Origin of the sequence: Oceanobacillus sojae, from assembly GCF_007991515.1 — a bacterium.
In the GTDB taxonomy this organism is placed as follows: Bacteria; Bacillota; Bacilli; order Bacillales; family Amphibacillaceae; genus Oceanobacillus; species Oceanobacillus sojae.
Genome location: NZ_BJYM01000028.1, coordinates 1 through 44,076, shown reverse-complemented (window position 1 = coordinate 44,076; position 44,076 = coordinate 1). Strand labels below are relative to the sequence as shown.

The window sequence follows — 44,076 nt, the reverse complement described above, 5'->3', positions numbered from 1 at the left end:
GTAGCAAGCATGATAATAGAGACCATGAACATTCTGGAACAGCAAGGTTTATATGTTTATTCTTAGGTTCGAAAGTTGAGTTAATTATTATAGGCTGAAAAAGTTGAGATAATAAATTACATTGTTTGTTTTAATGAAAATGAGTAAATTATAGCTTTTAATAATCAATGCACCCAACCAAAAGATAATAATTTGAATTTTTTTAAATAAGACCGCCAAAAAAACAAAAAAATATTTTTTTCATACAGTTAATTACCGTATTTTGTGGTAAAATAGTATACTAGTAGCATTTTGTCTTAGGACGGTGCAAGATAGTAACGCTAGGAGGATTTAGATTCATGTTTTCCAGAGATATTGGGATTGATCTTGGTACCGCAAATGTATTGATACACGTTAAAGGAAAAGGAATAGTTTTAAATGAACCATCTGTCGTTGCCATGGATCGTAATACGAACCGTGTGCTTGAAGTAGGAGAGGAAGCCCGCCGTATGGTTGGACGTACACCGGGTAACATAGAAGCGCTGCGCCCGTTAAAGGACGGGGTTATCGCTGATTTTGATGTCACAGAAGCAATGTTAAGATATTTTATAAATAAGATTAACGTCAAAGGTGTTTTATCGAAGCCGAGAATGCTTATTTGCTGCCCGACAAACATAACAAAGGTAGAGCAGAAAGCAATTAAAGAGGCGGCAGAAAAGTCTGGCGGAAAACGCATATACTTAGAGGAAGAGCCGAAAGTAGCTGCAATAGGTGCCGGCATGGATATTTATCAGCCAAGCGGAAATATGGTGGTAGACATCGGAGGAGGTACAACCGATGTAGCTGTACTGTCTATGGGCGGTATTGTAACCTCTCAATCCGTTAAAATGGCTGGAGATAAATTTGATTGGGATATTCTTCAATATATTAAGAAGCAATACAAACTGCTTATCGGTGAGCGTACAGCAGAAGATATTAAAATTAATGTAGCTACTGTATTCCCTGGTTCACGCAAGGAATCAATGGATATCAGAGGCCGTGATATGGTATCCGGATTACCAAGAACAATAACGATTGAATCGGAGGAAATCCAGCAGGCATTAATGGAATCTGTAGCCCTTATTGTTCAAGCTGCAAAAGCAGTTCTTGAGCAGACGCCACCAGAATTATCAGCAGACATAATTGACAGAGGTGTTATTTTAACCGGTGGTGGAGCACTGCTTCACGGCGTGGATCAATTATTGGCTGAAGAATTAAAGGTTCCTATCTTTATTGCAGAGGATCCGATGGATTGTGTAGCAAAAGGAACAGGAATTATGCTTGAAAACATTGATAAGCTTGAAAAAAGAAGTGTTAACTGACAAACTTCAGTAAAAGACAGCCATTGGCAGCAATATTAAATCTATATATTGCTGCCGGCACGTCTTTTTAGCACTTTCTATTACGGAGGAGGCGGCTTTGTGTTAAGAGGTCTATACACAGCAGCAAGTGGTATGCTAACGCAGCAGAGGCAACAGGAAGCATTGTCTAATAATATTGCTAATGCAAATACTCCAGGATATAAGTCCGACCAGACGGCTATTCGCGCTTTTCCAGAATTATTAATTGAACAGATGGGTGGTACGAATCGTATTCCGACAACACAGGGAGGTTTCAACATTCCTTCTTCCCGTCAATTGGGCGGGCTGAATACAGGTGTATATGTCCAGGAAACAATTCCGCATTATGCTCAAGGAGATATAGTCGAATCTGGTTTGCCAACAGATGTTGCCATTAATCAAAGAGAGGTTCCTGATGAGAATGGAGCCATCTTTTTCACAGTTCAGAATAATGATGGAGATGTGCGCTACACTCGGAACGGGAATTTTACGATTGATGCAGATGGGTACCTCGTAACAAATCAGGGGTACTATGTTTTAGATGAAAACGGCAATAATATCCAAACAGATGGAACCATTGATATCATCAGCCCGGAAGGAGTTATTCCAACAGCTGGCGGAGATATTACAATTGGTACCCAGTATGTAGCTGATGCAAACACATTGATTAAAGAAGGAAATGATCTTTTTCAGGGCGATGCAGAAGCTGTGCCGGGAGATGCCGATTATACGTTACAGCAGGGTGCTTTGGAGCAATCTAATGTAAATACCGCACAATCAATGACGGATATGATGAACGCATACCGCTTATTTGAATCGAATCAGCGCGTTTTACGGGTATATGATGAAAGTCTGGGAAAAGCAGTCACAGAAATTGGCCGCTTAAGTTAGGGAGGAATCTGACATGTCACGCATTATGAATCAGGCAGCAGTAACAATGAATCAAATTCAGAACAAGCTCGATATTATTGGGAATAATATTTCTAATAATGGGACAACTGGATATAAGAGCAGACAAGTAGAATTTTCTTCCTTGTTAAACCAGCAGATTAATAATTTAAATTCGCCAGAAAATGCCGAGGGAAGGCTGACGCCGGATGGAATCCGCGTTGGAACCGGAGCAGGACTGGGTGCAATTCATTTAAACCAGCAGCAGGGAAGCCTGATTGAGACGAGCCGGGCATTAGATGCTGCTTTAACTGGAGAGAATACGTTCTTCCAAGTGAATCGGGTAGAAAATGGACAGGAAGAAACAGTCTATACAAGAGACGGCTCATTTTATCTTTCTCCAGCTGAGGGAGATACACTTGCCTTGACAACTTCCGATGGACATCCTATTATCGGACAAGAAGGCCCTATTGAAATTCAGGATGGATTTGATTCCGTTGAATTTAATGATCAGGGGCAGTTAATAGTGACCCGCGGTGATAATCAGGCTGCAGAAGCTGAGTTAGCCATTATGGAAGCTGTGCGTCCAAGTGCTTTGGAAGCGCAGGGAGATAATTTCTTCTCCGTATCAGCAGAGGCTGATGCAGATGAAATTATTCAGGCATATGCAAGAGAGGGTGCTGTTATTCATCCACAATCTCTGGAGCAGTCTAATGTTGACTTATCACGTGCAATGACAGATATGGTTGCAGCACAGCGACTTTATCAATTTAATTCACGTTCGATTACGATGGGTGATCAAATGTCCGGATTAGTGAATACAATCCGTTCCTGAGTCTCATCCATTAGTTGTGCTCTGACAGCTGGAATAAACAGGGCTATACATAGTCAGTGTTTAAAAAGATTGAAAAAAGGACCCGAAACTTCGATGTGTCACTTTTATGAAACTTTTTAAACATCTTCTTATAAGGAGTTACAGAAATGACGAATAATCCATCTTCACAAAAGACCTCACACAAAGCAGAGGAAGAATCAGCAGCGGCGGGTGAGGAACAAGCAGTAAAACAAGAATTTTCCAGGAAAATGGAAAAGGAAGAAAAGCAGCAAAGTAAACGCAGACAGAAACTCAGCAGACCGAGATTGCGTATTTTCCCAATCTGGTTGCGTATTATCGTTGTATTGATATTCGCCGCAGCTGCTTTTATCGTTGGTTTAATGATCGGCTTTGCCGTCTTGGGTGACGGGTCTCCGTTAGATGTGCTGCGCATGGAAACCTGGCAGCATATTGTCGATATTGTAAATAAAGTAGATTAAAACATATTCGATGATGGACGAATATGTTTTCGTGCTTTTTAGAGACTTATGTAAAAATCAAATAATCATATGTAGAAGTTTTCCGGGCAGTTATCCATGGGTAAAAGATTATTTCTGTTCCCTGCAGATAATGCATAAAGCTATTCTCACAGCTGATTCGAGGAAGGCAGGCTTTCCATTTCATTCAATTTCTAAATCAGCTATAATGACAATACATACATATAAAAAGGAGTTGTTGAAGAATGATGGACATTCAACAAATTAAAGAAGTATTGCCACATCGTTATCCGTTTTTATTAGTAGATCAAGTAAAGGATATAGAAGAAGGGAAAAAAGTCACAGCTATTAAAAATGTTACAGCAAACGAGCCATTTTTCCCCGGCCATTTTCCTGACTATCCAGTAATGCCGGGCGTGCTTATATTAGAAGCTCTTGCACAAACAGGGGCGATTGCCGTTTTAGGGATGGAACAAAATAAAGGTAAAATTGGCTTTTTAGCAGGAGTAGATAAATGCCGTTTTAAACGTCAAGTGAAGCCGGGAGATCAGTTGGAGCTGACAGTTGAGATTATCCGCATGAAGGGACCAATTGGCAAAGGAAAAGGTATTGCAACCGTCAATGGAGAAACTGCATGTGAAGCAGAAATTACATTTGCGATTAAATAAAGAGAAATGTAATAAATTTTCTAAATGAATATTATAAAAAATGTATGATTCCTCTTTTCTGGGAGAACCTAATTTCGAGCAATAGGTTATTTTAGAAGGGAGGAATTTTTTATGAAAAAGGTATTATTAAAAGTTGGTACTTCTGTTTTTGCTCTTACATTGATGACTGCATGCGGTACATCTAATGATGAAGAACCGGCGGATGATAACCCAACCATCGATCATGAAGAAAGAGAAGATGAATTTAATAACGACAACAATGACAACAATGATCAGATGGAAAGAGATGACAATAATAACTTAAACGAAGATGATGAACTTCCCCGCAACAATGAGTAAGCAGCTCTAAAAATAGAGAAGAAGGGAATGAACCTCCTACATCCATTACCTTCTTCTTTCTTTTTGAGCAGTTATGCTCTATATTAAGTTATGCTCTATATTAATACAGCTTAGTAAACATATTCTTCACTTTCATTCACATCATCAGAGGTGAGTCCGGATAATACGTGCACACGTAAAATGTAGCCGACAAGCTTTTTATCCTCATTTACAACAGCTAAGGGAAAGCTTGATTCTAATGCTTTTGGAATTAAATCATTGATATATTCCTCTTCATTAACAATGGTAATATCTTTTCTGATTATATCGCCTAATGATTTCTTTTCTTTAATCCCCTGAATAGCATCGTCAATGGTAACAATCCCTTGAAGACGTCTGGACCGGTCAACGACAAATACACTGGAAATCCCGTTCTCACGCATTTCTTTTATCGCCACATTTAAACCATCTTTACTGGAAACAAGCGCATTTGGCTTCGTCATAATATGACTGGCCTGGAATACCTTTGAACGGTCGATATCCTTAATGAACTCGGAAATATACTCATTAGCTGGATTTGCAATGATTTCTTCCGGAGTCCCGACCTGCTCTACATGACCATCCTTCATCACGGCGACACGATCACCAATTCGGAAGGCTTCATTCACATCATGTGTAATAAAAATAATGGTTTTTTGCAGCCGCTCTTGAATATCCAGCAGTTCAAGCTGCATTTCCCGGCGGATTAATGGATCAAGAGCACTGAAAGGCTCGTCCATTAAGAGAATGTCGGGGTCATTAGTGAGTGCACGGGCTAAGCCTACGCGCTGCTGCATCCCGCCGGATAATTCATCCGGATATTTATCCTCATAGCCTTTTAACCCTACTGTTTCAATATTCTGCTGCGCAATTTCCCGTCGTTTTTCCTTTGGTATATTGCGGATTTCTAAACCATACTCTACATTTGCTAAAATAGTCCGGTGGCTGAATAGACCGAAATGCTGGAACACCATTGCGATTTTTTCCTGCCGGACCTTTTTCAATTCGTCTTTGCTGCACTTGGTAATATCCTGTCCGTCTAATAATATTGAACCGTCTGTCGGCTTATTCAATAGGTTGAAGCAGCGGATCAATGTTGATTTTCCGCTCCCGGACAGTCCCATAATCACGAAAACTTCGCCTTTATTAATATCAAAGGTAGCATCATAAACACCTACTGTATGATTGGTCTTCTTTAAAATTTCTTCCTTGGATAACCCTTTTTTTATCAAAGGAATAGCGGATTTTGGCTTTGAACCAAATATTTTAGATACGTTTTTTACTTGAATTTGTACAGTCATTATTTATTACCCCCACGACGTTGTACTTTTTCAGCAATTCCATTTGTAATTCGGTCAATAATAATTGCTAAGAATACGATACTGATACCAGCTTCGAAACCAAGAGCAATATCAATACGGTTAATTGATACGAGAACCTGCTCCCCAAGACCGGAAGCTCCAACCATCGATGCAATAACAACCATTGCGAGTGCCATCATGGTTGTCTGATTGACACCGGCCATAATAGTCGGTAATGCTTGCGGCAGCTGAACCTTTGATAAGGTTTGCCATCTGGAAGAACCGAAAGACTGTGCCGATTCAACCACTTCTTTATCTACACCGCGGATAGCCAGGTCTGTTAAACGGATAACCGGCGGCAAGGAATAAATCAAAGTAGCGAAGATAGCGGAAACGTTACCCAGTCCGAAAAAGAAAATAGCTGGAATTAAATACACAAAACTCGGCATTGTCTGCATAGCATCAAGAATTGGACGCAATATCATCGAAACCCATTTATTAAATGCCATCGCAACTCCAAGCGGAATCCCGATAATTAAACAAATAATAACAGCAGTTAAAATAATGGAAATCGTAATCATCATTTCTTCCCAAAGTCCAAAACTCCCGATAAGAAATATGAATATACCGTATAAAACACCGGAGAAAATCGATTTAAAATACCACCCAAGTAAAAAGATGATAATAATAAACAGCCACCATGGAATAATCATAAGGAAATCGGTCAATCCGCTAATGGATCTGGAGGTTACAAAAAATATAAAATCAAATAAAGCTTCTAAATTATCGGCAAGAAAGCTGACAAGATCATCAACATATTTACCGGCTTCGAAAGTAATATCTGGAAAACTAATCATAAGCATTATAACTGCTGAAAAAAGCAGTATATACCTCTCCTTCTTTAATGTGTTTAAAGCGGTAAACAAAGAGCAGCCAGCCTGGTGGCAAGCTACTCCATGTTTTCATATTTTCATATTCTATTATTCAAGCGAGTCAAGTACATCCTGAGCGACGTCATCCGGAACCCATTCTGTCCAAATATCTTCATGCTCCTGCATCCACCATAGAGCAGCCTCTTCTGTAGACGCTCCGTTATCTTCCATGTACTCCAAAGCTTCTTCAGTCAATGCACTGCTGGTTTCGTATTGCTCCAGAAATTCTGTAACCTCTGGCGCTTGTTCAGGAAAATCAGAATGCACAGATATAACGACATCATTTGGCGGGAATTCTGTTCCTCTGGACTCTTCCCAAATTGCTTCATCATATGGAGCTTCTTCCAGTAAAATTAAATCATATTTAGCTGTAATTGCAGTAGGTGACCAGTAGTAGCCAACCCAGCCTTCTCCAGCTTCATAGGCACGGGCTAAATCTGTAATAATGGCAGAGTCAGATCCCGGGCTGAAATTGTTAAATGTTTCATCCAGTCCATAAAAATCAAACTTATCATTAATTGCCTGCTCTACTTCCCAGCCGCTTGGAGCATTAATCAAACGCCCTTTGCCTGGATCTTCCGGGTCTTCAAATACTTCCGGGTACTTTTTTAAATCCTCTACCGTTTTTAAATCGGGAGCAAGCGGTTCAATTCCTCTTTCTGGATCTCCTTCAATAACATAGGCGGGAACGTAAATCCCCTGATTATTATCATCAAAGTTAACAGATAATGTTTCAATATCACCATTCTCCGTCAGCTCTTCATAAAGCTCCCGGATATTATCTGTCCATACCTCCATATTTACATTAATGTCTCCATCCTTTAACCCCTGCATCGTTGCAGCTGTCGATCCAGAAGTTATATCTGTATCATAACCGTACCCCTCTTCAATAATTTTTCCGGCAATATAGTTATGTACATTCACACTGTCCCAGCCGGCATCAGTAAAAACAATTGTATCAATTTCTCCATCTGATGAGTCACCACATGCAGCTAACACCAGGAATGACGCAGTCATCAAAGCAAATAGTAATTTTTTCATTTTTTCCGTCTCCTTTTTATTTTGGCAATTTTCAGGTATATATTTTGATAAAAATTCAAAATAAACTAGTATTTAAAACTTAAAGAACCTTTTGTAGAGGGCAAATAAACTTATATATTTGTGCCGAAAGCAGAGTGAGGATAGTGCATTAGTATGGAAGATGACGGTGATTCGATTCTTTATTATACCTTATACTCGTAAGAATAAACAAAGCGCTTAAAAGTGTATAAATGTGCATATTTCTATATATAGCGAAGTTAAAGCAGGTTTAGATGTGTTTATCTTTATAATTGTCGAGAATACTCTAAAATACATATAAGTTGTCATGAAAACCGGAAGAGTGAAATCTAATTTTTGTCGAAATAGAGAGAAAATAAAATTTGTTTATACATTCCCCCATATAAAAGGGATTAAACCTGCACCAGGCGTTAAATTAGCTAATAAATGAAAGCTGGATACCCGGCTAAGTGTTTAATTTCATCAGCCAGACTAAGTTTGCGAGGGCATATTTCAACGGATATACTAAAATGAGGAATTATTTGAAACAAAGCATACGAAACTTTCGTACTACATAAAGAAGTGAAATTTAATAAAAAACTGGAGGAGCTTATCTCCAGATAAAATATGGAAGGGGCATATACATAACGATGAAAAGAAGGATAGGAGTAATAGGATTGGTTTTTTTGCTGCTTATATTAGCAGCATGCACAGAAGATGAGAATGAATCAGCAGAAGAAAATGGAGACGATGGAATTACTTCTGTACAGACAGATGAAGTCAAGGAAGGGAATTTAACCAGGGAAAGAACGTTTAACGCCCGGATTGAAGCCTCTCAAGTAACCCCGATTATGATTGAACAGCCGTTAGAGGTGGATACATTAGAAGTAAAGGCAGGAGATAAAGTAGAAGAAAACGATAAAGTTGCCGAATTGTCTTTCGACGGCAATACACAGTCTGTTGATGCACCTGAAGCTGGAGAAATCATTCAAATTCAGGCAGGAGAAGGAGAGAATATTGATCCGGAAGAACCGTTTATGCTGATTGCCGATACAGATGAATGGCAGGCCGCTGGCGGCGTATCGGAAAGTATGCTGAGACTGCTGAATACCGGTGATGAAGTAGCTTTAACAGTGAATGGAGAAGAAAAGACAGCCACTGTTACAAATATGGACCGGGTTCCTGATGATACAGGATTATATTCTGTTACGGCAACCTTTGAAGCTGGAGATTCATCCTTTATCTCCGGATCGGTTGCTAAGATAACAGTTGATGAAACAGTGGAATCAGATGCCTTATTAGTACCGACAGAAGCTGTTGTAGAGACTGAAGGAGAAACCTTTGTGTTTGTTGTAACAGATGATGAAACGGTAGAGCAGCGAGCTGTTTCTATAGTTACGATGCAATCACAGCAAACAGCCGTAGAGGGCGATATAGAAGCAGGGGAAGAAATCGTAATAACAGGTCAAACAGGATTAGAAGACGGCAATGCTGTCGAAGTAGTGAAAGGGGAATAGATTTTGAAGCAGCTTATAAGAACTTCTGTAAAACGGCCAATTGGTGTCATTATGATTGTATTAGCTGTTCTTGCTTTAGGATTCATGTCACTGCGTAATCTTGCAGTTGATCTTTTCCCTGAAATAGATTTGCCGGTAGCTGTTGTAGCCACTAATTATCAGGATGCAGCGCCTGAAGACGTGCAGAATTTAATCAGCAGACCACTTGAGTCAGCGGTGAGTGCAGTCGAAGGAATAGATACCGTTCAATCACAATCGCAATCCGGTGCATCCATGGTTATGATGATGTTTCAAAATGGAACAGATTTAGATCAGGCCTTACTTGATGTAAGGGAGCAAGTCGATCAAGTAAAAGGATTCTTACCTGAAGGAGCAGGAGAGCCGAATATTCTTCGCTTTAGCCCAGATTCGCTTCCGGTAATGTACTTAGGATTGACTGGTGATGATTTAGCAGAACTAACAGAAATAGCAGATCAGCAAATCGTCCCTTTCTTTGAAAGACAGGAGGGCGTAGCCTCCGTTTCCATTGAAGGAGGACTGGAAAGAGAGATTCAGGTTGAGTTAGATGAAGCAAGTCTGGAGCAATACGGCATATTCCCCCAAGCGGTGATGGATACCCTAAGAAGTGAAAACAGCTCTTCTTCCATTGGCACCGTCGAACAGGGGAATCAGGATTTACAAATTCGTGTCGTCGGTGAATTTGAAACAACCGAAGACATTGAAAATACACAAATTCAATCAGAGGCAGGCGGTATTGTCCGTGTTTCCGATATTGCAACGGTACAGGACGATTTTAAGGATGTTTCCTCTGAAACCATGGTAAACGGGGAGCATGCACTTGTTCTGTCTGTAATGAAGCAGACGGATGCAAATACAGTAGAAGTGGCAACAAATATTAAGGATGCAATGCCGGGAGTCATTGAAGATTTGCCGGAAGGTCTTGATTTGAAAACAATCATTGATACATCTGAATTTATCGAGATGTCCATTGATTCTGTAATGAATAATATTTTAATCGGAGGAGCAATTGCTTTTGTAATTCTGCTCTTATTCTTAAAGAGTATCCGGGCAACGATTGTTATTGGATTATCAATCCCAATTGCTATTATCGCAACCTTTGCGCTTATGTACTTTACAGGCCAGACATTGAATGTTCTTTCTTTAGGAGGGCTGGCACTCGGAATCGGTATGATGCTTGATTGTTCAATAATTATATTGGAGAATATCTTCTCGTACCGAAAGAGAGGCTACAGTCTGTTTGAAGCAGCAACCAAGGGATCTATTGAGCTGGCACCGGCAGTTATTGCCTCGACAACAACGACATTAGTAGTGTTCCTGCCAATCGTTTTTGTAGAAGGTATATCATCTGATTTATTTACACCATTGGCACTTACGGTATCCTTCTCTCTGGTGGCTTCCTTAGTTGTTTCAGTTACCCTGGTTCCAATGCTGTCTTCCAAGCTGTTAGCTAATGTCATGGAAGGCTCAGGAAAAAGATATTGGTTTGATCAATTCTTAAACTGGTTAAAGGATCGCTATGGCAATGGCCTGGAAAAGGTCTTGAAATTTAGAAAAACAACCGTGCTGGTAACGATTTTAGCGATTGCAGGAAGTCTTTTTCTAATCCCGCGAATCGGTATGGAATTTATGCCGTCAGCAGACCAGGGGCAGGCGCAGATTTCAGTGGAAACTCCGCCGGGAAGCAGTTTAGAGTATACAATGAATATTACAGAACAAGTGGATGAGATTTTAGCAGACTATGAGGAATATATGGAGGTCAATTATGTAACCATTGGATCTTCCGACTTTACAGGGAGCATAAATCAGTCAAACTATACGCTGCAATTAGTACCGGCATCTGAACGTGACCGCTCAACTGGGCAGATTATGGTGGAGATTGATGAACGGATACAGCATATTGCAGGTGCTGACATTGCGGCCTCTGCCATGGATGGCGGTATGCAGATGGGAGACCCGATTACTATACAATTAAACGGGCCTGAAAATGAGACGCTTATTGATTTATCGGAGCAGGTGCTCACAAAGGTAGAAGAGATAGAAGGCGTTACTAATCTATCCTCCACAGCAGAAGATGGTATCCCGCAAATGGAGATTCGTGTAGACGAGGATCTTGCATCTGGCTATGGTTTATCAGGAGCGCAAATCACCAGCCAGCTGGAAATGAAGTTTTCAGGACAGGTAATTGGGCAGTATCGTGAAGGTGGACGGGAAATTGATATTAGTCTTTCCTATCCGGAAGATACGCGTACCAGCATTGAGGATCTGTTGGATACAAGCATTCAATCACCATCAGGAGCAACAGTGCCATTGGATGAACTGGTCGAGATAGAACAGGCAGAAGGCCCACAGACACTATTGAGAGAAAATCAGCAGGCACAGATGAATATCAGCTCCGGTGTGGTTGACCGTGATTTAGGAAGCGTCGTATCGGATATAGAATCGAAGCTTAATCAAATGGACTTTCCTGAAGGCTACAGCTATAGTATTGGCGGCCAGGCAGAAGATATGGAAGATGCCTTTATGGATCTTGGATTAGCACTCATCTTTTCGATTTTCTTAGTGTATATCGTTCTCGCTGTACAATTTGAAAATCTCCTGCAGCCATTTATTATTATGTTTGCACTGCCAACAACTATTATCGGTGTTATCGGCGGATTATTTATAACCAATATCTCCCTTAGTGTGGCCGGATTTATCGGCATCATAATGCTCGCCGGTATTGTTGTAAATAACTCCATCGTTCTTGTAGACTATATCAATATTCTGCGCAGACGGGGCATGGATCAGCTGGAAGCGATCATTGAAGCGGGACGATCCAGACTGCGTCCAATTCTAATGACATCCCTCACCACAATTCTGGCAATGATTCCATTAGGACTTGGCATTGGTGAAGGAGCAGAATTGCAGCAGCCATTAGCAGTAACGATTATCTTTGGGCTGACTGTTTCCAGTATTTTCACCTTATTCTTTGTACCTGTCATCTATCTGATATTTGATAATATGACGAAGAAAGTAAAGGGAAGAAGAAAACGTAAGAAAGCGGCAAAAAGCTAATTAAAAGAGTGAAAAAAGAAGGTCAGCTCTCGCTATAAAGGTAAAAAGTTTATTGGCGGGAGCTTCCTTTTTTAATAAAGTTTAGCGTAGTAGAAAAATTTTTAATGATAAAGTAAAAATATATCGATTTTCTGTAAAAAATGTCCGTTTTAGTAGAAAATCGGGTATGATAAAAGAAAAGGAAAGCAAGGAGAAGGTGGATAAAATGGTATTATCTCAAATTATGCAATTACTGACAGGAATATTTGAAGGGCTGCTTGGAATTCCGCTTTTTGGCGGCCTATATATTATGGGATCCGGCTATACGCCATTATTTGTAATGCTGGTTCTTCATATTATCACGCTGGTGCTTGCCAGCCGTGATAGAAGATGGATAGCGGGAAGTGTTTTAGGAATTATTACAAGTATTATTGGATTTATCCCGATTGTTGGTATGGTGATGCATTGGATAACAAGTATCGTGCTTATTGTTTCCGTATTTCAATCAAGAAGATATTAAAAATAAGCCTCTTGCAATCTCAGCAAGAGGCTTATTTTTCGTTATCATTGGATAGTTTTATTCAGGCCACCAGCGGAAGCCATCTTTTTCAAGTAACTCGTCTGCAGCTTTTGGCCCCATAGATCCAGATTCATAATTCGGGAACTCCGCCTTTTGTTTTGCCCAGCTGGCTAAAAGACGATCGACAAACTCCCAAGACAATGCTACCTCATCCCAGTGTGTAAAGTTGGTTGCATCGCCAAGCATACTGTCGTAGATAAGCTTTTCGTAGGCCTCTGGGGTGTTAATGCCGGATTGAGCATCTTGATGATAAGCAAGCTGAATAGGCTCTGTTAAATTGCCATTACCAGTTTTCTTCGCATTCAGGTGAAGTGTAATTCCTTCATTTGGCTGAATATTAATGACAAGTAAATTAGGATTGCGTAAATCATCTTTTTTATGATAAAGGTTCATAGGAATATCTTTAAATTCGACAACAATTTTTGTTGATTTTTCTTTCATACGCTTCCCGGTACGAATATAAAAAGGAACACCGGCCCAGCGGTAGTTATCAATCGCCAGCTTGCCGGCAACAAAGGTTTCTGTTTCAGAATCTTTTAGCTCTTCTGCTTCATCCTGATAGCCGATGACCTCTTCACCGTTTACATTCCCCGCACCGTATTGGCCGCGGACAAAATACTTGCTGACTTTTTCTTCTTTTATAGGACGCAATGCACGCAATACCTTTATTTTTTCAGAACGGATTTCTTCCGTACTTAGATTAATCGGCGGCTCCATAGCAAGCAGGGCAACCATTTGCATCATATGGTTTTGAATCATATCTCTAGTTGCACCAGATTTATCGTAATAGTGCGCACGCTCTTCTACACCAAGAGTCTCACTGCTGGTAACTTGAATATTATTGATAAACTGATTATTCCACAGGTGCTCAAAGATCCCGTTCGCAAAACGGATAACTTCAATGTTTTGAACCATTTCTTTTCCAAGGTAATGATCAATACGGTAGATTTGATTTTCTTCAAAAGCGGCCTGGAGTTCTTTATTTAATTTTTTAGCGGATGGTAAGTCATGTCCAAATGGTTTTTCGATAACTAATCGTGTCCAACCTGAAGTCTCTTTTAAACCATGGTTTTTCAGCTGATTTGCAATGGTACCGAAAAAGTCTGGGGCCATTGCTAAGTAGAACAGGCGGTTTCCACCCGTTTGATATTTTTTCTCGAGAGATTCCACCATATCCTTTAAGTCATTATAGGAATCCGTAGATGTCACATCAAACGATCTATAGTAAAAATGAGAAGTGAATTCGGATACGTCTTCGCCTTCAGAAATTAAGCCCTGAATCGATTCCTCTACTTTTTCGCGGATAATATTATTATCCCATCCGCGGCGGGCGAGACCGATAACTGCAAAATCCTCATCTAATTTCCCGCTTTTATAAAGACGATAGATGGATGGGTACAACTTGCGATTTGCCAAATCTCCAGTTGCTCCAAAAATCACAATAGTTGCTTTTGGTTGTATAGTTTCACTCATGATTATATTCCTCAATTCTTTAGTTTATAAAGATGTTAACAGTACTTGTTCAAAAAGCTGCAAAATGACGCATCTGCTGATATTTCTGCTGTCAGTTCGCTATTTTATGGAGCTTTTGAACATTCTTTAAAAACATTAAAAATACCCTAAAGATTAGAAGGGGATTAATCATTAACTTTACAGAATGAACAGTATCTTTGTCAATATATATACCTGTGAAAACCAGAAAATTAATTAATTTTTCAGAATTTAAATGGAATAACCTGTTATTGTTGGAAAATAAAGCGTTAACAGTAGAAGCGGAATATCTGTGTTTTTTAATAGCAGGACAGGTTTTAAGTAAGAATAGCTATGAAAACTGCGGATTTATTTTAATATGATTGGTAAAATAAAGACAATTCAAACAAAGGAAGTGTTAAGTTGTTCACAGCGCCAGTTATTTTAGAAGAAAGAGCAGACTACATGAAGCATGATCGGCTGATTAAAAAGCTGATACAAGAATTTTTCGAGGAGTTCATCGAAGAATTTTTCCCCAACCTTCACCCCTACATTGATTTCTCCAAAGTGACATTTCTAGAACAGGAAGTATACCTGGACTACATTAATGGCCGCAAGAAAGAAAAAGACATTCTCGCTGAGGTAAAGTTGAACCATCAGGACAAAATCCTCCATATTCATACGGAAGCACAATCTACCCAAGAAGCGGATTTCCCCGAAAGAATGTTTCTCTACTTCAGCTATCTTTATGCCAAACACCGCAAACCGATTCAACCCATTGCCGTTTTGAGTTATAATAGGGAAAAGAAGAACCGACTCAATTCCAAATTAATACACCTACACAAAACGTACTCCAATTTAACTTTTTACAATTACATTTAACCAAGAAAAACTGGAAAGAATATATTCAAAGACAACCCGGCCGTAGCAGCATTACTCAGTCAGATGGGCTATGAAGAGCATGAACGTGTCCAGGTGAAATTAGAATTTCTGCGCATGATTACCCGGATGAAAATAGATCCAGCTAAAACAACATTTTTATATGGATTTTTTGAGACTTATTTGAAACTAAATAAAGAGGAGGAAGCGCAAATGATGGAGGAAATCGAAAACTTGCCGGAAGAGGAAAAAGAGAAAGAAATCTTGTTGCAGCTGCCAAATTCTTATTTTGAGAGAGGTGTAAAGAAAGGAAGACAAGAAGGTATAGAAGAAGGCATGAAAGAAGGAAAACTGGAAGGTATAGAAGAGGGAAAAAAAGAAGTGATTTTAAAATTGATAGAAAAAGGCATGTCTATCAGTGAAATAGCAGACATCACAGAATATAGCCAGGAAGAAATTAAAAAATTTGCAGATAAATAAGTAATTCACATACAGTAGTAAAAGTGAGCCATTTTTCATGTGAAAATCGGCTCGCTTTTTAATATCAAAATAAAGCTTTAATTAAAGAACTCCTGCGCAGATTACTGCTTCGCCTTCTGCAGCTTCGTCATAATTTGATTAATAACCTGTGAAAACATTAAACCTATCGCAATACCTCCAGCCAGCAACATCACCTGGGCAGAGAGCTGGATAGCTGTATTATAATCATTCTCCACAAAGTTCCGCATGGCATTATAGGCAACACCGCCGGGAACAAGCGGGATAATGCCGGATACGGTGAATATAATAATTGGACGCTTTAGAATACGTGAACATACCTGACTGAGAATAGAGACAAGAATAGCTGCGAACGCTGTTGCAGCAACGATATCTACCTGATAATTCGTCAGCGTATAAAAGAAAATCCAGCCGATCATCCCGACAAGACCGCATGGAATTAATGATTTTTTAGGTGCATTAAATAATACCCCGAAGCCTGCAGATGCAATAAAACTGGCGGCAAGCTGTACGATTATCTCTAACATTTCGTTCCATCCTCCATTCAATAGGCTGCCTGAAAATTTTTAAAAAACTTCTTAAACCGGGAAAAATCCATAAACAATCGCAATTCCTGCCCCAATAGCCACAGCAGTGAGCAAGGACTCAATTCCCTTAGAAACACCAGAAACAAGATGACCGGCCATTAAATCACGGATGGCGTTGGTAATTGGGAGACCGGGGACAAGGGGCATTACAGCACCGATAATAATCATTTCCAGACTGCCGCCAAATCCAAATGAAAAACAGGATAAGGCTATTAAACCGACGAACGATGCTCCGAAAAACTCTGCCAGGAAACGAATTTCAATCATTTTATCAAAAAGAATCATTGTCAGATAGCCGATTCCTCCGGCAAGACAAGCTGGCAGAAAATCCAGCCAGATTCCGCCAAACATTAAGGAAAAGCATCCGCTCACCAATGCTGCCGCCAGCACCTGAAAGCTTAACGAAAAAGTCGGCACATTTTTTTCTAAGGCTTTCAGCTTATCATAAGCAGTGGAAAGCGGCATTTGATGGGCAACAATTTCCCGGGAAAGCTGATTTACCTCATCTATTTTATGCAGGTCTGTAGCCCGCTTGGTAATCCGTAGGAAATAACTGCTTGATGTATAATCGAGAGAGAAGTGTAAGCCGGTCAATGTAGCATAGCTTTGAGGATTTTCTACACCGTAACACCGTGCAATCCGGTCCATTGTATCCTCAACCCGGTAAGTCTCAGCTCCAGAAGCCAGCATTATCTTCCCGGCCAGTAAACAAATTTTTTCTACTGTAACAGACGGCTTACTCAAAACATAACCCCCATTTCCGAATCAGAACGATAACATTCTATATTATAAGTAATCAAAGCTGCGAAATAAAGCTATAAACCAAATTTTCTAAGATAAGCTGAGGATTTTCAGGTACAGCAAAAGAGCAGACAGAAAAAATCCTGATGTAAAGCACATCAGGATTAAAGTACTGTTAAAAGTATAAAAACAATTGCAATAAAAGGTATCGAGTTTGCTAAAGCAATCGTAAGAAATATCAACATTTGAAGACGCTGCTTCACGTCTTGCTCGACATTACCTGCAGGCGACCGCTGGGAGAAAATATAAAACATATTAAAAACAATTAAAACGGCAATAATTGCAATTGGAACATATGCGTCGGCCATTTCCAGCGGTTCCCCCGGCGAAAAAGTAAAGCCAAGCACAACCATGACGATAGGCAAAAATTCTACGAGAGCAACCTTCGTGAAAAAACTCGACATATACTGCGGAATCTTTTCAGGCTCGGTCAGCATATTATCCACTGTGGAACGGAATACACCGATTATTCCCACTACAGCAATAGCAGCTGCTAATACAAAAATATACAAATACATGCTGGAGCACCTCCTTCTAGAGAAACTGTTTAGTAATGAATGTACCATAACTTTATTCTTAATAAAAGCTGCACTTTACCTATTTCTGTATGAGCAGAATCCCGCTATGAAAGTTTCCTGAAGAATAATCGGATAAATCATTGCGCAATCTAGGAAGAGTCTTATATAATTTAAAGAAGTCGACCGGAAATAATGTAAAAAAAAGAAAGGTAGTGGAAATGGAATAGGGAGCTTACCCTGTTCTCTTTTACTGCTGTCAGCTAAGTGGATGCTGAAGACAAGCGAATTGTAATACCTAGGAGAATACTATGTTTAACTATTTGGATTTAACAATAGCCTTTTTTATTTCTGCAATTACGGCATTACTGGTTACGTACCCGGTAAAGAAGCTAGCAGTAAAAATGGGAGTAATGGATAAACCGAATCATCGGAAAATACATCAAAAAGCTACGCCAAGATTAGGCGGATTAGCCATTTTTATCGGTGCTCTGTTTGGTATGATTTACTTGCAGCCAAGCCATATCTATGTGGATGAAATTCTGATTGGTTCTATTATCATTCTGATTACAGGGGCGCTTGATGATAAGTACACGATACGTCCCATCATTAAATTATCAGGGCAGGTTATTGCTGCAAGTCTGCTTATTTATGCAGGCCTGGTAATTGAACGTATCACAATTCCACTTCTAGGAGTCGTTGAGCTGGGCTTTTTAGGTCCTGTACTTACCTTCTTCTGGATTATCGGAATTACCAATGCGATTAATTTAATTGATGGACTAGACGGCCTGGCGACAGGGGTAACAACCATTGCCCTGATCAGCATCTTCGCAATGGCGCTTGTCGATTATCAGGTCCTGGTTGCTTATTTGTGTATTACCTTTATTGGGGCTAATATTGGCTTTTTATATCATAATTTTTACCCCGCCAAGATATATATGGGGGACACCGGTTCGAATTTGCTGGGGTACATTGTGGCAATCATTTCAATCTTAGGTTTGTTTAAAAACATTACCTTCTTCAGTTTTATTATTCCAGTTGTGATCCTGGCAGTGCCTATTTTTGACACACTGGTTGCAATGATTCGGCGCATGTATAACAAAGAAAGCATTATGACAGCAGATCGCCGTCATATTCACTACCAGTTAATTGATGCCGGCTACAGCCATCAAAAAACAGTTGTCATCATTTATCTGTTCAGTGCATTATTCGGGATAATCGGAATTCTCTTCTCAGAAGCTGATTTAACAATTTCTCTTTTCTTTACAGCTGTTATGATATTTCTTCTACATATTTTTGCCGAGCTGGCCGGACTTGTTATGGGAGGCAAAAGGCCGGTAGTAACCATGCTCCGCCGGGGCAAGACATTTATATTTAAACCGTTTAAAAAAAGAAAGAAATCAAGAAAAAGCAGTGATTGAGGTCACTGCTTTTTTTGATTTAAAGGAAGATCACTGTTTCGATTACCTAGCTTGTTTTATGCATTTTAAACGTATTTAAAGCTGTTGATGCTGTAGCCTGTGCTTCCTGATGCAATTGTTTGACCTGCTGCCAGAGAGCGGGGTGCTTCTCCTTTGTATCTAACAGCTCCAGAACCTGTTTAAATAAAGTTTCTGCTGTCCAATTAAGCTTATCAACATGACCGACGACAGACTGTTCAAATTGCTTTGTGAGTGCGTCAATTTTGGGATCGTAAGACAAAGCGACAAAAGGCGTCATCGCCATTGCTGCAAAAATAAGTGCGTGAAGGCGCATCCCAATAAGTGCGTCTGCCTGGTGAATATGTGCCATTTTTTCTGTGAAAGAAGAAGTAACGGGAATCAAATTGCTTGGAGCGTGCATCGCTTGCTGAATTTCGAGAGAGGCAGCATAATCCTGCTGTCCATGCATCGGTAGAAATTCTATGGTATACCCTTGCTGATAGAGACGGTCTAAACAGACAGCTAACTGTTTTTTATAGGCGTGATAATCCATCCAGGCGCGTACGGCAACACAAATGATATTGGAGGACTTCTTTTCAGGAAAAGAGGTTTGCAGTCCAAGAACAGGATCTGGTACAACCTGAATAGCTTCCTTTACACCAATGATTTGTAAAAGTGATTTGGAATCTTTGTCTCTGACAGAAATATATTGCGAACGATTAAATAGATAAGAAACGAGGCGTCTGCTGGATAATCGGCGTAATGGGCCAATGCCCTGGGCATAGATACATACAGGGATTTTATGGAACCGGGCAAGCTGAATAACACCGGCATAATATAAAAGCGACCGGCTGCTGGTAACATCCTGAAATAAGGAACCGCCACCGCTGATTAACCCATCTGCCTTCCGCATGACCTGATTAATTTCAGCGAAGCGATGCCGGTTTACACTTTTAACCTGGAATGCTTTTTCAGTTTGATGAGGATGGTTCGATAAAACGGTGATTTCAAGACCTGGATTCTCCCTGCGCAAGGCTGCAATAATACTATGTAAGATTGCTTCATCACCGGCATTATCAAAACCATAATAGCCAGATAAAATAACATGCATCGCTACATTCTCCTTTTAGAATTTCAGTGTTTATAAATAACCTTTTATTTACTTATTTTGCCCAGTATTTGCGTCCCCATACTACAAGGAACAGAAGGAAGTATCCTAGAATAACTCCAAACCCGATTCCATAAACAGACCGCAATAGAGAGACAAAAAGCGGGGAATGGAGATGGGTAAATGTATTAATCATCGATAAGAACCCAATGGAACCGATGACTAATAGAAATCTCCCGATAATTGGCTTCTTCGGTAAAAAGTAGAGACCGACAATCATTGCCGGGTAACCAATCAAGAATTCTTTCGTACGTGGACGAACATATAATATTTCTTCTAAGGTATGACGAATGGTAATTTCCAAAGGACTTACGAGGCTGCTATTACCTGTCCGGATAATATAATAAGCAAAGATAAGCAGGAGACCGCCAGATGCAATAACATGCCAGACACGAACTTCCTGATTAAAAATATTTAGCAAAGAATGCCGATTTTGTTTTGTCAGGTAATACCCGAATAAAGCAAGGATTACTAAGAAAGGCGGGATAATATGCAATAGCTTGATCCCCCGGAAAAGCTCTACTCCAGAAATAAATTCATTACCATTTAACAGCCCGATAATCAGCAGAATGCCAATCACCGTTATTCCTAATGCCTGCAAAAAAGAAAGCCAAACCGTTGCTCCTTTTTCAGCAGACTTCCACAGGTTTGCTCTTGAATTTGCACTGATTAGTACAGCGCAGACAGCAGTTAATACAGCAATGAGCCATGCAAATAGCTTTAAAAGGAGTAAATAATCCGTTATCAGCCAGGCAGCACCTGTAATAAACAATAGGGAAACCACAGCTATTCGAATTATTTTAAAAGGAAGTAAGCTTAACAAACTATAACTAAAAAGAACACCTGCAAAAAGAAGCAAGGGCTGAATCCAATTTGCCGAATCAACCGTCTGAAAAGGCCGGGCGTCCCCATGGATAAAATGAGCAGGCATTTGCTGTTGGAGTGTCTCTATAAAAGTAATTCCGTCCGTTGCTTTTTCAGGATTAACAGTAACAAGAATCGAACGGATATTTCTTTCCTTGATTGCACGGACAGCCTGCTGCACACTTTCTTCCAACGATTTTTCACCAAGCGCAATCATATGCTGCCGAATAAATTGATAGTTTGTTTCTTTTGCTAAGCTGGGCAATCCAGCGAGAGCAGAAAATTCCTGCTGATAAAAAGGAAGGTCATTCTTTTGCAGAGCATCACGAATAACTTGAATGTTTTCCTCGAAAGGAAAGCCGGTAACTTCCCCTGATGAGAATAAAACACCTTGAAGGGAAGGGTGCTTATAGTTATGTAAAAGTGTACTTGATTCAGAACTATTTTGATTAGGCACGTTAAATACATAGTCCATAGCTGCCTTATGCAGCATTTGAATATAATAGGCATCATAGCCGATGTTTTCTTCCAGAACGCCAGGATTGGTGAAATAATAAAATCTTTCCCCTCCAATAATTCGATAATCCAAATAAAAATGCTGTGCCAAAAGACTCTCATAGGAAGACTGGCGGGGGATTGTTACATAGATGCCTTTTTCTACATAGCTATCCTTATATTCTGGAGAAAAGCGTAATGCCTCTGTAAGCTCTGCATCGGAATAAATACTTACCAGCTGATTCTCTTCCATCCGTGCCAGGGTTAAATAATCCAGTTGTACTTTTTCAAGCCCGGCTGCTTTGAATTCTTGAAGTACTTCATAATCTGAGCGATTTTCTGCTTTAGCAATTGCTCGTAAATTTTTAAATGGCACCATAATCTCATAAATGCGGTTGGCAGACTCCACTTCAGCCCGATTGAAAATCCCCGGCAAACTGATAATAAGTAAAAGCACAACCAGACTAAAAATATAAAATGGCTTTTTCATGAAATATAAACTCCTTCTTGCTACTTGCTTTGTTTGCCGGACTTTCGCCAGAAAAACAAAAAAGCAATAATGATAATAATTAAAAATATCCCGACAGCCAGGGAATAAAGGAACGCTTCTATCCGGCTATTTACACCAACTTCCCACATGGACACTGGAAAGCGAAGGATAAGGCCTAAACAGAGAGAAACAACCAATACAATGCGTAAAGAAACTGGAAATAAAGGCACATTCAGATGATGCTTCAATAAAAAGAAATTGAAAATGACTAATATACCATAGCTAAATAACGTCATACTGGCAGCAGCCATTAAACCATATATAGGCAGAAATATCAGGTTACCAATCACCTTACTGACGATGGCTATACAAACGAACCCGGCTGCCTGTTTTTCATAACCAAGTGCCTGCAAAACAGCTGTACTAAGCATTGCCAGCGCTAAAAATCCGCCACTGATAATAAGGACAACAATAATGGAATTGCCACTTGTATTGGTGAATAATGTAATATTCAGCGGCGTAATAAGCAAAGCGGAAAAAATAACAACGGGCCAGGTGGTTAATTGCACAATAAACATGATTTTAGAAACGGTTTGTTGCACCGTAAATAAATCTCCAGCTGCCCGCATACGGGAAAGGTGGGGAATAAGCGGTGTAACAAGAGAAGCTGCAATCATCGTAATAACCTGGACAAAGATAATACCGCGGCTGTACACTCCAAATGCATACGGTACATTTTCTGCAGCGATACCAAAGTGCTGTAACCCATATGGGATGGTTAAGGAATCAACCACAGGTATCAGAGAGAAACTAAGCGAACCAAATGCAATTGGAATAGCCAGACTTAAAAGAGAAGTACTATCTGCTTTTAATTGTGCCCAGTTTGCCGTTCTATGAGCCGAAGCAGACGGGGGCTGCTTTCGATAAGCAAATAATAAGTAAATCAGGGAAATACCTGCTCCTAGAAAAGAACCAATCATCATCCAGCCGGCAATCTCCGGATAGCTGAAATCAAGCCCTACAAGAATATAGACAACCAAAAGCATGATTCCTACACGGAATATTTGCTCGATAATTTGTGAGATAGCTGTTTGATGCATCATTTCAAACCCTTGAAAATAACCTCGGTATACAGCCATATAAGGTGCAATAATCAAAGTAGCAGAGACCATAACTAAAGCAAAACGTGTCTGTTCACCCCCTAAAAGAGAAGATAAAGGAGAAGCAAACAGCCAGATAGCCAAAAAGCAGCTGATACCAAATAGAACAGCCAGCAGACGGGCAGAATGAAATAAAGAAGTAATAGATGCATTGTCGCCATACATCCGCTTCTCAGAAATCAATTTAGAAACAGCAATTGGAATTCCTGCGACAGACAGTGTTAACGTCAGCATATAGATTGGATAAACGATACTAAAGATACCAAGTAATTCATCCCCCGCAATATTTTGCATAGGAATACGGAACAGGCTGCCAATCAATTTTGACAGTGCGGAGGCAACCGTAAGAAATAAAGCTCCTTTGAATAGTGGATGCATCGGCAAAGCTCCTTTTTAAGCGATTGGGGGAAGGGAATTTCTTTAATCATGCTTATATAAATATGCTTTGATGTTAGTCTATCCAGAATTGTGGATTTTAGAAGAGGGATATTGGAAAAGTTAGAGTGTACATAGGACTTTCAATAAAATGTTATAAATAGAAAAAAGTAATGGAAGGAGAGTATAGATGTTGCAAGAAGGAGTATTTAAGTTAATGGATACGTTTGATTAGATGGAGAATAAATAAAAGTTGTTGCATGAATACTTGAGTAAAAAACAATTGCTATACTTGCTTTTCAAAGCAAGTATAGCAATTGATAAGGGAATATCGAATGAAATAATTAATTCTTAATTATTTTATTCAAATCAAGTGGCGCCGTTTATATTCTTGATAGCAGAGCGTTTTAATCTAGTTTTATCTTTTTTCTTACCGACTGGGATAATAAAATTAGCAAAAGGCAATGTAATAATTAAGCGAACAATAATTAATGATAATGATAGCACCAGTATAAATAAAAGCCATAGTTTATCCTCGGTAAATAAATCTATAAAAGAAGATTTTCTAATAATGTAAACAACCAGGGGATGTATTAAATAGACTCCCATTGAATAATTTCCTATTAAAGCTAAGGAATTTTGCAAAGCAGGAATTCTTTTTACGTAATTAAACAAGCTAAATAAAAAGATAATGAAAAATGGAATATATATTAAATTTTCTTCTCTGGAAGAAGTGAATACTTGACCAGGTTGAACTTCATTCACTAAAAAAAAGAGTACGATACCAAAGACAACAAATATTATATATCTAAAACGATAGGTAAAGTTTACAATTTCTTGATAGTAATATAATAAGACAGCACCAAACATAAAATATGCTATCCAATTCAATATGAAAGAACGATGATTTATGATTCGTTCTATCAAGGGGGTGTCGAGTCCTATAGAAATATGGCCTGTTTGATACCACCAATAATTAATAGCTATACTTATTATAAAAAGAAATAAAATTGCAATTTTATTTCGAAATAATTGTAAAACAGGAAAAATAATATAGAATTGGATTACTGTTATAATGAAGTATAAATGATAATGAGCTGTTCCTAAAAATATATAATTTTCAACTTGAGTCGTAGAAGAAAACATATCCTCTCCGTATAAACTTTTTATAATCAAGTAAATTGCTGACCATAATAAAAAAGGGGAAATAATTTTCGTTGTTCTTGATTTTAGGAATCTTTTGAAATCAAAATTTTTATTCTTTATGGAATGAAAAAGTAAAAAAGCAGAGATAACTGCAAAAATAGGTGTGCCCAGCCTGCTTAATTGATTTACATACATTGCCCATTCTGGCGAAAAATATGAATCACTGTGTGCTATAGCGCTTGTGTGAACAAGAACAACCATAATGCATGCAATGGATCGGATAAATGGAATATCCTCATAATATGTAATCACTTAGTGTACCTTCTTTACTGTAAGTATAGTTGATTGATAGAAATTAAATAGTCAGGAACATATGTATAAGCCTCTAAAATTTAGAGGCTTATAGTATAAAATTCACTAGTTTAATTTAACAGGTGTATTCTTGTTTGTAAACTCTTTTTCTTCCGCCCCTGTAAGATACATCGCTAAATCATTGCTTGAATGACCTTGTGAATATTCATTATAAGCTTGGTTAAAGCGACGGATTTTTTCATAATCAAAAGTGTTTTCTTGAATTACCTGAATAATCTCATAGGTCGAACTGACAACCGGCCCAGGAACTTCCTGTTCATAATCCTGAATTAAGCCACTTTCAATTTTATATTCCTCTAAATCATATGCGAAGAAAATCATCGGTCTTTCCAAAATTGCATATTCAAATGGAATAGAAGAATAGTCACTAATCAATAAATCAGTGATAAGCAGTAGCTCATTTGTATTTTTATAATCGGATACGTCATAAATAAAGTCTTCATACAGTTCATAATTAAATGATGCAGACACAGCTGGGTGCAGCTTGATAAATAGCACATAATCATCGGAAAGCTCCTGATTCATACGATGCAAATCAAGCTCTAAATCATAGCTTTTTAAGGAATTGTTGCGAAACGTCGGTGTATAGAGAATAATTTTGCGATCTCTGATACTAGGAAACTGTTTCTTTATATCGTTGTAAACTTGATCACGACGTTTTTGATTAAATAATAAATCAGAGCGTGGAATTCCAGTCCGAATAATTTGCTGGTCTGATACACCAAAGCTCTGCATAAATGAATCTGCCATTTTCTCGGAACCAACTACAGAGTAATCAAAATGAGAATATACTTTTTTAAAACGGTTCATCGCCCGATTACTGCGTAATTCGTTAGTTGGATCCTCTAAACCAAATCGCTTTAAAGCACCGGCTGCATGCCATAGCTGAATACAAGTAGTTCCGCTCCGGAAATTTGTTGATGCTAAAAATCCTTGATACGTATCTAGCAGAATCGTTTTTGCTGTTGCTAAATGATAGATTGACTTCAAGAAATGAATGGGATGCTTCAGCGTAAATGGAATAACCTTTGCTTCCAAATTGCCAAAATCATATTGACAGCAAGAATCTTTTAAAATATAAATCTCTTCGTTCGACAAATTTCGCAGTGAAGAGATAGTGAAGGAAATATTATCCCCAAAAGAAGCGACGGCGACCGTTTTGTTCTTTTGGGGAAACCATTTACCTATTTCGAAGAGGATGCGAAAAGCAAATAAATATGCTGTAATCGCAAGTTCTCTAACCATTTTCTTTTAATTTTAAATCCTTTTTGATTTTCGTTGTTGAAATACCAACTGTACGAGGTAAATAGACAACTTCACAATAACCTTTTAAGAAGTCAAATTTACCTTCCCAGTCATCCCCCATTACAAAAACATCGACATCATGCTTTTGCACATCCTCAATCTTCTGCTCCCATGTTTCTTCGGCGATTACTTCATCTACATAACGAATTGCTTCTAAAATTGCTTTTCGTTGTTCAAACGTATAATAAGCTTTCTTTCCTTTAATAGCATTAAATTCATCTGCTGAAATAGCAACAATTAAATAATCTCCAAATTCCTTTGCGCGTCTTAGTATATTAATATGTCCTGTATGAAGCAAATCAAACGTTCCGTACGTAATTACTTTCTTCATAATAGTACATAACCTCCAATTAATTATTTGGAATCTATTATAACACAAGTAAAAAGAATTTAAGAAGTTAAAAGATAATTAATAAACAAGTTAAATGTGAATAATTATCTAGTAGTATAGTAACAAAAAAATTCAGGGATGAGAAGTGGTATTTATTTCTAATAGCAGGTGAAATAATCAAATTAATTTATAAATAGCTGTATTCAATATAAAGTTTCTTTTACTGAGGCATAATATAATGTGTAAATTAAATCTTAAATTTATGGTGGAAACGAGTCTTTGGGCTTATTTAAGCTATTGTGTTGGATTGAATAATTAACAATTGGATAACAATTATCAAATTGCGACATTTTTCTATTACAATTATATAATATAGAGTGTAAAATAATATAATTGATATTTAAATAATATTAGTGTTTGGATTACTACAGAGTGAATGTGCAAATGGAATACTAACAATGAACTTTTTATAGAAGATGCATAACGATGTTGGAGGTACGAAAAGTGAAGGAACAAATTAAACTAATTTCAATACAAGAAGAGTATATTGTATTTGGAAAATCAAGGGATTTGTCAATTTGGGATATTTATCTTTTAAATGAAGAAAAAAATAAAATGGATATAGAATTTGAAAATGGCATAGATGAAATAAAAATAAAAAATCCAGCCCAACGATTAAAGGAAGAGAGCGTTTATTTATTGTATATAAATGATAAAAAAGCAGTCAGTTCGGATGCTGTTTTTGCAGGTGAAAATCGTTTAATCATAGAAGGTGATCTGAATTCTATTGTTTTCAGAGGGAACATAGAAAATGTATCTTCTCTTGATGTTGAACATGTATTAGAAGGTGATATGCCAATAGAAAAAGTAACGTTTCGAGATGGTCATATTTTATTGAATCCACCTAATGAGACAGTGTCTAAATTAAATATCATTGGTTTTTATGCAGTGAATGAAGAAACAAATAAATTCAAGATGCTTCGGTTTTCACTTCTCAACGATACTTTTTGGATTAATCTATCTGATACCTTTACACAAGGATTTTGGAAATTGAAAATTCTTTACAAATTTAATCAATACTATTTATTGGATACTATTGTTGAAGGCAACCCAAACTATCTTAATAAATCATTTTTCATTGGTTATATTGGAGAAATTTCAGGCAATCATGTAGGGGTATTTTTTAAAGAAAACAAATTAATGATTAATTCTTATCAAATTGAAGATTTCTTTAAAGAGATTCCAGTGAATGAAAGAGAAGATATCTTGGTTGAACAGATATTAGTACATGATTTAGCTGAAAAAAGTATAGAATTACGACTTGTTGACGAACGACTTGCATCAAGTAAACTCAAAGAAATTATGTTAGTTTCCAGAAAAAATAAAGAACGTGTAAGAATCCCTTCCATAAAACAAGTAAATGGCAAGATCGTTATTCCATTAACTTCTGAAACATTAGAAGAAGTTAATAATAATCGGTGGGATTTGGAGGGACTTTTTGTTAATAATGAAAAATCAATAGCTGGAAGGCTGCAAGTTGTTAGAGAAGATAATGAAAAACTAATTTATCTAAATTATTCTATTGAAGATTACACAATTATGGTTTATACAACAATGAACAACTATATTGCTCTTTTAAAGTCTTCTGGCTCTGCTGTATTTAAAGAAAAATATAAAATTAAGACAAAAATGAAGGATATTTCCAAAAAAGATAATACTGGCTTTACTATGACAGTTCAAGTGAAAAAAGATGAAAGAGTAGACATAAAAAATATTCTTGTGAAGCTGCGTTCACAAGATACAATTAAACTTATTACAACAGAAGATACAGAAATAGAATTATTACAAAACCAAAATTATTCCGTTCAGGGATCATTTCAAATGAACTGGGAAAGGGACTTTTTTCCTTTATACTGGGATGTGTTTATTACAGCTGTAGATGACGATGGAAATGAGGAATTAATCAAGGTAACCGGTGCAACAAATAAATTGAAGAAGCAAATAAATAAAGATTATTTTATTAATGCAATTTATACAGATAATAAAATTCTTTATCCATACGTAACCCTAAAAAAAGATATCGCATTTATGATGCGTGATAAAGAATATTATGAGAATAAAGGAACAAAACTAAAAGAAAAATTGGCCTATTTGACATATCTATTAATGAAGCCATTTTATTATAGAAATAAAGAGATCTGGATTGGATTCGAGAAATTCTCATCCACGGCTCAGGATAATGGATATGCATTTTTCCAATATGTAGATAAGAATAAACTACATGATAATTTCTATTTTATTTTAGATAAACATTCATCTGATTATGAAGAAGTTCGTAAAGAAAGTAACAAAGTAGTTCCGTTTATGTCATTTAAATATTTATTGCTTCTATACGCAAGCGACTTATTAGTGTCTTCAGAGAATAAACGTCATGTATATAATTTACGCGTTCGTTCCGGAATTGTGCCGAAAAAAATTGATAGTAAAAAAAGTGTTTTCTTACAGCACGGTGTAACAGCGCTAAAGCAATCAAATGTTTTCAAAAAGGCAAAGGGCAGAGGCAACTTTAGCTTAGTTATTGCAACTTCGGATTTGGAAGAAGAAATAATCCACCAAAATTGGAAATATGAGTTAAATGAAATTGCTGTAACTGGATTTTCCAGGTGGGATAAGCTGTTTGATAAATCCCAAAAAATAAAGCGAAGAAAAATTTTTGTGATGCCTACATGGAGAACTTGGATGGAAGATATGCCGAAAGAAGATTTCAAGAGGACAGATTACTATGATAACTATGTTAACTTCTTGAATTCTAAAGAATTAGAACTGATTTTAGATAAATACGATTTAGACTTAATCTTCTTTTTACATCCAAAATTTAAACAATACATTTCTGAATTTCAATTAGATAATACTCATATCACCTTAAAAGAGTTTCAAAACATTAAGGTAAATGAAGAGATAATGGAAGCTTCTTTGATGATTAGTGATTATTCATCAGTTACGTGGGACATGTTCTACATGAAAAAACCAGTATTGTTCTATCAGTTTGATTATGAAAAATATGAAGAGTATGAAGGTAGTTATATTGATATGGAAACAGAGTTGTTTGGTGAACGTGCATTGAATAAGGGTGAACTTATTCAATTAGTAAATGAGTATGCAGTAAACGAATTTAAATTAAAACCACATTATGAAAAATTGCACGGAGAGTATTATAAGTATGTCGATCATGATAATTCACAAAGAATATTCGATGTTATTAAAAGATTAAAGTAGGGTGAAAAAATGAATTATATTGAGATAAAATTTCAAAATGGGACTAATAAATTTGTGATGGCGCAAACTATGGCTGAGCAAATTAAATATATAAAAATAGGGGATAAAAGCATTCATTTTGTTAAACATATTCTGGATGAAGATAGTGCAGAAATTTTCCTCGTTCTTAACGAAGTTTTCCCGACAGATGTTTTCTATGATCTACAATTTATTGATAAAGAAAATCAAAATATTGATTTATATTCCCAAATGGAAGGAGTTATTCCTTTCTTTGGTGAAGTTCAAGGAATTTTAAAGGCTGAAAATAAGAAAATAAAAATGAAATTCCTGCATTTAAATGCTTTGTTTACTCAAGTAAAAGATGCACCTATCTTACAAATAGAAAACCTCTTTACATCTGAGGGAAATAGATTGAAGAGGGAAGCAATAAAGGATAGCTCTAATTTGTTAGCAATTGCTACTCAAAGGGATACTTCTATTCATCATATTGTTCCTTTACATTTTAAAAAAGATGAAATTATCCTTTCCAGTGAGTATTTAACCGGACTCTTTGACGTAGCAGTAATTGTTTTAAAAAATGAACATGCATTTCGTATATCAGAAAATACCAACAATAAAGAAAAGTATGTATCGGCAATAAAGCAACAAACAAAATGTCTAGGCAATTTAAGTGACAAAGTGAAATACGAAGGTGTTGAAGATAATGAATTAATATTTAACATTAGTTCTGTAGTAAATATTAAAAAAGCATTTTTGTTGACAGATAATGTATTTGAAGAGCTGCAGTGGGATGATAAAGTAGAAACAATAACTGTGAGTAATCAAATTTCAGCCAATATTAAATCAGCCTACTTATTATTGTATACAGAAGAAGGTTTCTATACCAAAAATTTAAAAGATGAAATTTCACAAGAGCAATCTAACGTGCCGGCTTATGTTGATTTGACGAAATATAACTTTCATAAAAGTCATTTAAAAAATGTTACACCTTTATCTGTTAAGGATATACGAATTAAAGGTACAGCGTTACTTTTTTCTTTAAATGATGATTCCCATAATGATTGTATTAGTGAAACTCCGTTCTTATTAGTAAAACAAAGGAATAATGGAAAGATATATTATATACATGGTGAAAGAGAATCCAATTGTTTTTATTTCAACTTTTATTATTTGTTAGATACATTAGAGACTAAGAATGGTACAAGATGGGATTTTTATTTAATAAACAATCCCAAAAGTACAATCAGTTATCAGCTTGGAATGTTTGAAGACGCTCTTTTAGAAAGACCTGAAAGATTTTTTGAGCCTTTCAAACAGAATTTCGAGAATGATTCCACATATAAACAAAGAACAAGAATTTATATTACAGTAAACAACGAACTAGCGATGGTGAGAAATAACCTTTCTAATTTAATAAAAGAAGAATTTAAATTGAAAGCTCAAGTTATTGGATTTAAAATGAAGAAAAATATGGTTGATTTACAAATTAGTGTAATGTCTCCCTTTATTAAAGATTTACAGCTAAATTCATTGCATCTTATTCAAAGGAATAAAGATAGTCTGGATCAAAGAAGCTTCTCTATTACAGAAGTAGATACGTTTAATGGGAAAACTGTTGTAAACAGTACAATCAATCTGAAAGAAGCTGATTTGTACCCCCTTTATTGGGATTTATATATCGGTATCATTGGTAATGAAAAAAAATATTATGTAAAAATAAATTCAGTAGCCCAAAAAATTGCATGGGATATTAATCAGACAATCTCCAAATATCAATATCAAATCAATAATTCGGATATTATATACCCATATATGACACTATCTAATGATCTTTCGTTTACGTACCGTGAAAAAGAGTTTTTTGAGAATAGATATTACTTGTTGAAAGAAAATTTAGCTTATTTGTATGTTCAGCTTTTTTATAAACATTATGCTAAGAGAAATATCTGGTTAGCTTTTGAAAAATTGGCCATTTCTGCTCACGATAGCGGATATTATTTCTTTGATTATGTGTATAAAAATCAAAAACACGATGAATTTTATTATATTATCCAAAAAAACTCTCCAGAAATAAAGAATCTTTCGGATAAAAAAGATAAAATTATTTACTTTATGTCATTTAAATATTTTGTTTATATGTTTGCATCTAAATTATTAATTTCATCGGATACAAAGCGAAATAGCTATAATCTAAAACTGAAGAAGAGTAAGCTTGCTAAAACATTAACAAACAAAAAACTTGTTTATCTCCAGCATGGAGTGAATGGTTTAAAAAGAGTTCCAGACTTTCATAAGAATAGAGACGTTTTTGATTTAGTTATCGCACCGTCAGAATTTGAAAAGCAAATGATAGTCAATGATTGGGGGTATGACGAATCAGAAGTCGCTGCTACAGGTTTGGCAAGATGGGATGGTTTAGTTGATAGAACAGAAGAAATACCATATAAACAAATTTTCTTAATGCCGACATGGAGAACTTGGATGGATGGTATGGAAAAAGATAAGTTTAAGGAAAGTGAATACTTTAAAAAATATAATGAATTTCTTTCTTCAGAGAAACTTCATGCATTATTGGAAGAACATAATGTGAAAATTAAATTCTTTTTACATCCCAAATTTCGGGATTATATTGATCTTTTTGACAGCAAATCATCAAATATAGAAAAATTCGGTTTTCTGGAAGTTCCAATGGATGAGATGATTATGAAAAGTTCTCTGATGATTTCAGACTATTCCAGTGTTATTTGGGAAATGTTCTATTTGAAAAAGCCATGTGTATTTTTTCATTTTGATAAAGATAAATATTTAGAGTACGAAGGAGCCTATATGGATTTTGATACAGATTTATTTGGAGATGTTGCATACGAGACTTCAGATTTAATCAGTATCGTTGAAAATTATATTCAAAATGGATTTGAAGAAAAGAACGAATATGCAGAAATGAGAAATGAATACTTTACTTTTATGGATAACCATAATTCTGAACGAATTTATAAAGTTATTGAAGAAAATAAAGATTGGTTAATCAGTGATTCACTAAAAATACCAAAGTTTAAGTTAAGCCACCTTATACCCTATAGTGTAAGAAGAAAAATATTAGACATCAAGAATAGCATTTTGAAATAAATTTAAATCTCTTCACTACTTAATCTGGGGAGTTACAATTTGTTTAGATAAAGAAGTGGACATGACAAGCTATAGATAGATGTAAGAGTCATGTCCCTTACATCTTTGGGGTTGTCTATTATGTCTGAAGAGGATGTGTCTAAAATACACAGTAATTCTATCTTTTAGATTAGTAGCTAACTATTGATAAAGAAGAGTCAAATTTAACATTTCAAAATGCCAATCATAGGAGGCTCTTATGAAAAGAAAAGATAACAGACATTTTTTTTATATGTTGGATTCATTTAGCGAAAATTCAGGTGGAAGAACCCAAGCAACGATTAACAGAGCAAAATTATTAGCTGACCATGCAAAAAAATCATTTATTCTTACCAATAATTTTAAGGTGAACTATGGAAAAATAATTGAGTTTGTAAAGGAAAAAAGAGATATTCCAGATACTATTGAATTTATAAACATTTATGAATTTTTCGCGGGTGAAGATGTCTATTTAAACAACCATCATGGGAAAAAAACTTTTGAGAAAACAGATGAAGTATCATATCAGTACGATAAAGAAAAGAATGCTTATAAAGTTTTTGATAATGACAAACAAATTTCTTATATTCAATTAGATGGAGATGGCACTGTTATTTATAAAGATTTCTTTGACGCGCAGAAAAGAAAAGAAAAAAGAGAAATTTATGATGCTTTAGGAAATATTATCAAAGTATCTTATTTTGATATGAGAACAAAAAAAATTATTCGTCAAGATTTTTATACAAGAGACTCTAATTTGTATTTAAGTATAGATTATAATAAATCAACTGGTGAAACTATTCGTTGTTTGGTTTTTGATAGGGAACAAAAGATTAAATACAAATTCAAAAATGAAACAGAGATGAATCAATTTTGGGTAGCTTCTCTTAATCAAACTTTTGAAAATAGTATTTTCTTTTCGGAGCAGAGAAAATTAGATAACACGCTTATTGATAATAAGTATGAAAAAGAAAACATTAAATCGGTTGCAGTTGTGCATAGCACACATTTAAAAGAACCATATACATTTGGATCCAAATTAAGAAATTATAATGGAAAAATGTTATTAAAAGACATATCGAAGTTTTCAGCTGTCGTTTTATTGACTAAGGAACAATTAAAACATGTTGTAAATCAATTTGGTATTTATAAAAATTTGTATAGAATTCCACATTATGCAACAGAAAAGAAAAATAGTCTTTTTAAAAAGAAAGATTATAGTAAAGTGGTGGTAATATCCAGATTTATTCCTTTAAAAAGAATTATGGATATTTTAGAAGCATTTAAATTAGTAAACACAGAATTGCCAACAGTAAAATTGGAAATATGGGGGGACGGAGAGGAAAAAGAACTATACCAAAAGTTTATAGATGATAATAACTTAGAAGAAGCTGTTGAACTTAAGGGGTACACAAATAATCCCAACGAGACTTTCTATTCTGGTGGGGTATCTATTATTACCTCAATTAATGAAGGTTTTGGAATGACTATATTGGAGAGTTTGAGCAACCAGACCCCGGTTATCGCTTACGATTACAATTATGGTCCCAGAGAGCTAATAAATCATGGAGAAAATGGGTTGATTGTTGAAAATGGCAATATAAAAGAATTGGCAAATGCAATAATAGAAGTTCAAAAAGATAAAAAATTGCTCAAGAAATTATCAAAAAATACAAAGCAAAAAATAGAAGAGTATAAGCCGGAAATATTAAAACAAAAGTGGTTAGAGCTAATAAAAGACGTTGAAAAACAAAACGAAAATAACGATGTTTTAAGAAAGAAGGTTTTGTTGTCCGAATTACAAAAAGTATCCGTGGAGAAGAATGAATCTAGTATTGCAATAAATTTTGATATTGAAAACACACTATCATCAGGTATAAAGAATGAAAAGTATTATCTATACATTAAGAATTACTACAATTTAGATGAAATAGGAAATCGATTTATAGAATTACAAAAAATTAAAACTGCAGAGAATAAAGAATGGCTAAAAGGTGTGTTTGAAGTCAACCAAAGTGTTTTTAATGAATTAAAGAAAAATAAAATAGTTCTTGGACTTGGAGTTTCTAATGAAAAAGAATTTCACTATGTAAATATTTTAATAGATGATAAATTTTATGAATCATTAAATGCTTAAGTATTACATCTATAACAGTAACTAATAAAAAAGCTATGAAGATATTACAAATATAATTGTAATTATCTTTATAGCCAGTAATAAAAGGAATGATTTGACTGAGTATTGTGGACAGATTGAGCCACCGTTTGTGGAGAACTGAACCAGCAAGTGCGACAAAGAGATCCGCTATCAATAAAACTCTGAAACAACTTATCTCACAGTCCTTGAGGTAGTACAAATTTTTAGTCCGCCACCATTGACTTAACTTTTGTCCGTGTTGTGGAACTATCGTAGGTCTGGCACAAATAATGCCTAAGAGGCACACTTGCTCAAATATGATAACACGGACAAACCCAAACCGATTCTAAGCACTCGCTGGCGGGGCCCCGACCCCTTCCAGCAAATGCAAAGAATCGGGCGTTACAGTCAATGACAAGCAGCTTCGCTGTGGCTCACTGTTCCGTAAACGGTGGTTCTTTTCTCCGCACAAGCGGCTCTTTTCATCCGCAATATCCAACTTGACTGAAAAATCAAAAAATAATTATTAGAGGATTGTTAGAATTTATAGATGAAAAATGTAAACTTCAATTAGACTTAACAATACGCAACATAACCAAAATAATGTTCGTAAGCGGAAAAATAGTATGACACCACGGCAAATAGCCCTAAAAAGAGTAAACTTTTTGTAAAGAGTCTCTATTAAGGCTATTAAGCCGTTTTATATTTTTGAGAAGGTCTCCACCTCGACTTGAATATAATTACTCAGCGGAAACTATTTTTTCTAGTTTTTAGGACGTTAAGAAGAATCAAGTTTAGGGAGTTCAACAAATAAAACGTTTGGATAGTCAAATGAATTAATCCTATTTTCATTTGCTGTTCGGAATGAATATACTCAATGGTATTCTCTTGGGTAACAGATACACTCGTATAGAAATATCATTTTTCCGACCTTTCGAGACAGACCGAATAGAACGTTCCGCGAGATTATTACTAATGAAAAGATGTCCATCTGTTAAAAGCTGTTGAAGGGAATCCCTTAATTTTCGTGTATAATCAACTGTTTTTTTTTGTACGTAATTACAAGGACGTCTAACTATTTCCAGAACTCTTTCAATAATATATTACCTTTCAGATGACCTGCAGCCGTTCATCTAGAGATAAGCTTTTCAGTCTGCAAATCTATATCGCAGTAATGAGTAGTGATGGCGTCTTGCCTATTTAATCATTGGACTCGAAAAAATTCCTTCTAATCTGTCCAAACTATGTTTGAAGATGCATATATTCTAATATTTGATAGATAGAAAACCCATCGAACAGCCAGCCACTCGATTTATTTTTGGTATGAGTTTTTCTCCGTCATTTTGTGAAGGCGGCAACATTAATTCTCGTTGGTCATATTGCTTATAAAATAGATGGAAATTTACTTCATCAAACTAGATATATTTAACCGATCAGTTCTCCTTTCACAAAATAAGAAGACAGATTCATCTAAAAGGATTGATGAAAATTGACTGGTAATTATCGCAGTCAAATTATCGATACCTTTCAAATACTCTATATAACCACAGATTAAATAATAATTCTACACCTCGGGGTAGTTGAAGAGTATGGGAGTACATCTCATTTATTAAGGCTGTTGTCAACGATTCCTTACAACCTTCCAAAATTGTTAAATGCAGAGAATAACAAGAAAAATCCGTTACTGGATTTAAAAGCGTGGTGGAAGTTGATGTTGGAATTATTACGGGAACATGGGATTTTTTTAAAGAACTACCTCCTGTTATTTGTTAAATATAAGTATAGAGGTAGTTCCGTTTTAATTGGGGTTTATTATTTCCTGCTTACATTTAAAATGATTATTTATTTTTATAACCGTTTACATGTGTAGAATGCCAATTCCATGCATGTTGCACCATCGTTTCTAAGTTATCATAGTGTGGTTTCCAGCCTAATATATTTTTGGCCTTATCTGACGAAGCAATTAATTGAGCCGGATCACCTTCTCGCCTTGGAGAAACGTCAGCTTTAATATCCTTCTGGGTTACTTTTCTACATGTTTCAATAACTTCTTTAACAGAGAAACCATGACCATTACCTAAGTTAAATACATCACAACCGCCATCATTAAGCAGTTTTTGAACAGCTAGATAATGAGCTTGGGCCAAATCAAGTACGTGAATGTAATCTCGAATACAAGTGCCATCTGCTGTTGGGTAATCATCTCCAAAGATTTTCACGCCATCTCTTTGCCCAAGCGCAGCTTCAAGAACAATTGGGATAAGGTGAGATTCTGGTGTGTGATCCTCCCCAATTTTTCCTTCTGGATCAGCGCCGGCTGCATTAAAGTAACGTAAGCAAATAGAGTTTAATCCGTACGCTTCATAAGACCATTTTAACATCTTTTCTATTGCCAATTTCGTTTCACCATAAGGGTTTGTTGGTATGGTAGGGTCCGTTTCAAGAATTGGAATGTTCTTAGGTTCTCCATATGTTGCTGCTGTTGACGAGAATACAATATTATTTACATTATGTTCTACCGCTTTTTTTATAAGCTGGAAGGTGCTTAAAACATTATTCTCGTAATAGTCTAATGGTTTTTCCATACTTTCCCCTACAAGTGAACTTGCCGCAAAATGGATAATTGCATCTATTTTATTTTCTTGAAATACTTTATCCAAAAGTACTGTATCTGCTAAATCACCTTCGTAAAATTTTACATCGTGCAGTGCGTTACGGTGTCCTTTAGAAAAGTTATCTAATACAATTACTTCTTCATTTTGCTGCTGGAGGTATAAAACGGTATGGCTCCCAATATATCCTGCTCCACCTGATACTAGTATTGTCATGAATTCCACTCCTTACAAAAAGTAAATTATTTCTTCGACTATAAATCGTGATTAATTAAATATATAGTACATTGTATTATCTACGGAAACTTCCATAATTTCAATTAACAACAATAATCCTTATTATAATTTATATTATAGGCTGTGAAAAGCTATAAAGATAATAATAAAGTTGAGGTTATATATATTTAAGTCAATGAATTGTTTACTTTTTATGTTTAATATAAACTGTTTATGTAGCATAATGAATTATATGTTACTATAATGAGGTATTTAGAATTATTACCAAGGAAAAATGATTAGTGAGTAAAAATAACCTATAAAAGAAAAGGAAGAACCATATTTTTACCCAAGGAGGAATAGCAATGAAAAAAGTAAGAAAAGCAATTATCCCTGCAGCGGGTCTAGGAACACGTTTTTTACCTGCAACAAAAGCAATGCCGAAAGAAATGTTGCCTATCGTAGATCGGCCAACTATTGAATATATTGTAGAGGAAGCAATTCGCTCAGGTATTGAGGATATTATTATCGTAACTGGAAAAGGAAAAAGAGCAATTGAAGATCATTTTGATTATTCTTTAGAACTTGAAGAAAACCTTCTACAAAAAGAAAAATATGACTTGTTAGAAAGAATTAAAGAATCTGCTAAGGTAGATATTCACTATATCCGTCAAAAAGAGCCAAGAGGATTAGGGCATGCTGTTTGGTGTGCACGAAAATTTATTGGAGATGAACCATTTGCTGTATTGCTTGGCGATGACATTATTCGTTCTAATGAAGAGCCGGGGCTACAGCAATTAATTAATGAATATAACGAAGTACAATCGTCTGTAATTGCGGTGAAAGAAGTTCCTTCGAGTGAGACACATCGTTACGGTGTAATTGATTACACAAAAAAAGAAGGAAAAAGATATCTTGTAAAAGATTTTGTAGAAAAACCTGCTCAAGGAACAGCACCTTCGAATATGGCCATTATTGGACGCTATGTTCTTACCCCAGAGATTTTCAAATTCTTGGATGAGCAAAAGATTGGCGCTGGCGGTGAAATCCAATTAACTGATGCTATTCAAGCGTTAAATAAAGAACAAAGTGTTTATTCCTATGAAGTAGATGGGGATCGTTACGATGTTGGAGAGAAGTTAGGTTTTATTGAAACCACATTGGAAATGGCACTTGATCGTAAGGATTTACAGGAACCACTTACAAAGTATTTAATTCAATTAGCGGATAAATTAAAAGAGCAGAATCAAAACTTAAACATTTAATTTAGTTTATTGTCATTTAAAATATCTAAAAAAGTCACATGAATTATTCATGTGACTTTTTTAGATTCTATACAATGATTTAAAATTTAGAATATTAGACAATAAATAAATACCGTCATAAATAATGAAAGTTTGCCAAATGCTATATATTATTGGAGTATATCTAAATAAGTTTTATTAGGAGTGCTGGTAGAAGTGTTTAATATCAAAAGGCTAATAAAAAAGGTAAAAGTTATTTAGTGAAAAAAGCAATCGTAGTTCAATCAAGAGTAGTAGCTGATACAAGCGTAGAAATAGTCGTAAGTTTAAAAAATTTCATATCTTATGCTGGGATTAGTGCTGTATTAACTAACGGGATGGAAACGATTGATCTACCATATCAACGTGTGAAAAAGAAATTGACGATTTCGATTCCAATCAGCCGCTTATCAGATGATGTTAATAATTATATTTTGTTATCAAATGCTAAACAGAAGTTTTGGTTGAAATTAGATGAGCATATAGAAGAAGTATTTTATCATGTTGCAGGGAATAAACTATTTAGATTATCCGTTAATAAAAAGGTATTGGTTAAAAATTTATTACCAAATAAACCTGCTCAAGGCTTCTTTAATTATGAAGATACCATTAAAGTGTTTTTACAGCATGAGGTTTTAGGCCGTAAGCCTGTAGAATATGACAGGAAGAATTATGAGCTTCCTTTTGATTTATTTATTGTCAGCAGTGATTCAGAGAAGTATGATGTCGTCATGAATAAAATGGGTTACAATGAAGAAGAAGTCGCGGCTACAGGTTTAGCCAGGTTTGACAATTTACCAAAAGGAAATAATTCTAAAGATATTCTATTAATGCCGACTTGGAGAGAGTGGATTCATACAGATGAACAGTTTCTTAAAAGTCAATACTATAATTACTACAATAATTTAATTAATAACGAACGTTTGTAGGAAATTTTAGAAGAATACAATGTTAATATAAACTTCTACCCACATTATAGAGCACAGGATTTCTTTGCACAGGATATTAATGAAGAGAACAGCCGAATTCATTTTATTCGCTTAGGTTCAAAAACTGTGCAACAGTTATTAATTGACCATGCTTTACTAATTATGGACTTCAGCAGTGTTAGTTTTGATTTCACATTAATGAATAAGCCTGTAATTTATTATCATTTTGATGTAAATCGATTTTTTAAAAGAGGAATTCTCAGGCCGGCCGAAGAAACCTTCTTAGGAAAGATAGCTCAAAATGAAGCAGATCTTGTTGATATGATTGAGGAAAGTATAGAAATTAATTTTAAGAATTTTGATATTGAGCTTGATAACATTATTAAATATCAAGATCGTCACAATTGCCGGCGAATCTATCAAGCGGTATTATCTAAGTTGGATAAGGAAAATGAAAAGAATGAAGGATGAATAAATTGAAACAATTAATTATTAACTTAAGAAGAGGTAAGCTTGTGCAGAAAATATATCGAGCTGCTTTTTCTGTTACTTCCAAACTACCTAAAAACAATAAACTTATTATTTTCGAAAGTTTTCATGGTAAGCAGTATAGTGATAGTCCTCGAGCGATTTTTGAATATATCAAAGAAAATCATCCCGAATACCAGCTCTATTGGGCAGCAGATCGTCGCCACCTTTCTATTTTTGAAGAGAAGGGACTGCCGCATGTAAAACGGCTGTCTTTAAAATGGATATTTCTGATGGCGCGCGCAAAGTATTGGGTGATTAATGCCAGATTACCACTATGGATTAAAAAGCCTAAAAGAACAGTCTATTTACAAACATGGCATGGCACACCATTAAAAAAGCTGGGTGTAGATATTGAAGATGTACAGATGCCAGGAACTGATACCGAAAAGTATAAACAAAATTTCGTTTTTGAAGCGGGGAAATGGGATTATCTTGTTTCACCGAATAGATATTCCACAGATATATTTAAACGAGCTTTTCAGTTTAGAAAGGATGTACTGGAAACTGGCTATCCTCGAAATGATTATTTAATTAATCATAATAACTTGGAAGAGATTCAGAGTTTGAAGAATCAACTTGGTATTCCAACTGATAAAAAAGTGATTTTATACGCACCAACATGGCGGGATAACCAATTTTATGAGAAGGGAAAGTACAAATTCAACCTGGAATTAGATCTTCAGCGCCTTAAGAATGAGTTTGGGAATACGCACACAATTCTTTTACGTATGCACTACTTGGTCGCAGAGAATCTTGATCTTAATGGCTATGAAGATTTTGTTATTGATTTCTCAAAGCACGAGGATATTCGTGAGCTTTATCTTATTTCCGATATACTTATAACTGATTATTCTTCTGTGTTCTTTGACTATGCAAACTTGAAGCGCCCTATTTTATTTTTTGTATATGATTTAGAAGATTATCGGGATAACTTGAGAGGCTTTTATTTAGATTTTGAAAAAGAAGCCCCGGGTCCATTAGTTAGGACTACAGAAGAAATTGTAAAGGAAATTAAAATTGTTGAAGAAAACGGATTTCAACCGAATCAGTCGTTTAATAAATTTTATGAGGAATTTTGTTATCTTGAAGATGGTAATGCTGCCAAGCGTGTAGTTGAACCAGTTTTTAATAAATTAACTAAATAGGAGAATCTAAATTATGAAAAAGATACTTGTCAGGTCTGGAATGTCCCCATTAGATACTTTTAGCGCAGATGAAATAATTAAAAGAAATGCAATTGGAAACAATGTTGGTAATTTAATGTATGCATATAGTGTCTTTAGAAATTTGACTACTGAAAACGTAGAACTAGTTTCTGATTATTATAGGACGAATCCCTTAGATGCAGAGATGATAAACGAAACCTACGATGCTTATGCAATTCCGTTGGCGAATGCAATTCGACCTAGCTTTATTCCAACTCTAAAGAAGTACACGGAATTAATTCAGAAGCTTAAAATTCCAGTATACGTAATTGGCATGGGGATGGCTTTTCCTTATGAGCCTAATATAAGTTCAAAAAGGCCCTTTGATGATGATGTAAAACGTTTCGTAAGCGCTGTGCTGGAAAAGTCTAATATACTTGGATTAAGAGGGCAAATTACGTCTGATTATCTTTCTTATTTAGGATTTAAAGAAGGTCAAGATCATCAAGTTATTGGATGCCCTTCGATGTATACTTTTGGGGAAAATATAAAGATTCGCGACATTGAATTAAATACTAGTTCCTCAATAAGTGTAAACATGACACCTAAGGCGGATCAAGAAGTACTAAAGTTCTTAAATAGCCTTTCTGACCACTACAAAAATTTAAATTTTATTCCGCAAGATATGGATGAAATGATATTAACTTATTCTGGCACACCTTTCTTGGGTGGAGCAATTAACACGAAAGTAGATAACTATCCTAACAACTTAATGTCAAACGTATATAAAAATAATCAAGTTAAATTCTTTTTGTCAGCTCCATCTTGGATTGAACATATGAGAAACGTTGATATAAGTATCGGGACAAGGCTACATGGGAATGTTGCTCCAACACTTGCTGGTACACCTAGTATTACTATACCTATTGATGCAAGAATGAGAGAATTATCGGAGTATCATAATTTCCCACGGGTTTCTATTGAAGAGATTAATGCGGAAACGAAACTCGAGAATTTATTAGAAAAGGTTGATTTGCATTCTATTGAAAAAAGTCATCAGAGAAATTACAATAATTTTATCAACTTTTTAAACAAAAATGAAATTGAGCATGTTTATAATTATAATGCTAAAGGATTAAAATTACCTTTTGATGATAAGCTTGAAAAAATTAAACTTCTAGATCCAGTTAGCCCGATAACTTCCTGTAGTTCTGAAGAAATGAAAGAGAGACTACAAAAAAGCTTTGAAATAATGGTACCAAAACAAGAAAAAGAAAATAATAAACTTAAAGGTAAAGTTAAGGAAAAGAATAAGAAATTAGATAAAAAAGAAAATAAGATAAAAAAAGATGAGAAAGTTATATCAGATTTGAAGTTAGATATAGAAAGAAAGTCAAAAGACCTTAAGAAAAGCAAAGAGCAAAATAAAAAGTTAGTACTCAAACTCCAAAATATAGAAAATTCAAGATCTTGGAAATTAACGAGGCCATTACGTCTTTTAAGACAAAAACGATAACAAAAATAGTGTCACTAAGATGGTACCGACCCCCGAAAGTTAGAGTAGAAAAATCTAACTTTCGGGGGTGTTTTTATGGCTAAATATAATGAAGAATTTAAAATAAAGCTCGTTACCGAGTATTTATACGGCAATATAGGCTATAAATCATTAGCAAAAAGATATAATATGGGCAGTGATACATCTATAGTTGAGTGGGTGAAAGTCTATAAATCCCAGGGGATAGGCGGGTTAAGAAGAAGAAAAACAAGAGAGGAGTATTCTGTTCAATTTCATTTGAACAACCCTTCCTTAATTAGACGCTGGATGAAGGAATTTGAGGAAGAAGGATTAGGAGGCCTGGAACCAAAATTAAAGGGGCGTCCTTCTATGTCTAAGAAAACCAATAAACAAAAGGAAAAAGAAG

The 44,076-nt window shown here is 35.8% G+C and carries 36 protein-coding genes and 1 pseudogene; 21 read left to right on the top strand and 16 right to left on the bottom strand.

Annotated elements, in window-relative coordinates; all coding sequences use genetic code 11:
• Window positions 1-338 precede the first annotated feature (338 nt).
• The 6 genes from OSO01_RS22165 to OSO01_RS22140 all read left to right on the top strand — a co-directional run bounded on the left by OSO01_RS22165 (window position 339) and on the right by OSO01_RS22140 (window position 4,564).
• Window positions 339-1,340 (top strand): rod shape-determining protein, encoded by a 1,002-nt coding sequence (locus OSO01_RS22165; protein ID WP_147212638.1) that lies wholly within the window; start codon window positions 339-341, stop codon window positions 1,338-1,340.
• Between the two features lie 99 nt (window positions 1,341-1,439).
• Entirely contained in the window at window positions 1,440-2,249 is an 810-nt protein-coding gene (locus tag OSO01_RS22160) for a flagellar hook-basal body protein (protein ID WP_147212637.1), read from the top strand.
• A gap of 13 nt (window positions 2,250-2,262) precedes the next feature.
• Window positions 2,263-3,081, top strand: coding sequence for a flagellar hook-basal body protein (locus OSO01_RS22155; protein WP_147212636.1), 819 nt, complete (start codon window positions 2,263-2,265; stop codon window positions 3,079-3,081).
• A 146-nt stretch (window positions 3,082-3,227) separates the two neighbouring features.
• On the top strand, window positions 3,228-3,560 hold the full coding sequence (locus OSO01_RS22150) for a DNA-directed RNA polymerase subunit beta (RefSeq protein WP_147212635.1): 333 nt from the start codon (window positions 3,228-3,230) through the stop codon (window positions 3,558-3,560).
• Between the two features lie 242 nt (window positions 3,561-3,802).
• The gene (fabZ, locus tag OSO01_RS22145) at window positions 3,803-4,225 is read left to right on the top strand and encodes a 3-hydroxyacyl-ACP dehydratase FabZ (protein WP_147212634.1); all 423 of its coding nucleotides are present in this window, start codon (window positions 3,803-3,805) and stop codon (window positions 4,223-4,225) included.
• 111 nt (window positions 4,226-4,336) lie between these two features.
• On the top strand, window positions 4,337-4,564 hold the full coding sequence (locus OSO01_RS22140; protein WP_147212633.1) for a hypothetical protein: 228 nt from the start codon (window positions 4,337-4,339) through the stop codon (window positions 4,562-4,564).
• A 110-nt stretch (window positions 4,565-4,674) separates the two neighbouring features.
• On the opposite strand, the gene OSO01_RS22135 is transcribed toward OSO01_RS22140, so the two are convergent.
• From OSO01_RS22135 to OSO01_RS22125, 3 genes are all read right to left on the bottom strand, one after another.
• On the bottom strand, window positions 4,675-5,883 hold the full coding sequence (locus OSO01_RS22135) for a quaternary amine ABC transporter ATP-binding protein (RefSeq protein ID WP_147212632.1): 1,209 nt from the start codon (window positions 5,881-5,883) through the stop codon (window positions 4,675-4,677).
• Window positions 5,883-6,740 carry an ABC transporter permease gene (locus tag OSO01_RS22130; RefSeq protein WP_147212631.1) on the bottom strand — a complete coding sequence of 286 codons (858 nt, stop codon included), beginning with the start codon at window positions 6,738-6,740 and terminating at the stop codon, window positions 5,883-5,885. Before OSO01_RS22130 ends, OSO01_RS22135 begins: the two co-directional genes overlap by 1 nt.
• 123 nt (window positions 6,741-6,863) lie before the next feature.
• The gene (locus OSO01_RS22125; protein WP_147212630.1) at window positions 6,864-7,856 is read right to left on the bottom strand and encodes an ABC transporter substrate-binding protein; all 993 of its coding nucleotides are present in this window, start codon (window positions 7,854-7,856) and stop codon (window positions 6,864-6,866) included.
• A 674-nt stretch (window positions 7,857-8,530) separates the two neighbouring features.
• Between OSO01_RS22125 and OSO01_RS22120 the strand changes: the two genes are divergently transcribed.
• The 3 genes from OSO01_RS22120 (at window position 8,531) to OSO01_RS22110 (ending at window position 12,944) form a co-directional block, all read left to right on the top strand.
• Window positions 8,531-9,370: an efflux RND transporter periplasmic adaptor subunit gene (locus OSO01_RS22120; RefSeq protein WP_186813742.1), complete on the top strand. Its 840-nt coding sequence runs from the start codon at window positions 8,531-8,533 to the stop codon at window positions 9,368-9,370.
• A gap of 3 nt (window positions 9,371-9,373) precedes the next feature.
• A complete protein-coding gene (locus OSO01_RS22115; protein WP_281289868.1) occupies window positions 9,374-12,445 on the top strand; it encodes an efflux RND transporter permease subunit in 3,072 nt (1,023 codons plus the stop codon).
• A 205-nt stretch (window positions 12,446-12,650) separates the two neighbouring features.
• Window positions 12,651-12,944: a hypothetical protein gene (locus OSO01_RS22110; RefSeq protein ID WP_147212641.1), complete on the top strand. Its 294-nt coding sequence runs from the start codon at window positions 12,651-12,653 to the stop codon at window positions 12,942-12,944.
• Window positions 12,945-13,001: 57 nt separating this feature from the next.
• Here the strand turns inward: OSO01_RS22110 and zwf are convergent, their stop codons facing one another.
• Window positions 13,002-14,477, bottom strand: coding sequence for a glucose-6-phosphate dehydrogenase (gene zwf / locus OSO01_RS22105; protein WP_147212628.1), 1,476 nt, complete (start codon window positions 14,475-14,477; stop codon window positions 13,002-13,004).
• A 420-nt stretch (window positions 14,478-14,897) separates the two neighbouring features.
• Between zwf and OSO01_RS23840 the strand changes: the two genes are divergently transcribed.
• The gene (locus OSO01_RS23840) at window positions 14,898-15,356 is read left to right on the top strand and encodes an RpnC/YadD family protein (protein WP_246145282.1); all 459 of its coding nucleotides are present in this window, start codon (window positions 14,898-14,900) and stop codon (window positions 15,354-15,356) included.
• Between the two features lie 63 nt (window positions 15,357-15,419).
• Entirely contained in the window at window positions 15,420-15,833 is a 414-nt protein-coding gene (locus tag OSO01_RS23835) for a hypothetical protein (protein ID WP_246145281.1), read from the top strand.
• Window positions 15,834-15,934: 101 nt separating this feature from the next.
• Here the strand turns inward: OSO01_RS23835 and OSO01_RS22095 are convergent, their stop codons facing one another.
• From OSO01_RS22095 to OSO01_RS22085, 3 genes are all read right to left on the bottom strand, one after another.
• A complete protein-coding gene (locus OSO01_RS22095; protein ID WP_147212627.1) occupies window positions 15,935-16,378 on the bottom strand; it encodes a threonine/serine exporter family protein in 444 nt (147 codons plus the stop codon).
• 51 nt (window positions 16,379-16,429) lie between these two features.
• A complete protein-coding gene (locus tag OSO01_RS22090; protein ID WP_147212626.1) occupies window positions 16,430-17,182 on the bottom strand; it encodes a threonine/serine exporter family protein in 753 nt (250 codons plus the stop codon).
• Between the two features lie 161 nt (window positions 17,183-17,343).
• Entirely contained in the window at window positions 17,344-17,757 is a 414-nt protein-coding gene (locus OSO01_RS22085) for a F0F1 ATP synthase subunit C (protein ID WP_147212625.1), read from the bottom strand.
• A 308-nt stretch (window positions 17,758-18,065) separates the two neighbouring features.
• Between OSO01_RS22085 and OSO01_RS22080 the strand changes: the two genes are divergently transcribed.
• Window positions 18,066-19,175, top strand: coding sequence for a glycosyltransferase family 4 protein (locus tag OSO01_RS22080; protein WP_147212624.1), 1,110 nt, complete (start codon window positions 18,066-18,068; stop codon window positions 19,173-19,175).
• Between the two features lie 46 nt (window positions 19,176-19,221).
• Here the strand turns inward: OSO01_RS22080 and csaB are convergent, their stop codons facing one another.
• The 6 genes from csaB to tagD form a co-directional block, all read right to left on the bottom strand.
• Entirely contained in the window at window positions 19,222-20,286 is a 1,065-nt protein-coding gene (csaB, locus tag OSO01_RS22075; protein WP_147212623.1) for a polysaccharide pyruvyl transferase CsaB, read from the bottom strand.
• A 52-nt stretch (window positions 20,287-20,338) separates the two neighbouring features.
• A complete protein-coding gene (locus OSO01_RS22070; protein ID WP_147212622.1) occupies window positions 20,339-22,192 on the bottom strand; it encodes a DUF5693 family protein in 1,854 nt (617 codons plus the stop codon).
• Between the two features lie 20 nt (window positions 22,193-22,212).
• On the bottom strand, window positions 22,213-23,730 hold the full coding sequence (locus OSO01_RS22065) for a putative polysaccharide biosynthesis protein (RefSeq protein WP_147212621.1): 1,518 nt from the start codon (window positions 23,728-23,730) through the stop codon (window positions 22,213-22,215).
• A 366-nt stretch (window positions 23,731-24,096) separates the two neighbouring features.
• Window positions 24,097-25,185: an acyltransferase gene (locus OSO01_RS22060; RefSeq protein WP_147212620.1), complete on the bottom strand. Its 1,089-nt coding sequence runs from the start codon at window positions 25,183-25,185 to the stop codon at window positions 24,097-24,099.
• A 105-nt stretch (window positions 25,186-25,290) separates the two neighbouring features.
• On the bottom strand, window positions 25,291-26,490 hold the full coding sequence (locus tag OSO01_RS22055) for a CDP-glycerol glycerophosphotransferase family protein (RefSeq protein ID WP_147212619.1): 1,200 nt from the start codon (window positions 26,488-26,490) through the stop codon (window positions 25,291-25,293).
• Window positions 26,483-26,881 carry a glycerol-3-phosphate cytidylyltransferase gene (tagD, locus tag OSO01_RS22050; protein ID WP_147212618.1) on the bottom strand — a complete coding sequence of 133 codons (399 nt, stop codon included), beginning with the start codon at window positions 26,879-26,881 and terminating at the stop codon, window positions 26,483-26,485. Before tagD ends, OSO01_RS22055 begins: the two co-directional genes overlap by 8 nt.
• Window positions 26,882-27,385: 504 nt before the next feature.
• Between tagD and OSO01_RS22045 the strand changes: the two genes are divergently transcribed.
• The 3 genes from OSO01_RS22045 (at window position 27,386) to OSO01_RS22035 (ending at window position 35,438) form a co-directional block, all read left to right on the top strand.
• Window positions 27,386-30,157, top strand: a complete 2,772-nt coding sequence (locus OSO01_RS22045; protein WP_186813741.1) for a CDP-glycerol glycerophosphotransferase family protein — start codon at window positions 27,386-27,388, stop codon at window positions 30,155-30,157.
• A 9-nt stretch (window positions 30,158-30,166) separates the two neighbouring features.
• Window positions 30,167-33,283, top strand: coding sequence for a CDP-glycerol glycerophosphotransferase family protein (locus OSO01_RS22040; protein ID WP_147212616.1), 3,117 nt, complete (start codon window positions 30,167-30,169; stop codon window positions 33,281-33,283).
• A 238-nt stretch (window positions 33,284-33,521) separates the two neighbouring features.
• A complete protein-coding gene (locus OSO01_RS22035; RefSeq protein WP_147212615.1) occupies window positions 33,522-35,438 on the top strand; it encodes a glycosyltransferase in 1,917 nt (638 codons plus the stop codon).
• 848 nt (window positions 35,439-36,286) lie between these two features.
• On the opposite strand, the gene OSO01_RS24140 is transcribed toward OSO01_RS22035, so the two are convergent.
• The 3 genes from OSO01_RS24140 to galE form a co-directional block, all read right to left on the bottom strand.
• Window positions 36,287-36,517, bottom strand: a complete 231-nt coding sequence (locus OSO01_RS24140; RefSeq protein ID WP_371863319.1) for an IS66 family transposase — start codon at window positions 36,515-36,517, stop codon at window positions 36,287-36,289.
• A gap of 323 nt (window positions 36,518-36,840) precedes the next feature.
• Window positions 36,841-36,990, bottom strand: a complete 150-nt coding sequence (tnpB, locus tag OSO01_RS24135; protein WP_147212639.1) for an IS66 family insertion sequence element accessory protein TnpB — start codon at window positions 36,988-36,990, stop codon at window positions 36,841-36,843.
• A 286-nt stretch (window positions 36,991-37,276) separates the two neighbouring features.
• Window positions 37,277-38,266: a UDP-glucose 4-epimerase GalE gene (gene galE, locus OSO01_RS22020; protein WP_147212614.1), complete on the bottom strand. Its 990-nt coding sequence runs from the start codon at window positions 38,264-38,266 to the stop codon at window positions 37,277-37,279.
• A gap of 365 nt (window positions 38,267-38,631) precedes the next feature.
• On the opposite strand from galE, the gene galU reads away from it, so the two are divergent.
• From galU to OSO01_RS21995, 6 genes and pseudogenes are all read left to right on the top strand, one after another.
• Window positions 38,632-39,531 (top strand): UTP--glucose-1-phosphate uridylyltransferase GalU, encoded by a 900-nt coding sequence (gene galU, locus OSO01_RS22015; RefSeq protein ID WP_147212613.1) that lies wholly within the window; start codon window positions 38,632-38,634, stop codon window positions 39,529-39,531.
• Between the two features lie 239 nt (window positions 39,532-39,770).
• Entirely contained in the window at window positions 39,771-40,478 is a 708-nt protein-coding gene (locus OSO01_RS23830; protein WP_246145280.1) for a CDP-glycerol glycerophosphotransferase family protein, read from the top strand.
• Between the two features lie 3 nt (window positions 40,479-40,481).
• Window positions 40,482-40,949, top strand: coding sequence for a CDP-glycerol glycerophosphotransferase family protein (locus OSO01_RS23825; protein WP_371863318.1), 468 nt, complete (start codon window positions 40,482-40,484; stop codon window positions 40,947-40,949).
• A pseudogene (locus tag OSO01_RS22005) lies at window positions 40,946-42,154 on the top strand (CDP-glycerol glycerophosphotransferase family protein); the annotation flags it as partial. The gene OSO01_RS23825 and the pseudogene OSO01_RS22005, both read left to right, overlap by 4 nt.
• Before the next feature lie 13 nt (window positions 42,155-42,167).
• Entirely contained in the window at window positions 42,168-43,670 is a 1,503-nt protein-coding gene (locus OSO01_RS22000; RefSeq protein WP_147212611.1) for a polysaccharide pyruvyl transferase family protein, read from the top strand.
• A 75-nt stretch (window positions 43,671-43,745) separates the two neighbouring features.
• Window positions 43,746-44,076, top strand: a 331-nt coding sequence (locus OSO01_RS21995) for a helix-turn-helix domain-containing protein (RefSeq protein ID WP_147212610.1), incomplete at its 3' end; no start/stop codon positions are given.

Coding starts and splice junctions, on each gene's coding strand:
- OSO01_RS22165 (WP_147212638.1), top strand. CDS start 339: ATGTTTTCCAGAGATATTGGGATTGATCTTGGTACCGCAAATGTATTG.
- OSO01_RS22155 (WP_147212636.1), top strand. CDS start 2,263: ATGTCACGCATTATGAATCAGGCAGCAGTAACAATGAATCAAATTCAG.
- OSO01_RS22150 (WP_147212635.1), top strand. CDS start 3,228: ATGACGAATAATCCATCTTCACAAAAGACCTCACACAAAGCAGAGGAA.
- fabZ (WP_147212634.1), top strand. CDS start 3,803: ATGATGGACATTCAACAAATTAAAGAAGTATTGCCACATCGTTATCCG.
- OSO01_RS22140 (WP_147212633.1), top strand. CDS start 4,337: ATGAAAAAGGTATTATTAAAAGTTGGTACTTCTGTTTTTGCTCTTACA.
- OSO01_RS22135 (WP_147212632.1), bottom strand. CDS start 5,883: ATGACTGTACAAATTCAAGTAAAAAACGTATCTAAAATATTTGGTTCA.
- OSO01_RS22130 (WP_147212631.1), bottom strand. CDS start 6,740: ATGATTAGTTTTCCAGATATTACTTTCGAAGCCGGTAAATATGTTGAT.
- OSO01_RS22125 (WP_147212630.1), bottom strand. CDS start 7,856: ATGAAAAAATTACTATTTGCTTTGATGACTGCGTCATTCCTGGTGTTA.
- OSO01_RS22110 (WP_147212641.1), top strand. CDS start 12,651: ATGGTATTATCTCAAATTATGCAATTACTGACAGGAATATTTGAAGGG.
- zwf (WP_147212628.1), bottom strand. CDS start 14,477: ATGAGTGAAACTATACAACCAAAAGCAACTATTGTGATTTTTGGAGCA.
- OSO01_RS23835 (WP_246145281.1), top strand. CDS start 15,420: ATGGGCTATGAAGAGCATGAACGTGTCCAGGTGAAATTAGAATTTCTG.
- OSO01_RS22095 (WP_147212627.1), bottom strand. CDS start 16,378: ATGTTAGAGATAATCGTACAGCTTGCCGCCAGTTTTATTGCATCTGCA.
- OSO01_RS22085 (WP_147212625.1), bottom strand. CDS start 17,757: ATGTATTTGTATATTTTTGTATTAGCAGCTGCTATTGCTGTAGTGGGA.
- OSO01_RS22080 (WP_147212624.1), top strand. CDS start 18,066: ATGTTTAACTATTTGGATTTAACAATAGCCTTTTTTATTTCTGCAATT.
- csaB (WP_147212623.1), bottom strand. CDS start 20,286: ATGCATGTTATTTTATCTGGCTATTATGGTTTTGATAATGCCGGTGAT.
- OSO01_RS22070 (WP_147212622.1), bottom strand. CDS start 22,192: ATGAAAAAGCCATTTTATATTTTTAGTCTGGTTGTGCTTTTACTTATT.
- OSO01_RS22065 (WP_147212621.1), bottom strand. CDS start 23,730: ATGCATCCACTATTCAAAGGAGCTTTATTTCTTACGGTTGCCTCCGCA.
- OSO01_RS22055 (WP_147212619.1), bottom strand. CDS start 26,490: ATGGTTAGAGAACTTGCGATTACAGCATATTTATTTGCTTTTCGCATC.
- tagD (WP_147212618.1), bottom strand. CDS start 26,881: ATGAAGAAAGTAATTACGTACGGAACGTTTGATTTGCTTCATACAGGA.
- OSO01_RS22040 (WP_147212616.1), top strand. CDS start 30,167: ATGAATTATATTGAGATAAAATTTCAAAATGGGACTAATAAATTTGTG.
- OSO01_RS22035 (WP_147212615.1), top strand. CDS start 33,522: ATGAAAAGAAAAGATAACAGACATTTTTTTTATATGTTGGATTCATTT.
- galE (WP_147212614.1), bottom strand. CDS start 38,266: ATGACAATACTAGTATCAGGTGGAGCAGGATATATTGGGAGCCATACC.
- galU (WP_147212613.1), top strand. CDS start 38,632: ATGAAAAAAGTAAGAAAAGCAATTATCCCTGCAGCGGGTCTAGGAACA.
- OSO01_RS22000 (WP_147212611.1), top strand. CDS start 42,168: ATGAAAAAGATACTTGTCAGGTCTGGAATGTCCCCATTAGATACTTTT.